The organism is Herbiconiux sp. 320_LB, assembly GCF_059691755.1.
On record NZ_JCAWAD010000002.1, the window covers coordinates 799,154 to 853,677 of the forward strand.

Below are 54,524 nucleotides of genomic sequence, written 5' to 3' on the forward strand. Positions count from 1 at the left end.
GGTGCGGGAGGACGTCGACGTGCTCGCCATGCAGGAGATCAAGTGCAAGGAGTCGCAGTTCCCGTTCGAGGCCTTCCACGAAGCCGGCTACGAGGTCGTGCTGCACGGGCTCAACCAATGGAACGGCGTCGCGTTCGCCAGCCGCCTGCCGATGCACGAGGTGACGAACACGTTCAGCGGGATGCCCGGGTTCGGCAAGGCACTGGAGGACGGCTCCCTGCCGCAGGAGGCCCGTGCGCTCGGGGTCACGGTCGACGGGGTGCGGCTCTGGAGCCTGTACGTGCCGAACGGCCGCGCGCTCGACGACCCGCACTACACCTACAAGCTCGCCTGGCTGCACGAGCTCGCGGAGCAGACCCGATCGTGGATCGCCGCCGACCCGTCGCAGCCGCTGGCGCTGATGGGCGATTGGAACATCGCCCCGCTCGACAGCGACGTCTGGGACATCAGGGTCTTCGACGGCTCCACGCACGTCTCGGCCCCCGAGCGCGCGGCCTTCGCCGAGTTCGAGGCCCTCGGCCTGACCGATGTCGTGCGGCCGCTCGTGCCCACCGGCTACACCTACTGGGACTACAAGCAGCTGCGCTTCCCGCGCAACGAGGGCATGCGAATCGACTTCGTCATGGGATCCCCCGCCTTCGCCGACCTCGTCTCCGCGGCGCGGATCGACCGCGACGAGCGCAAGGGCGACGCCCCCTCCGACCACGTGCCGGTGGTGGTCGACCTCGACCTCGACGCGGGCGACGACGACGACCGCCCCATGATCTTCGGCTGACCGCCCGCCCGCGGCGACCCTACCGCGCGAGATAGGCGTCGAGAGCGGCCACCACCCCGTCGGAGACGGTGTTCGGGCCCCCGAGCACCACGATGTGAGTCGGCTTCAGGCGGGTCAGCTCGGCCTGCACCTCGGCCGGGATACCCGTCGGCGTGACCAGCAGAACGGGTGCCCCGTTCGCGATCGCCGCCGCCGAGCCGGCCAGGGCATCGGGGAAGACGGCTCCGGATGCGACGTACACGGTCGCGCTCCCGGTCGGCCAGCCCGCGGCTGAGACCACCGCTGACCCGGCGTACCGGTCGGCACCGGCCAGCCGGCTCGTGTCCGTCGTGTACGACCCGAGCTGCGCGACTACGGCATCCGACACCGTGTTCACCCCGCCCAGCACCACGATCCGCCCGGGATGCAGCCGCGACAGCTCGGCCTTCACCGCATCCGAGATCCCGTCGCGGCTGACCAGCAGCACCGGTCCCTTCTCTTTGCCGGCCGCGGCCGACCCGGCCAGCGCATCCGGGAACACCGCGCCCGACGCCACGTAAGCCACCGGCAGACGCGACGGGAAGATCTGGCGGGAGACCTCCGCGGAGCCCTCGAACCTGTCCGCCCCGGCGTAACGCCAGACAGTCGGGCTGTAGGCCGCCAAGGCCGTCTCTGTCGAAGCACTGATCGTGTTCGGGCCCCCCAGGATGACGATCCGACCCGGCCGCAGCCTGCTCAGTTCCGCGCCCACCGAAGCCGGCACCGCATCCTTCGTCACCAGCAGCACCGGCGCACCCTGGAACCCGGCGGCCGCCGACCCGGACAGCGCGTCGGGGAAATCCGCACCCGAAGCGACGTACGCGATGGGCACACCCGGGTCGAAGGCACTCGCCGAGACCGCCGCCGAGCCGGCGTACCGGTCGACCCCGCTGACTCGCTCGACGCTCGGCGCGCGCACCGACCGCAGGTAGATCGAGCGGTTGCCGCCGGGGATGTCGGTCAGTTCCTGTGCCCCGGTGGAGAAGGCGACGGCAGACCCGTCAGCCGACATCGTCGGGTCGAAGGCGAAGAGCTCGCCACCCCGGGTGGCGTCGGCCCGGGTGACGCTGACCATCGAGGTCGTGCCGCGCACCCGGTCTCGATAGTAGATCTGCGCGAAACCGCGGGCGTCAGCGGTCGTGAGGTTCGTCGCCTCCGACACGAACGCGACCCGGAGCCCGTCGGTGGAGATCGACGCGCGGGACGACGCACGATCGCCCGGCGTCGCACCACCCGTTGCCGCACTCACGAGTTGCGACGACGAGACCGAGAGTTCTCGGGCGTAGACCTGCGTGCTGCCGGGAGGGATGGGCGCTCCGGACCCGAGGTTCTGGGCGTTGGACTGGTAGGCGATCACGCCGCCGTCTCCCGACACGCTCGGGAAGTACGACGAGTTTCCACCCCCGATCGGTGACCCTGCCGCCTGGCTGACGAGCAGGGTGCGCCCGTCGAGACGGTGGGCGAAGACCTGCGAGGTGCCCTCGGGGATCAGGTCGGCGCTGAGATTGGTCGCGAGGGTGTCGAACGCCACCGTGCGCCCGTCGGCCGAGATCGCCGGATGCTCGCTTCGATCGTTGCCGGCGAGGGGAACGGGGAAGACCGAGGCATCCTGCACGCTCGTCAGCGCGATCACCGGCACGCCGGCCGTGAGGTCGGCGACGTAGATCTGCATGAGCCCCGGAGTCACCCCCGGCACGAGGTCGTACGAGGTCGACTGGAACGCGACCATGGAGCCGTCGGCCGAGATGCTGGGGTTCAGCGAGTCGCCGGCACCGCCCGCCATGAAGGCCGGGTTGACGGTCGCCAACCGCGTGCCACCCCCGGGCGCCAGATCGCGGACGAAGATCTGCCGGGTCGTGCCGACGTAGATGTCCTCGAGGTTGTTCGACGAGGACGAGTAGGCCACGAACCGGCCGTCGGCCGAAATCGACGGGGTGAACGCCCCCGCATCGGCCGGCATGGCGCCGTCACGCGCCGCACTCACCAGACGGATCGTGCCCGCCTTCAGATCGCGCACGTAGATCTGCGAGATCTCGGAGACCCCACCACCGAGGTTGGTGGCGGTCGACTCGAACGCGACGTAGCGCCCGTCGGCGGACACCGCCGGCGCTCGCGACTCGCGATCCGCCACCTCCCCCGCGGCGTTCAGACTCACCCGCACGGTCGTGCCCGGCCCGGGCATCACGGCCGCGGCCGGGAGCGCCGCCAGCCCGAGACCTCCGACCGTGAGCGCGAGGACGACCCCGCCGATCATCGTCGATCGCATCCGTCGCTTCATGATACCCGCCCTTCATGATGATTCCTCTTCTTTCACTGACGATACCTCATAACACCGACACTGCGCGGGAAACCTTGACGTCGGCGGATGCGTGTATAGATGGAGCATGTCCTCTCCGACGGTCGGCGCCGGGTCGCCGCTGACGCCCGGCCAACCCTGGCCCGACGCACCCCCGAAGCGCTCGCGCCTGCGCACCTGGCTGACCGACGGGCTGACCGACAACAGCGGCCGGCATCCCGGCCCCGGCGCCGTGAAGCCCGAGAAGACGCACTCCTGGTGGCGCGTGATGTGCCTCACGGGTGTCGACTACTTCTCCACCCTCGGCTACCAGCCGGCCATCGCCGCCCTCGCAGCGGGCCTGATCTCGCCGTTCGCGACCATCGTGCTCGTGCTGCTGACCCTGCTCGGCGCCCTGCCGGTCTACCGCCGGGTGGCCCGCGAGAGCTACCGCGGCGAGGGTTCGATCGCCATGCTCGAGAAGCTGCTGCCCTGGTGGGGCGGCAAGCTCGTCGTGCTCGTGCTGCTCGGCTTCGCGGCCACCGACTTCATGATCACCATCACCCTCAGTGCGGCGGATGCGACGGCGCACGCCATCGAGAACCCCTTCGCCCCGAGCTGGTTCGAGGGCAACCAGGTGATCATCACGCTCGTGCTGATCGCCGCGCTCTCGGTCGTCTTCCTCCGGGGCTTCAAGGAGGCCATCAACATCGCGGTCGTTCTGGTCGCGGTGTTCCTGCTGCTGAACGCGATCGTCGTGGTCGTGAGCATCGCGCACGTCGCCGAGAACACCGTCGTGATCGATGACTGGTGGACGGCGTTGACCGCGATGCACGGCAATCCGCTCGTCGTCGTCGGCATCGCCCTGATCGCCTTCCCGAAGCTCGCGCTCGGCCTCTCCGGCTTCGAGACCGGGGTCGCGGTGATGCCGCAGATCACCTCCGATCCCGCGAAGAAAGGCCCCGCGAAGGGCGAGTCCGTCGACGGGAAGGGCGTCCCGGTCGGCCGCATCCGCGGGGCGAAGCGGCTGCTCACGACGGCCGCCGTCATCATGTCGGCGTTCCTGATCACCTCGAGCCTCGCGACCACGCTGCTGATCCCGCAGTCCGAGTTCCAGTCCGGCGGCCCCGCGAACGGCCGTGCCCTGGCCTATCTCGCGCACAAGTTCCTCGGGGACGGCTTCGGCACCGCGTACGACATCGCCACCATCGCGATCCTCTGGTTCGCCGGCGCCTCCGCCCTGGCCGGCCTGCTCAACCTGGTGCCCCGCTACCTGCCCCGGTACGGCATGGCTCCGCACTGGGCCGGCGCGGTCCGCCCGCTCGTGCTGGTGTTCACCGCGATCGCGGTCATCATCACCCTGGTCTTCCAGGCGAACGTGGATGCACAGGCCGGCGCCTACGCGACGGGCGTGCTGGTGCTCATCACCTCCGCATCCGTCGCGGTGACACTCTCGGCGGCGCGCAAGAAGCAGAAGGGTGCGACGATCGCCTTCGCCGTCGTCGCCGTGGTCTTCCTGTACACGACTGTGGCCAACGTGATCGAACGACCGGATGGTGTGCGCATCGCCGCCCTGTTCATCCTGGGCATCATCGTCGTCTCGATCGTCTCGCGCGTGAACCGCTCGTTCCAGCTGCGGGCCACCTCGGTGACGCTCGACGCGCAGGCCCTCGACTTCGTGCTGACGGATGCGGAGGAGTTCGACTCGGTGCGGATCATCGCGAACGAGGCCGACGACGGCTCAGCCGAGGAGTACCGGCAGAAGGTCGCCGAGGAGCGGCGCGACAGCGGGATCCCGCTCCGCACGCCGGTCATCTTCCTCGAGGTCTACCCCTCCGACTCGTCCGACTTCGAGGAGGACCTCGTCGTCGAGGGCGTGGCCGTGCACGGCTACCGGGTGCTCCGGGTGACCAGCGGCAACATCCCGAACACGATCGCGGCCGTGCTGCTGGAGATCCGTGACCTGACCGGGGTCGTGCCGGGCATCTACTTCGAGTGGACCGAGGGCAGCCCGATCTCGAACATGTTCAAGTTCCTGGTCACCGGGACGGGTGAGGTCGCACCCGTGACGCGCGAGGTGCTGCGGCGGGCGGAGAAGGATCGACGGCGCCGGCCGGACGTGCACGTCAGCTGAGGTGCCCGCCGCCTGAGGTGCCCGCCACCTGAGGCGTTCGCCACCTGAATGCGGGCTGAGGGTGGGAATCCTCGGGGCGCTGTGGCGTTAATGGAGGTATGTCCACGAAGACTCTCACCATTGACAACCACGACGAGACCGTCGCCGACGGCATCGTCCTGATCGACTTCTGGGCCGACTGGTGCGGCCCGTGCAAGCAGTTCGCCCCGGTGTTCGAGAAGGCCTCCGACGAGCACGGCGACATCACCTTCGCCAAGGTCGACACGGAGGACCAGCAGCAGTTGGCCGCGTCGTACGGCATCACCTCGATCCCGACCCTGGTCGGCTACCGCGACGGCATCCCGATCTTCGCCCAGCCCGGCGCCCTGCCCGGCCAGGTGCTGGAGGACGTGATCTCGCAGGTGCGCGCCCTCGACATGGAGGCCGTGAAGAAGGATTACGCGGAGGCCGTCGCCAAGCAGCAGGCCGTCGCCGAGCAGCAGCAGCCGTCTGACGAGGCTCAGGCTCAGGCCTAGTCCCGGCTCGGGCCTCGGCCGCGCTCAGGCGCATGCCTCACCCGGAGGTACAGAAAGGGCGCCCACTTCGGTGGGCGCCCTTTCTGCATGCGTGGGCCGGATCAGGCGGCCTGCTGCTCCGAGTCGAGGCGGTCGAGCGCCTCGGCGAACTCGGCGAGGAACGCGGTCAGCTGCTCGCGGATCTCGGCGTCCTCCTTGGGGTGCGTCTCCGCGAAGCGCACCATCGAGTTGGGCACCGCGACCGTGGTCGACTCGATCACGGTGGCGCCGGCGATGCCGTAGGCCTTGCGCGCCTCGTCCTGGGCCCAGATGCCGCCGAACTGGGCGAACGAGGTGCCGATGACGGCGACGGGCTTGGCCGAGATCGAGCTCGAGCCGAACGGGCGCGACGACCAGTCGATCGCGTTCTTGAGGTTCGCGGGCAGCGTGCCGTTGTGCTCGGGGGTGACGACCAGCACGGCGTCGGCGTCGGCGATCGCCTGACGGTAGGCGACGACCGACTCGGGCAGCGAGCCCTCGACGTCGACGTCCTCGTTGTAGAGCGGGAGCTCGGAGTGTCCGCCGTAGAGCGAGAGCGCGAGGCCCTCGGGGGCGAGTTCGGCAGCGGCCTCGGCGAGCTGGCGGTTGGTCGAGCCGGAGCGCAGGCTCCCGACGAGCACGAGCACGTTCTTCTCGGTCATGGTTCTCCTTCTGAGGATGAGGGTGCGGATGCGAGGATGGGCCTCGGTCACAACGGTTTAACCGGACTGTGGTCCGCTTATTCCCGATCGTGGTCGTGGATCTCGACTGCGCCGCCGGTGCGGCCCAGCCCTCTCGGCCTCGGCCGCTCGGGCCCGACCCCGCGTGGTACTGTCCGTGCATGGACCGGCCCGGCCTCAGCCCCCTCGTGCCGCTCCTCGGCCCGCCGCCCGAGGCGCTCACCCCCGAGCGGGCCGATGCCGCGCGCAACCGGGCCCGCATCCTCGACACGGCCCGCCGCATCCTCGACGAGCACGGCCCGGAAGCACTCACGATGGACCGCCTCGCGGCCGAGTGCGGCGTGGGCAAGGGCACGATCTTCCGGCGGTTCGGCTCGCGCGCTGGGTTGTTCGAGGCGCTGCTGGACGAGTCGGAGCGGGCGTTCCAGCTGCGATTCCTCAGCGGACCGCCGCCGCTCGGCCCCGGTGCGCCGCCCGTCGAGCGACTGGTCGCGTTCGGCCGGGAGCGCCTCGAGACCTACTCGATCGTGGCCGACGTGATGCGGGCCGCGGAACGCCCGGTCACCGAGCGGGCCGCCATCCCCGCCCGTCGGGTCGTCGAGGTGCACATCGCCCTGCTGGTGCGCGAGGCCGGGTACCCGGCCGACGTCCCGGTGCTCGCGTTCAACCTGATGGCCGTGCTGGATGCGATCGTACGGCTGCCGAGCGCCGAGATCGCTCGGATGCTGCCCCGACTCTCCGACGGCTGGGAGGAGCTGGTGCGCCGGGTGCTGTGACGGCGCGTCCGCCGCGCCGGCTGCGTGCGCGCGCCGCGTCGGTGCGTGCGAGGCGCCGGACGCGTGAGCCGCGCCGGATGCGTGCGCTGCGCCGGGTTCTGTGACCCGGGTGTGCCACGCCGGCGCACGGCCGCGTCGGATGCGGTGGCTCGCCGGGTCGGGCCGGTCGACGTACGCTCGGGCCATGAGCGGTTCCGCATCCCCGTCGTATCACCACGGAAACCTGCGCACGGCGCTGCTGGAGCGGGCCGGTGAGACCCTCGCCGCCGAGGGTGCGGATGCGCTGACGCTCCGCCGCCTCGCCCGCGAGCTCGGGGTGAGTCACGCGGCGCCGGGCCGGCACTTCCGCGACCGCCGCGCCCTGCTCGACGCGCTCGCCCTCGAGGGCTACTCGGCCCTCAACGCGCGCCTCGAGGCTGCAGTCGCGACCACGGGCGCGGACGCGCGTGCAGATGCGGATGCGGATGCGAGCGTTGCTGCGAATGCGGATGCGAGCGTTGCTGCGAATGCGGATGCGAGCGTGGCTGCGAATGCGAATGCGAGCGTCGCGGCGGATGCGAGCGGTGCTGCGGATGCGCGGTCGCGCTTCTCCGCACTGACCCGCGCCTACCTCGACTTCGCAAGCGAGAACCCCCAGCTGATCGATCTGATGAACCGGCCCGGCATTCATCCCGAGGGACCGGTGCCAGAAGCTCGGCGTCGGAACCGAGAGCACATCGCATCCTCCCTGCGGCAGCACGAACGCGGCGACACGCCATCGGACGACGGCGATCGGGGGGCCGAACTGATCGCGTTCGCGCTGGTCCGCGGGCTGGCGCAGCTCGCCGCCGAGGATCTGCTCGACGGTCAGTTGCTGGACGCCCTGATCGAGCGCGCGGTCGACACGATCTGGTCCGCCCGAACGGACACATCGGGTCGCCGCGGGGACGCCGCGTCCGGTGCGAGCCGGGACGCCGCATCCGGCGCCGGACGACAGAGAAGCGAGGTCGGGGCGTGAGCGGCGCGACCCGGGCGGTGTTCGTGTCGGGTGTGTCGGGGTCGGGGAAGTCGACGATCGGATCCTTGCTGGCGGCTCGGCTCGGCTGGTCGTTCGTCGATGCCGACGACCTGCATCCGGCGGCGAACGTGGCGAAGATGGCCGACGGCATCCCGCTGACCGACGACGACCGCTGGCCCTGGCTGCGCGCCGTCGGCGCCGAGGCCGAGCGGCTCTCCGCCGCCGGGGAGCAGACGCCGACCCCGAGCCCCACCTCTTCGGATGACCTCCATCCCGAGACCGCGGCAGAGGCCGGCGTCGTGGTGGCCTGCTCGGCGCTTCGGCGGGTGTACCGCGACCTCCTGCGCGAGGAGTGCCCGGGGGCGGTGTTCGCACAGCTCCTCGGCACGCCGGGGTTGATCGCCGCCCGCCTGTCGGCGCGGGTCGATCACTTCATGCCGCCGTCGCTCCTCGGCTCGCAGCTCGCCGCGCTCGAGCCGCTCGGCGCCGACGAGGCCGGAGTCGCGGTCACGGTCGGATCCACCCCCGCCGCCGTGGTCGACGCGATCGTCGACGCGCTCGCGCTCACCCCGCCCGCATCCTGACCGCCGCCGAGCAGCTCGACAGAGCGACCGGCAGCGATACAGCGAACCGCCGACTCAGCAGCTCAGAGCTCGACCAGGCGCAGGTCGCCGACGCCCCCGGCATCCACCGTCGCGGTCATGAAGGTGCGGTGCGGCTGGCGGCGGCGATCGGTGGGCGAGCCGGGGTTCAGCAGCAGCAGGCCGGCCGGCGAGGTCGTCTGCCACGGGATGTGGCTGTGCCCGAACACGAGCACGTCGGTGTCGGCGAAGAGCGCGTCCATCCGCCGCTCCCGCCCGGTCGACGCACCGGTCTCGTGGATCATCGCGAACCGCAGCCCCTCCACCTCCACCCGCGCCACCTCGGGCAGCCGCGCCCGGAGCCCCGGACCGTCGTTGTTGCCCCACACCCCCACCAGCCGCGCCGACCGCGCCTCCAGGGCGTCGAGCGTGGCCTCGTCGACCCAGTCGCCGGCGTGGAAGACGAGGTCGGCCGAATCCACCGCCCGCCAGAGCTCGTCGGGCAGCGCCTTGGCGCGGGTGGGCAGGTGGGTGTCGGCGATCAGCACGATCGAGGTGGCCATGCCCACATCGTGCCACCGCTCCGCGCGGCCCACGCCTAGGCTCGGAGCGGACGCCCAGTGCCGAGGCCGGAGTCGCGACCGCTCGGACAGACCAGACAAGACAAAGACAAGACCAGACCAGACCAGACCGAGGGCGAGGTGAACCGATGACCACCAAGAACACCACCGACACCGACAGCACCGACGCCGCCTTCCTCCCCATCGCGGTCGACCTCTACGGCTCGACCCCCTCCGACTTCATCGCCGCCCGCAACGCCCGCGCCGCCGAGGCGACCGCGGCCGGCGATCGCCCCCTGGCCGCTCGCATCCGCACGTTGATCAAGCCCACGGTGGCCGCCTGGGCGGTCGGTGCCCTCGTGCGGCACCGGGGCGACGACATCGGTGCCCTCCTCGCGCTGGGCGAGCGGATGCGCGGGGCCGCCGACCCCGCCGCCGGCCTCGACCGCGACGCACTCCGCGATCTCGGGCGCACGCGCCAACGGATGCTGGCGCACCTCGGCGACGAAGCCCGCGCCCTCGGCGACGAGCTCGGAGCGACCGTCTCGCCGACCGCGGCGGTCGACGTCGAGCAGACCCTGCAGGCCGCGCTGAGCGATCCACGCGCCGCCGCCGTGGTGCGGAGCGGCGCGCTCACCCGCGTCCTCGCACCCGCCGGCTTCGGCGAGGTCGACCTCGACGGCGCCCTGCCGGCCGGGCTCGAGCACCTCGTGCTCGACGGCCTGCCGTCGGCCACCCCGGCCCGCCCGCTCCGCGCCGTGCCGCCCACCTCCGATGGTCCGAGCGCCGAGGCGCCGACCGCCGCCTCCCCGACCCAGCCGGGAACCACCGGCGCCGGGTCGACGCCCGAAGGGACCGCAGGAGCAGGAGCAGGAGCAGGAGCAGAGCCGGCCGCCTCGAAGTCGACGGCAGCTCGCCAGGCCTCCGCCCGCGAACGCGCCCGCGCCGACGCGGCCCGCGAGGCCGAGGAGACCCGGCAGGATGCGGAGGACGCCGCCAACGAGGTCGCGACCCTCGACCTCAGGGCGGATGAGCTCCGCGACCGCCGGACGCGGCTCGACGACGAGCTGCGCGAGCTCAAGCACCGCATCGAGGAGCTCACCGACCAGCTCGGCGACACCACCTCGGAAGCCGCGTTCCTCCGCCGCACCCGCGCCGCCGCCCAGCGCACCGCCGACACCGCCCGTCGCGCAGCCGACCGTGCCCGCGCCCGCCTCGCGCGCTTCGACGACTGAGGCGCCCACCGCTGCCCGCGCCCGCGCCCGCAGGCGCCCGGCACCCCTACGCCAACAGCGCAGCGACCCCCACCAGCACCGGCACCGACCCCAGCGTCGTCAGCAGCACCGTGTCCCGCGCGAGCCGCACGCCGCGCTGGTACCGCGCCGCGAAGTTGTAGATGTTCTGAGCCGTCGGCAGCGCCGACAGCGTCACCACGGCGAACACCTGCTCCGCCGGCAGCCCGAACACGAAGCGGGCCGCGACGAACGCGATCAGCGGCATCACCACGAGCTTCAGTACGCTGGCGACCACGATCTCGGTGCGCCCCTTGCCGGGCTCCAGCGGCCGCTGCCCCACGAGCGACATCCCGAACGCGATCAGCACCAGCGGCACCGCCGCCCCGCCGATCAGGTCGAACGGCGCCATCACGGCGTCCGGCAGCACCACGCCGCAGAGCGCCAGCACCAGGCCCACGAGCGAGGCGATGATCATCGGGTTCCGCAGCGGCTGCGTCAGGATGCTGCCGACCGACACCCGCCCCCGCGTCGAGATGTCGAGCACGGTGAGCACGATCGGCGCCAGCACGATCAGCTGCAGCAACAGCACCGGCGCCACGAGTTGAGCGCTGCCCAGCACGTAGCTGGCCACCGGCAGACCGATGTTGTTGGCGTTGACGTAGGCCGATCCCGCCGCGCCGATCGTCGTCTCGGCCACCGGGCGCGGGAACCAGATCCGCGAGGCCACGACGAACATCGCCGCCGAGACGGCGACCGCGATCACCGAGGCCAGGAGCGAGGCCGAGAACACCGTTGCCGGATGCGAGCGCGCGAGCACCGAGAACAGCAGCGCCGGCGTCGCCACGAAGAAGGCGAAGCGGTTGAGCACGGTCTCCGAGCCCTGGGGCAGCACCCCGATCCGCTGCACGACGTAGCCGACCAGGATGACGAAGCCGATGATGCCGAAGCCGGTCAGCACCCCGAGCACGACGGACCTCCCCCGCTTCCGGCGGTCAGCGCGCGAGCGCCGACGCCATCGCCTTCTGCAGGAACGGCTCGAGCGTGAACGCGAAGGTGCGCGTCAGGTGGTCCGGATCGCGGTAGACGTTCGCTCCGCCGATCACGGCGGCGCACGACTCGGCCGTGCAGTAGGTGTCGCTGAAGTCGAGCAGCGTTACGTCGCGACCGTCGGCGACGGCGCCGCGCGCCGCGACCGCGATCGGGTCGAAGGCGGCGAGGCCGTCCTCCCGGGGCTCGGCGCAGTCGGCCGCGTCCTGCGTGCGGAGGCACTTGTTCGGGTCGTCCTCCCAGGCCGGGTTGTCGACCACGGTGACGATCGGCGTGCCCTGGTCGAGCACCTGCTGCCAGGCCTCGTCGTAGCCGGCCACGGCGGCCTGCCCCTGGGGCGAGGCCGGGGCGGCGCCCGCCGTGTCGATCAGCCCGGTCGTCGCCTCCTCGTCGGCCGAGAGCGCCCGATCGGTCAACGCCGCCGTGAACACCGCGTCGAACGGCGCGTGCGCGGCCAGCTGCGCGGTCAGCGCCCCCCGCCAGTCGTCGCACGAGCGCGCGAAGGCGTCGCTGCCGCCGATCGGGGTGGTCGACCACGGGCATCCGCCCTTGAGGTAGGTGGTGAGGTGCCAGCCGTTGCGCTCGGCCATCTGGATGAACGGATCCATCAGCGCGTACGCGTGGCTGTCCCCGATCAGCGCGATCTGGGGCGCATCCGCCGCGTCGGCGCCGAACTGGCAGTCGCGCACCGTCGCGTCGTTCAGGGTGCTGAGGCACTCGGGGTGCTCCGGCCGGTCGGCGTTGCCGAAGCCCGGGCTGGGGATGATCTGGTCGGCGAGCGCGGGGTTCTCACAGAGCGGGTCGAGGGGTGTGAGGCCGTCGGTCGGTCCGGATGCGGCGCCGAAGCAGGCGGGCGGGTTCGCGAGCGTGTCGGCGAGCTGGGTCGCCTCGGTGTCGTACTTGGGCTGCTGCACCGCCCAGGCGCTGCCGACGAACAGCGTCGAGACCGCCATCGCGGCGACCACGCCGATCATCGTGGCGCGCGGGCGGCGGGAGGCGAGGAACCGCCAGTTGCGGGCCGGGTCCTCGATGAACCGCTTGGTCAGCCAGGCGAGCACGAAGCAGAACAGGAACAGCGCGATCCGGTTGAGGGTGCTGAGCCCCCAGCCCGGGATGTACGGGGCGATCACGATCAGCGGCCAGTGCCAGAGGTACAGCGAGTACGAGATGTCGCCGATGAAGCTGACGGGGCGGAAGCTGAGCACCCGACCGGCGTCCCACGGCTTCTCGCGGTGGTGCGCCACGATGATGGCGGCCGTGCCGAGCACGGGGATCGCGGCCATGTATCCCGGGAACGGCGTCGAGGCCGTGAAGAAGTAGCCGCAGCCGAGCACCACGGCGATCCCGCCCCAGCCGAGGAGGTTCGACTGCCAGGCCTTCGTCGGCCGCAGCCGCGGGAGGAGTGCGAGGGCGCCGCCGACGGCGAACTCCCAGACCCGCGTGTAGGTCACGAAGTAGGCGGCGGCCGGGTCGGTCGCGGTGACGAAGATCGACAGGGCGAACGAGGCGACCCCGACGACGGCGAGCACGGCGATGAGGCCCACCCACTTGCGGCGGCCGAGCACCTTCACCGCGAAGACGGATGCACCGAGCAGCAGCACGGGCCAGAACAGGTAGAACTGCTCCTCCAACGACAGCGACCAGTAGTGCTGCACGAGGCTGGCCTCGTTGGCGGCGGCGAGGTAGTCGACCGAGTTGGCGGCGAGCACCCAGTTCTCGACGTAGAAGGTCGAGGCGAGGATCTCGCGGACGTTCTCGGTCAGGCTCGACAGCGGCATGACGAACAGCGTCGCCAAGCTCGCGAAGATCAGCACCGTGACGGCGGCCGGCAGGAGTCGGCGCGCCCGCTTGGCGTAGAAGCTCGGCAGGGCGATGCGGTCGGTGCGCTCGAGCTGCCGCGAGAGCTGCTGCGTGATGAGGAAGCCCGAGATCACGAAGAAGACGTCGACACCGATGTAGCCGCCGGTCAGGCGCCCGGGCCAGAAGTGGTAGACCACGACCAGCAGCACCGCGATCGCGCGCAGTCCCTGGATGTGCGGGAGGAAGTGCGCGGGGGTCGGCGCACCCGCCTTGCGGGCGGCGTCGCGCTGCTCTCTCGAGGACCGACGGCTGCTCGGGGCGGGGTTCGCCGCGGGCGCGGGCGTCTGGTTCTCCATCGCCTCTCATGGTACGCGAGGCCCGGCTGGGAGCCGGGAGCGACCCCGCGGCCACCGCAGCCGGCGGCGACAGGCCACCCGCCGGCCCCGGAGCCGGCTGCGGCCTCTCGGCCCTCAGGCCGCCGCGAGGAACCGATCGGCCGTGCGCAGCGCCATCGCCATGATCGTGATCGCCGGGTTCGCGATCAACGAGCTCGGGAACACCGAGTTGTCCGCGACGAAGAGGTTCGGCACCTCGTGCGAGCGGCCGTCGGGATCGACCACGGAGGTCGCCGGATCCGTCCCCATCCGGCAGGTGCCGACGGTGTGGGCGGTGCGGGCGAGCACCCGGGTCGAGCTGGCCCCGGCCGCCTCGACGATGGCGGTCATGGTGGCGATCGCGTGCTCGTCGATGGCCTTCTCGTTGGCGCCGGCCGAGTACGAGATGCGCGCCTTGGGCATGCCCCATTCGTCGAGCTCGTCCGAGAGCTCGAGCCGGTTGCCCTCGGCGGGCAGGCACTCGGCGTTGATGCCGACCCCCGCCATGAACGGGTAGTCCTCCACCGCCTCGACCAGGTCGCGGCCCCAGAGACCGGCGCCCCGCACGAGGGAGGTGGCGAAGGTCAGGGGCATCACGCCGAGGCTCTGCATCAGGTACCCGCCCGCGAAGTCGACCCCGGCCGGCCGCACCATGTCCTCGCTGATGATCGACGAGGGGTAGCCGCGATGGCTCCGCATCGCCGTATCGAAGCGACCCCAGACCTGGGTCGCGCCGTGCACCATGAAGTTGCGCCCGACCTGCCCGCTCCCGTTGCCGATCCCTGTGTGCAGCAACAAGCGGGCGCTCTCGACGCCGCCGGCGCAGAGGAAGACGTTCGCGCACCGCTGCCGGTGCTCCCGGCCGCCCTGCTGGTAGACGACCGCGGTGATCCGGCCTGCCGCATCCTGTTCGAAGCCGTGCACGACCGCCTCGGCCCGGATCTCGGCCCCCGACGCGACCGCGGCCGGGAGGTAGGTGGTGTCCATGCTCGCCTTGGAGGTCGTGCGGCAGCCCTGGTGGCAGGCGCCGCAGGAGATGCAGGCGCGGCGCAGGCCGTAGTGCTCCTGGTCGTGGTCGCGGGTGAGCACGGCGGCCGGCGCATCCGTCGCCCGGATACCGACCGCTTCGCAGCCGCGCAGCATCATGTCGGAGGAGGCGTTGCGCGCGGTGGGCGGGTACGCGTACCGGCGGGACGGGTCCCAGGGGTAGTCGGCCGGCCCCGAGACCCCGATGACCCGCTCGACCTTCTCGAGGTACGAGGTCAGCTCGTCGAAGTCGACCGGCCAGTCCTCCCCCACTCCGCAGTCGGACCGCAGGCGGATGTCGGTGCGGCTCGGTCGCGGGGCGAAGGCCCCCCAGTGCAGCGTCGAACCGCCGACACCGCGGCCGCTGTTGTTCTGGCCGAAGGCGGTCGGATCCTCGCCGCCGCTCAGCCGCTCGGACATCCAGTTGATCTCGACGGCCTCGGTCTCGTCGGTGGTGTAGCCGGAGGGCTCGAAGTTCGGGCCCGCTTCGAGGGCGACCACGCGGAGCCCCTTCGCCGCCAGGGCCGCGAGGATCGGGGCCCCGCCCGCGCCCGTGCCGATCACCACCGCGTCGACGATGGTCTCGGTGGAGTGCTGGTTCATGCCGAAGAGGTTCATGACGCCCTTTCCGGGGTCTGCAGGAGGTCGGAGCCGGGTTCCCAGCTCTCGCGGAGCCCGGCGCCCAGAACCCGGAAGCCGAGCGGGGTCACGTCGCCGCCGATCGCGAAGCCGTCGAAGTCGGCCCGGGCGAGAGTGGCCGGATGCGCGAGCCAGATCCGGGTGAGTGCGGCGCAGGCGTCTTCGAACCAGAGCGCGAGCTGCGACGGTGTCAGGCCGGCGGCGGGCTCGGTCTCGGTCTTAGCGGCGGCGGGCTCGGATGCGGCGGGCTCGGTTGCAGGCTCGGCTGCGGCGACCGCCGTGAGTCGTGCATCCTGGTCGGCCGGGTCGAGATCCTGGAAGCCCTGCAAGGTGGTGAGCGCGAGGGCGTACGACTCGGCGTCGGAGGGGAGCTCGGCGTTCCGCCAGCCGTCGCCCTCTCCTCGCGTCAGCTCGGCGTCCAGCCGCGCGGCGAGGTCGATCGTCGGACCGTCTTGCGGCACGACCCGGTCGGCGACGGCCCGGAGGGTCGTCAACTGCCCCGGGGTGAGGCAGGTCGGGCGGTAGTCGGGGTCGTCGGGGAGGGCCCGCCGGGCGAGGATGCCCCGGGTGCGCGAGCTGGTGCGCGACGAGGCGATCAGGCGCGCGGTCGAGGCCGGGACCGCGGGCCCGCCTGAGGCGACGCGCCCGACGAAGTCGGCGATCTCTGCATCGGCGTCTGAGTCCGGGCCGGCGTCTGCGCCGGTGAGGATCACACCGGCCAGCCCGAACACCGGAACGTTGCCGTCGAGCACCCGTTCGGCGACCTCGGCGGCCACCGCACCGAGCGACGCGTCAGCGGCGAGCACCCAGCGCGTGAGCCCCTTCTGGAAGACGGTCTCGACGTCCACGACGAGCGCCTCGATCGCGGCGTCGACGTCCGCGTGCTGCAGGAAGACGACCGCGGGTTCGGCGGCTGAGGGAAGGCGGTGGGCGCTCGTCACCTCAGGACGCGTCGAGGCTGTCGAGGATGAGGTCGTGCTCGGAGTAGCCGAAGCGCGACTTGACGTACTCGATCACGTCCGGGTGGACGAGGGTGGTGATGGTGGGGACGGCGTCGCTCATGATGATCTCCTCTTCGGGAACGGCATCTAACTAGACAAACTAAACATTAGTTCCGCTAGTAATCAAAACCTCGTAGTTACCCCGTTGACAGGAGCGGCCGACGACGTGTAGAGACGTCGAGCGCTCCTCGGAGCCCGTGCGATCGAGAGCCTCGCCACGCATGCGATGACGGATATCTGCGCCGAGACCACCTCCGCGCGCAGCATTCCCGCGGCGGGCTCAAAGAAGCCCGGATGCGTTGCGCCTAGGCTCGGGATGACGACCGAACGGAGGTTCCACCATGTCCGCACACCCCGCCGCTCCCGCTTCCGCATCAGCCGAGTCCATCATCGGAGAACCCGAGGTCGTCGAGGATGAGCTGAGCCGCGAGCGACTCGTCAGCTCCTCGCACTGGCTCGCGCTGAAGGAGGCCGTCGCCGCCCTGCAACCGCTGCAGGCGAAGGACGGCTCGGTGCCCGACCCGGTCGACCACGACGAGGCCGCCCGCCTGGTCGAAGGGATCGGCCACGGCATCGTCGGCCTCGCCCCGTTCTTCCCGCACGACGACGAGTACCTCCGGGCCGTGCGCGCCGACTTCGCCACCTGGGCCGCCGACGGCTTCGGTGTTCCCGACTTCCTCAGCTCGCTGGTCGCGTTCCGGCCCGAGCGCCACCGCCGGGACGGCGCGCGGCACCTGGTCGTGTTCCCGATGTACACCCAGAACGGCAGCACCGACCGGCACGTCGAGGCGGTGCTGGTCGAGGTGATCTGGCCCGAGTTCATCGCCGACCTCGAGGCCGGCGACTACTCGAACGCGCTGTTCGTACCGATCCGCTTCCTCGACTTCACCGCGGGCTACGACACGAACTCGGCCGTGCTCTTCCCCGAGTCGGTCGCGACCTCGAGCGTGCCCACCTACACCTGGGGCGCCATCTTCGCCGACCGCGAGGCCGCGCGGTTCCGTCGCGTGGTTCGGGAGGCCGCATCCGTCACCCGGCTCGAGCTGCCGGCCGACGCCCTGCGCCTCGTCGAGGACCAGCGCCTGGCCGAGCGCACCTTCGTGATGTGGGATCTGATCCACGACCGCACCCACATGCGTGGCGACCTGCCGTTCGACCCGTTCATGATCAAGCAGCGGATGCCGTACTTCCTGTATTCGCTCGAAGAGCTGCGGTGCGACCTCACGGCGTTCCGGGAGGCGGTGCGGATCGAGCGCCGGCTGAGCGGCGCCGCGGGGTCGGATGCGGGCTCGGGCTCGGGCGTCGCGCTCGACGAGGCGGAGGCCGAGCTGCTCGACCACGCGAAGCTCGTGCAGTACGCGGTGCTCTTCGACCGCATCTTCCGGTTCGCGATCACGGGGTCGCGCGTGCGCAACTACGACGGGCTCGGCGGCCAGCTGCTGTTCGCCTGGCTGCACCAGCGCGGCGTGCTGCACTGGACCGACACCCGCCTCACGATCGACTGGCCCGAGGTGGCCGACGCGGTGACGGCGCTCGGCGACGCGATCGACGAGCTCTACTGGCGCTCGATCGACCGGCCGAAGACCGCCCACTGGCTGGCCGCGTACGCACTGATCACCGAGACGCTGACCCCGAACCCCGCCTCGGTCTGGGCGCAGGGTCCGCAGGCGCTCCCGCTCGACGGGCCGCCGCGGGGGCTGACCGACGCGGTGCTCGACGACGAGTTCCCGCTCTCGATGTTCTACGAGGCGCTCGACAAGAAGATGCGCGCCACGATCGAGTCCACGGCCGGTCTCACGGGTCGCTCGTGAGCACGTCGCCCGTCGCCGGGAGGCGGATCGTGGTGGCCGGGGCGACGAGCGCCTCGGGCGCCGCGGTCAGCGCGGCGCTCCTCGCGGCGGGAGCCCAGGTGATCGCCGTGGGGAGCTCAGCCGACCGACTGGCCTCCCTGGCCGAGCGGGTCCCGGGCCTCCGCACCGAGGTATGCGACCTCTCGGACAGCGCCGCAGTCGACGCCCTCGCGGCCCGCCTCAGTGGCGGCGACAGCGGCAGCAACGGCGACAGCGACCACGGCGACAGCAGCGACCATGGCACCAGCGCCAGCACCGGCGTCGACGGCCTCATCCACCTCGTCGGCGGCTGGGTCGGCGGCTCCGGCGTGACCGGGCAGACCGACGACGCCTGGGCCGCCATGGAGCGCGGCTTCCGCACGCTGCGCAACACCACGCGGGCGTTCTACCCGGCGCTCGTCGCGTCCGGGGCGGGCCGCGTGGCGTTCGTCTCGTCGGCGTCGGTCGACGCCCCCACCGCATCCGGGGCCAGCTACACCGCCTCGAAGGCGGCGGCCGAGTCGTGGATGCGGTCGGTCGCCGACGGCTTCCGACGCGAGACCGCGCCCGGCGCACCGACGGCGGCCGCCACGGTCTTCGTCGTGGCGGCACTCGTCGACGACGGGATGCGGGCGGCCTCGCCGGAGAAGACCTACGCCGGCTTCACCGACGTCGCCACCCTGGCCGACGCGGTGACCGGGTTGTGGGGTGCGGACGCCGCCTCGCTGAACGGCGCCCGCATCCGGCTCTGATCGGCGAACCGGACGTCCGACCGAAAGGCCAACCGACCGACCGGCCACGCCGCCGGCCGCCCGGGGCCCTACTGCGCCGCGTACCCGCCGTCGACGAGGTGGTAGCTGCCGGTCACGAACGAGGCGGCATCGCTCGCGAGGAACGCGACGAGCCCCGCGACCTCCTCCGGCTGACCCAGCCGGCCAAGGGCGTGCTTGGCGGCGAGCGCCGCCTGCGCGTCGGCGGGGAGGTTCGCGTCGACCAGCGGGGTGTGGATGAAGCCGGGGCCGACCGCGTTGACGCGCACCTTCTGCGCACCGTACTCGAGCGCCCCGTTCTGGGTGAGCCCGATCAGGCCGTGCTTGGCCGTGACGTAGGCCGACGACATCGGGATGCCGACAGCGCCCAGCACCGAGGCCATGTTGACGATCGATCCGCCGCCGTTGGCCGCCATGGCCGGAAGCTGGGCCTGCATGCCGTAGAAGACGGCGTTGAGGTTGATCTCGATCACCTTGCGCCAGCTCTCCAGCGAGTAGTCGCCGATCAGGGCGGCCTCTCCGCCGATGCCGGCGTTGTTGACGGCGATGCCGAGCGGGGCGAGCTTCTCGGCGGCCTCGACGCTCTGCACCGCGAACGCGGGGTCGGAGACGTCGCCGACGAGCGACTCCGCCGTTCCGCCGGCCGCCCGGATCTCGGCCACGACCGCCTGGGCGGGCTCTTCGCGCACATCGCTGACCAGCACCGCGGCTCCGCTCTTGGCGAGTTCCAGGGCCACGGCGCGTCCGATGCCCGAGCCGCCTCCCGTCACGATCGCAGAGCGTCCGGCGACGTCGTACACAGCCATGGGAATCTTCTTTCTCTCGATATCCATTCAGATACAGCTATTAACCGCTCACGATCATCCGGCATTCCTCCGTCTGCAGGCGGATGCCGGCGAGGTCGGTGCTCGCTACCGTGGAGTCATGCCGCGCGACGCCCGATCCCGAGCCGCAGACTACCGGCGCGACGCACTGACCGCTACGGTGCTCGCGGTGGGCGCGTGGTTGAGTTCCCTGCTCTACCTCGGCGCCGTCGACCAGCCGCACGCCCCGCCGTGGGGCACCGCCATCTGGGCCGCCGTGATCGCGGGTTCGCTCGCCTTCCGCCGCCGCTTCCCCGAGCCGGTCGCCCTCGTCGTGGCCGCGACCTTCGTGATCGGGCAGTACTCCGGGGTCTACGAGCAGCTGTTCGCCAACATCTGCCTGTTCCTCGCGCTCTACTCGGTGGGTGCATGGGGTCGCAACCGGATGCTGGCGACGGCCGTGCGCATCCTGATCGCCGCGGGCATGGTGCTCTGGCTCGTCGGGGTGCTCGCGTTCCAGGCAATGAACCCCGGCTCGGGGCCCGACGTCTCGCGCGACGGCCTGTTCTCGCAGTTCACGGCCATCGGGCTCATCTCGCTCGTCACGAACCTGCTCTACTTCGGCGCCGCCTACGTCTTCGGCGACGCGGCCTACCGGGCCGCCCGCGAGCACGAGGCCCTCGTCGAACGCACCGTCGAGCTGGAGCGGGAGCGCGAGGTCAGCAGCCGCCAGGCCGTCGCGCTCGAGCGGGTGCGCATCGCCCAGGAGCTGCACGACGTCGTCGCGCACCACGTCTCGGTGATGGGGCTGCAGGCGGGCGCGGCCCGGCGCATCCTGAACCGGTCGACGGGTGCCGCGCCGGATCCCCGGGTCACCGAGGCGCTCGGGGTGATCGAGTCGAACGGGCGCGAGGCCGTCGACGAACTGCATCGGATGCTCGGGGCGCTCCGCCAGCCCGACGACGGCCCCGAGACGGCCGGCGACGGGCCCGCGAGCCGATCGACCTCGACCCGCAGCGTCGATCAGCTGCCCGAACTGGTCGAGGAGACCCGGGCCGGCGGCGTGCCGGTGGAGGTCTCGGTGGTCGGGTCGCCCCGGGCGCTGCCGCCCTCGATCGGGTTGGCGGTCTACCGGATCGCGCAGGAGTCGCTCACCAACGTGCGCAAGCACGCCGGGCCCCGGGCCACCGTCGACCTGCGGTTGCGGTACCTCGACGACGGGGTCGAGCTCGAGGTCAGCGACTCGGGGGTGGGCGCGGCGTCGGGCACGGGGGCGGCTTCGGGCGGGCTCTTCTCGTCGTCCGCGCCTCGACCCACGGCGTCCGGCGGGCTCGGCCTCATCGGGATGCGGGAGCGGGTCGCCGCGGTCGGCGGCGAGCTCGAGAACGGTCCGCGGTCGCGCGGCGGGTATCGGGTGCGCGCGTGGCTGCCGCTCGCGCCGCGGGACGCCTCGGGCGCGGCCGTGGACGGGGCCGGGTCGTGACCGCGCCGATCCGGGTCGTGCTGGCCGACGACCAGGACCTCGTGCGGGTGGGCCTCAGGATGATCCTCGAGTCCGAGGACGGCATCGTCGTGGTCGGTGAGGCGCGGACGGGCGCGGAGGCGATCGACCGGGTCACCGAGCTCGCGCCCGACGTGGTCTGCATGGACGTGCAGATGCCCGAGCTCGACGGGCTCGCCGCGACCCGCGCCCTGATCGCTGCGGGCTCGACCGCGGGCATCCTCGTGCTCACCACCTTCAACCGCGACGACTACCTCTTCGAGGCGCTGGAGGCCGGTGCGAGCGGGTTCGTGCTGAAGAACTCCTCGCCGGAGGACCTGGTCGCGGCCGTGCAGGTCGTGGCGCGCGGCGACGCCCTGCTGTCGCCCGACGTGACGCGGCGGGTGATCGAGAGCTTCGCGCGGAGGAAGCCGGCGGCATCGGCATCCGCATCCGCCCTGCCCTCGCCCGCGCCCGCCCCGGTACCGCCCTCACCCGCAGCGCCCTCACCCGCAGCGCCCGTGCCGCCCGCCGCGGCCGCCCCGGCCGCCCCCGGGCTCGACCGCCTGACCGACCGCGAACGCGAGGTGCTCGAGCTCGTCGCGGCCGGTCTCTCGAACGCCGAGATCGCCGGCCGCCTCTACCTCGGAGAGGCCACGGTCAAGACCCACGTCTCGAAGGTGCTGCAGAAGCTCGCCGTGCGCGACCGGATCCAGGCGGTCGTCTTCGCCTACGAGAACGGCGTCGCCGTGCCGGGGAGCGACCCCCGCGACTGATCGGCTCCCCCGCGCGGGGGAGCCCGGGAGCGGCCGACCATCCTCGGGACGGATGCCGCGGGCGGGCGCGCTCCCTAACGTGGATCGTGCACGACCACCACGGAAGGAACCCCATGCTCGAGATCGCAGAGGTGTCCCGCAGCTTCGGCACCCGAAGAGTGCTCGACTCGGTCAGCTTCACCGTCGGCGACGGCCGGATGACCGGCTTCGTCGGCGGCAACGGCGCCGGGAAGACCACGACCATGCGCATCATCCTGAATGTGCTCTCCAGCGACAGCGGCACCGTCTCGCTCGACGGTGTGCGCCTGACGCCGGCCGACCGCGCCCGCTTCGGCTACATGCCGGAGGAGCGCGGGCTGTACCCGAAGATGAAGATCGCCGAACAGATCGTCTACCTCGGCCGGCTGCACGGGATGAGCGAGAAGGCCGCGCAGGCCTCGACCGACGACCTGCTGGGCCGGCTCGGACTCGGCGAGCGCGCCGGGGAGACCGTCGAGAGCCTCTCGCTCGGCAACCAGCAGCGCGCCCAGATCGCCGCCGCCCTGGTGCACGACCCCGAGGTGCTGGTGCTCGACGAGCCCTTCTCGGGGCTCGACCCGATCGCGGTCGAGACCGTGCAGGGCGTGCTCGCCGAGCGGGCCGCGGCCGGTGTGCCCGTGCTGTTCTCCTCGCACCAGCTCGACATCGTCGAGCGGCTCTGCGACGACCTCGTCGTGATCGCGGGCGGAACCATCCGCGCCCGCGGGTCGCGCGAGCAGCTGCGCGACGAGCACTCCGAGCCCCGGTTCGAGATCGAACTGGCCGGCGATGCGGGCTGGATCCGCGAGGTGCCCGGGGTGCGGGTGACCGAGCTCGACGGCTCCTACGCCCAATTCGAGGTCGAGCGGGGCGACGCCGGTCGTGCCGCCGCGCAGGCCGTGCTCAACCAGGCCGTCCTCGAACGCGCCGCCACCGCCGGGCCGGTGGCCCGTTTCGGCCCAATCCGCCCCACTCTCGCGCAGATCTTCAAGGAGGTCGTGAAATGAGCACGATCAACGCCCCCGCCGCCACCTGGCTCGTCGCCCGCCGTGAGATCACGATGCGGTTGCGCAGCAAGTCGTTCCTCATCTCCACCGGCATCCTGCTGCTGGCGATCCTCGCGTCGATCGTGGTCGGCGGCATCCTGAGCGCGCAGGCGGCGACCTCGGCGACCAAGGTCGCGACCGTCACCGAGACCGCGGACGTGGTCGAGGGGCTCCCGGGCCTCGAGGTCACCCAGGCCCAGTCGGTGGCCGACGCCGAGCAGCTGGTGCGCGACGGGTCGGTGGATGCGGCGATCGTGCCCGCCGGCGCGGCGACGTCGGCCGAGGCCGGTTCCGAGGCGGGTTCAGGGACCGGTTCCGGGGCGGGCTCCGGCGTCCCCGCGCTCCCCTACGAGGTGATCGCGCTCGACGAGACGCCCACCGGAGTCGTCTCGCAGCTGAGCGCCACGCCCACCGTGCAGCTGCTCGAACCCGGCGACTCGGGCGACGGGTTCCTGTCGTACATCATCGGGATCGCCTTCGGCGTGGTCTTCTTCATGTCGGCGGTGACCTTCGGCTCGACGATCGCGCAGAGCGTGGTCGAGGAGAAGCAGACGCGCGTGGTCGAGATCCTGCTGTCGACCATCTCGGCCCGGGCGCTGATGGCTGGGAAGGTGGTCGGCAACAGCATCCTGGCCTTCGGGCAGATCGCGCTGATCGCGGTGATGGCCGCGCTGGGGCTCACGATCACCGGCCAGTCGGCGCTGCTGGGCCTCCTCGGGCCCGCGATCGCCTGGTTCGTGGTGTTCTTCGTGTTCGGCTTCGTGCTGATCGCGGCGCTCTACGCGGCGACGGCCGCCCTGGTCTCGCGTCAGGAGGAGGTCGCCTCGGTCACCTCCCCGGTCACGACGCTGGTGATGATCCCGTACTTCCTGGTCATCTTCTTCAACTCGAACCAGACCGTGACGGCGATCATGTCGTACGTGCCCTTTTCGGCGCCGATCGGGATGCCGCTGCGACTGTTCCTCGGCCACGCCGAGTGGTGGGAGCCGCTGGTCTCGCTCGGCATCCTGGTCGCGACGACGGCGGTGGTGATCGCGATCGGGTCGCGGATCTACTCGAACTCGCTGCTCCGAACCGGCGCGCGGGTTCGGCTGAAGGATGCGCTGCGCGGCTGACGGCTGCCGGCTGACGGATCGCGGCTGCACGGCTGACGGATCGCGGCTGCACGGCTGACGGCTGGGCTGCGACCCGCGGAGCGCGGTGTCGGCGGGGTTTGAGACACTGGAGGGGTGACCGACTTCTCCACTCAGCCCCTGCACGACACCGGCTACCGCGGGTTCGCCTCCGACAACTACGCCGGGGCGCACCCCGAGATCCTCGACGCGATCGCCCGGGCCAACGGCGGCCACCAGATCGCCTACGGCGAAGACGTCTACACGGCCGAGCTGCAGAAGGTGATCCGGCAGCAGTTCGGCGGCGAGGCCGAGGCCTTCCCGGTATTCAACGGCACCGGGGCCAACGTCGTGGGCCTGCAGTCGATGCTGCCGCGCTGGGGCGCCGTCGTCTGCTCGACGACCGCCCACATCCACACCGACGAGAACGCCGCGCCCGAGCGGGTCGCCGGCCTGAAGCTGCTCACCGTGCCGACGCCCGACGGCAAGCTCACCCCCGAGCTCATCGACGTCGAGGCCTGGGGCTGGGGCGACGAGCACCGGGCGCAGCCGCTCACGGTGTCGATCACGCAGACCACCGAGCTCGGCACCGCCTACTCGGTCGACGAGGTGGCAGCGATCGCCGAGCACGTGCACGCCCGCGGGATGACGCTGCACCTCGACGGGTCGCGCATCTCGAACGCGGCGGCCTCGCTCGGCGTGCCGCTGCGCGCCTTCACGACGGATGCAGGGGTCGACGTCCTCTCCCTCGGCGGCACCAAGAACGGCATGCTCTACGGCGAGGCCGTCGTGGTGCTGAACCCGGCGGCGGTCGACGGCATCCCGTTCCTGCGCAAGCTCGACATGCAGCTGGCGTCGAAGATGCGCTTCGTGTCGGCGCAGCTGATCGAGCTCTACGGCACCGACCTGTGGCTGCGCTCGGCCTCGCACGCGAACGCCATGGCGGCTCGGCTGCGCGAGGCCGTCGAGGGGCTGCCCGGCGTCACCCTGACGCAGCAGACGCAGTCGAACGCGGTCTTCGCGATTGTGCCGCCGGGGGTGGCCGACCGGCTGCGCGAGTCGTTCCGGTTCTACGACTGGAACCCGGCGACCGGCGAGGTGCGTTGGATGTGCGCCTTCGACACCACCCCCGATGACATCGACGCCTTCGCGGCGGCCCTGGCCCGGGAGCTCCCCGCGTCCTGACCCCGCCCGACTCCCCTCGGGCCCGTCCGAATCCCCTCGGGCCCGTCCAACTGTCCTCGGGCCCGTCCGAATGTCCTCGGGCCCGTCCGAATGTCCTCGACCCGTCACCTGTTGTCGCCATCCGGCCTCGGAGGCGACAACGACTGACGGGTCGAGGGCAGCCGGCGGATGCTCGGGTCAGGTCAGGTCAGGTCGGGTCAGGCCTGGCTGATGCGGAGCATGTTGCCGGCCGGGTCGCGGAAGGCCGCATCCCGCACGCCCCAGAACTGGTCGGCGGGCTCCTGGATGATCTCGGCGGTACCGGCCGCACGCACCTGCTCGAACGTCGCATCCAGATCATCGGTGCGGAACAGGATGCCCGGCAGCTCGCCCTTCGCGAGCATCGCCGCGATGGCGTCGCCGTCCTCCTTCGAGCGCCCGGCGTGCGGCTGCGAGAGCACGATCTCGATCTCGGGCTGGGATGCGGTGGTCAGGGTGATCCAGCGGAAGCCGTCGTTGGCGACCTCGTTGCGCACCTCGAGTCCGAGGGCGTCACGGTAGAAGGCGAGGGCTTCGTCGGGGTCGTCGACGAAGACGTGGACGTGGCTGAGTGAAACGGTCATGCGCCCGACGTTAGCGGGCGACGACCGCGGGGGCTTCTCCGATCCTGCTCGATCCGAGGGCGGGGGAGCCGGGGTCGCGGCGGGGGCGGCCGAGCGTCATCGCCGAGCAGAGCGGCACCACCTCGCTCGCCGCGTGCTCCCGGGCCCGGTAGGCGCTCGGGGTCTCGCCGACGAGCTCGGTGAACCGTGAGCTGAACGAGCCGAGGCTGGTGCAGCCCACCGCGAAGCAGGCGTCGCTGACGCTCACGTCGCCGCGGCGGAGCAGTGCCATGGCGCGCTCGATCCGCCGGGTCATCAGGTGGGCGTAGGGGGTCTCGCCGTAGACCTCGCGGAACCGGCGGCTGAAGTGCGCGGTGGACATCAGCGCGGTGCGCGCCAGGTCGGGCACGTCGAGCGGTTCGGCGAACTCGCGGTCCATCCGGTCGCGGGACCGGCGCAGCCGTCTCAGCTCGTCGAGGTCGGGCGTGCCGGCGGTCATGCCCCCATTATGCGCCGCCCGGGCGAGCGGGGGCCGGTCAGCCGGCGGGCGGGCACCGATCGGGTGGCGGCGTACCGGTCGGGCGGGCGGGCGCCGGTCAGCCGGCGGGGTCGACGGGGGTGGGGGTGCAGCCGGGCGGCTCCGAGTTGCCGCTGACGGTGAAGTCGTCGCAGGTGAGGAAGCGCGACTGGTTGAGGCCGAGCACGAACGAGGCCGCGGCGATTACCGCGACCGCGCCGATCACGATCGACCGCTGACGCCAGGTGACCTCGTCGGCGAACTCGGGCCAGATGATCCGCGCGAGCACCCAGATCGTCGTCGGGATCGCCAGGAGGCCGACCAGCAGGGCCAGCAGGGTCACCACGAGCGATCCGATGTCGCTGTCGTCGGGATCGAACACGAACGAGAGCACGAGCCAGAGACTCGGTACGGCGAGCGCCAGGGCGCGCACCACGCGGGCGCGGCCGCGAAGCTGCAGCAGCACCACGATGAGGGCGCCGGTCGACGCCGCCCAGATGGTGAGCAGCTGGTCGAAGAAGAAGTCGCCCCAGGCGCCGAGCGTGAAGGCGGGCCACCAGACGGCCACGCTCATGCCGACCACCACCACGCCGGTGACCCGCGCGGCAGACCGGGATCCGGCGCGGGCACCGGGCGCCGCGTGGGGCGTCGTGCTCGGCGTGTCGGGCTGTGACATGCGGTCACGGTAGCAGTCCGGGTACCCCAGGGGGGTATAGTCTCTGGCATGAGTCACGAGTCGAACCGCCTCACCCCGGACGCCGCCGAGCACGACCTGCCCGCGCCGGACCACTCGGCGCACGCTGGCGACGGCGACGGCGACGGCAACGCGGCGCAAGATCACGACGCCCACGACGACTCGACGCACGGCGCGCCCGGCAACGACGCCCACGCCGAGCACGCCGGTCACGACCACTCCGCGCACGCCGACCTCGACCACTCCGAGCACGCCGTCCACGACCACGGCGGCCACGACCACTCGACCCACGCCGGCCACGACCACTCCGCGCACGCCGGTCACGACCACTCCGCGAACGCCCACCACGACCACTCCGCCCACGACCATTCGGCGCACGATCACGGCGGCCACGACCACTCGGGCCACTCCGCCCACGACCATTCCGGCCACGACCACTCCGGCCACGGCGGGCACGCCGGCCACGTCGCCATGTTCCGCCGCCTGTTCTGGGTGATGCTCGTCGTCGCGGTGCCCGTGGTGGCCCTCAGCCCGATGTTCGCGATGATCCTCGGCTACCCGCTGCCCACCGACGGCCCGATCACCTGGGTCTCCCCTGTGCTCGGCACCGTCATGTTCGTGCTCGGCGGCCGACCCTTCCTCACCGGCGGTGTCGACGAGCTCCGCGCGAAGCGGCCCGGCATGATGCTCCTGATCGCCCTCGCGATCACGGTCGCGTTCGTCGCCTCCTGGGGCGCGACCCTCGGCATCCTCGACCACGAGCTCGACTTCTGGTGGGAGCTCGCCCTGCTGATCGTGATCATGCTGCTCGGCCACTGGATCGAGATGCGATCGCTGGCGCAGACCACCTCGGCGCTCGACTCGCTCGCCGCCCTGCTGCCCGACGAGGCCGAGCGGATCGCCGCCGACGGCACCACCGCATCCGTCGCCCCCGCCGATCTCGTGCTCGGCGACCTGGTTATCGTGCGCCCCGGCGGCCGGGTGCCCGCCGACGGCGAGGTCACCGAGGGCTCGGCCGACGTCGACGAGTCGATGATCACGGGCGAATCCGAGCCCGTGCGGCGCGGCCCGGGCGACCACGTCGTCGCCGGCACCGTGGCCACCGACTCGGCCCTCCGCATCCGAATCACCGCGGTCGGCGACGACACGGCCCTCGCCGGCATCCAGCGGCTCGTGACCGAGGCGCAGAACTCCAGCTCGCGGGCCCAGCGGATCGCCGACCGCGCGGCGGGCTGGCTGTTCTGGTTCGCGCTCGGCTCGGCCGTGATCACCGCGGTGGTCTGGACTCTGGTCGGCAGCCCCGACGACGCCGTGGTGCGCACCATCACGGTGCTCGTGATCGCGTGCCCGCACGCGCTCGGCCTCGCCATCCCGCTCGTCGTGTCGATCGCGACCGAGCGGGCGGCGAAGGCGGGCATCCTGGTCAAGGACAGGCTCGCCCTCGAGACCATGCGCACCGTCGACACGGTGCTGTTCGACAAGACGGGCACCCTGACCAAGGGGGCTCCCGTGGTCACCGCGGTCGTTCCGCTCGCCACCGCCGTGCATCCCGTCGACGAGGACCAGCTGCTCGCCCTCGCTGCGTCGGCGGAGTCGGACAGCGAGCATCCGCTGGCCCGGGCCATCGTCGCCGAGGCCCGCCGAAGGGGCCTCGCCGTGCCGGCGGCCTCGGACTTCGCGGCCACCCCGGCGCTCGGCGTCTCGGCGACCGTCGACGGCGCCGCGGTGCGCATCGGCGGGCCGCGGTTGCTCGAGCAGGTCACCGCCTCGGCGAGCGCGGTAGACGACGCTTCAGGTGCGCGTGCGGATGCGGCGGCGGGCGCGGATGCGGGTGCTGGCGCAGGCGCGGGCACCGACGCTGCAGCGGATGCGCACGCCGGCCAGACGGTGCTGCACGTGGTGCGCGACGGCGAGGTGCTGGGGCGGATCGCCCTGGCCGACGAGATCCGCCCCGAGTCGCGCGAGGCGGTCGCCGAGCTGCGCCGCCGCGGGGTCGAGGTCGTCATGATCACCGGAGACGCCCCCTCCGTCGCCCACGCGGTCGCCGCCGAGCTCGGCATCCAGCGCGTCTTCGCCGGAGTGCGGCCCGAGGACAAGTCGGCCAAGGTCGCCGAGCTGCAGGCCGAGGGCCGGAAGGTCGCGATGGTGGGCGACGGGGTGAACGACGCTCCCGCGCTGGCCCGGGCCGACGTAGGCATCGCGATCGGCGCCGGGACGGACGTGGCCATCGCCTCGGCCGGCGTCATCCTCGCCAGCGACGACCCCCGCTCGGTCGTCTCGGTGATCGCGCTCTCGAAGGCGGGCTACCGCAAGATGACGCAGAACCTCTGGTGGGCCGCGGGCTACAACCTGCTGTCGGTTCCGCTGGCCGCCGGCGTGCTGGCGCCGATCGGGTTCGTGCTGCCGATGTCGGTGGGCGCGATCCTGATGTCGCTGTCGACGATCATCGTCGCCCTGAACGCCCAGCTCCTGCGCCGCATCGACCTGCGACCGGATGCGCGCGACGACTCCCGCACGACCACGAACGGACGTTGACATGACCGACCACGAACACCACAGCCCCTCAGCCTCGGCCGCCGCCGACGCCACCGCCATCGACGCCACCACCCCCATCGCCGCCAGCGACGCCACCGCCGCCCCCATCGCCGACGCCACCGACACCACCGCCGAGGCCCATCACCACGGCTACATCGGCAACAAGGACGCCTACCTCAAGCGGCTGCGCCGCATCGAGGGCCAGGCGCGGGGCCTGCAGAACATGGTCGAGGAGGAGAAGTACTGCATCGACATCCTCACCCAGATCTCGGCGATGACCAGCGCGCTCGAGTCGGTGGCGCTGGGGCTGCTCGACGAGCACCTGAACCACTGCGTCGTCGAGGCCGTGGCCGAGGGCGGCCCGGTCGCCGAGGAGAAGCTGCGCGAGGCCTCGGCCGCGATCGCGCGCCTCGTGAGGTCGTAGCCGGCGGGATCCATGGGGCGTCTGCGGAGGAATGATGCCTAGGCTTGCCGCATGAGCCTGGCCTTCGCCGACCCGTACCCGCTGACCGCCGCGCCCGGAGTTGCCGTGCCCGTTGCCGCCGCGCAGGAGCCCGTCGCGACCGGATCGACGCCCGGGGAGGGCGACTCCAGCCTCGGCCTCGTCGGCGACTGGGTCGTCGGCCTGATGGAGACGCTCGGTGCGCCCGGCGCCGGCCTCGCCGTGGCGATCGAGAACCTCTTCCCGCCCATCCCGAGCGAGGTCATCCTGCCGCTCGCCGGCTTCGCCGCCAGCCAGGGCAGCCTGCACCTCGGCGCCGCCATCGTGTTCACGACCCTCGGGTCGCTGCTCGGAGCGCTCGCGCTCTACGGCATCGGCGCCTGGTTGGGGCGTGACCGGATGCGCGCCATCGCCCGTCGGCTTCCGCTCGTCGACGTGCACGACGTCGATCGCACCGAGGAGTGGTTCCGGCGGCACGGGTCGAAGGCGGTGTTCTTCGGGCGGATGATCCCGATCTTCCGGAGCCTGATCTCCATCCCAGCCGGCATCGAACGGATGCCGCTGTGGAAGTTCGCTCTGCTGACGACCTCGGGCAGCCTGCTCTGGAACAGCGCGTTCATCCTCGCCGGGTTCTGGCTCGGCGAGCAGTGGCACGTGGTCGAGCAGTACGCCGACATCCTGCAGTACGTCGTGATCGCGGGGGTCGTGGGGGCGATCGTGTGGTTCGTGGTCGGCCGGCTGCGCAAGCACCGTCGTGGCCACACGGATGCGGCCGCCGACCGCGCCGCAGGTGCCGAGCGCGCCGCAGGTGCCGGCGACGCCGCAGGTGCGACCTCCCGTGCCGACCGCGCCACCCCTCGGGCCGAATCGCAGGGGGAATGACCACCGGCCCGGCGGCTCCGCCCACGAATCCGCTCCTGACGGACGGCGTCGGCCCGAGCGGCGGCACCCGTCCGAACCGCATCATCGGGCTCGACCTGGCGCGCTTCGTCGCCCTGGCCGGGATGATCGCCACCCACGTCTGGCTCTCCGCCCGCCTCGGCACCGACGAGCTGATCTGGGGTTCGAGCCTGTTCGAGGGCCGTGCATCCGCTCTGTTCGCGGTGCTGGCGGGTGTCGGCACGGTGCTCGCCACGCGGGGCCCGCTGCGGGAGGGCCGGCGGGCCGCCGCCCGGCTCATGCTCCTCGGTCGCGGCGCCGTGATCATCGCGATCGGGCTCACCCTGACCTCGCTGGTCGACCCGCCCATCCTCGTGATCCTGGTCTACTACGGCGTGATGTTCTGGCTGCTCGCGCTCGTGATCACCTGGCCGCGCTGGGCGCTCGTCGTCTCCGTGATCGTCGTGGCCGTCGGAGCCCCGTTCGTCGCGACGACCGTCGCCGGGGCGTTCGGCATCGAGGACCGCGAGGCCGCCAATCCCAACTGGACCGCGTTCGCCGACCCGCTCGAGCTCGTGCGCGGAATCCTCTTCACCGGCTCCTACCCCAGCCTCATCTGGTTCGCGTACGGCATCGCGGGGGTGCTGGTCGGCCGGGCCCTGCTCGGGGCGCGCACGACGGCGGCGCTCCGGATGCTCGCCCTGCGGCTCGTCGCGATCGGCGTCGCCGTGTGGCTGGCCGGGGTCGCGGTGGCGGGGCTGGTGCAGGGGCCGCTGGGCGGAGTCGCGGGGCTCGCGCAGGATCTCGGCATCACCGACGCCGAGGCACTCCAGATCCTCCAGGTCAACGGCGGCAGCCGCCCGGGTTCGGGGAGTCCCTGGCTGTTCTTCGCCATCGGCCCCCACAGCGGCACCACGCTCGACCTCGCCGTGACCGGCGGTTTCGCGGTGACGGCGATCGGCGCGTTCGTGCTGCTCGGAACGGTGCTCGGGCCGCTCGCCCGCCGCATCCTGTCACCGATCACCGGGGCGGGTGCCGCGCCGCTGACGGTCTACACGGCGCACGTGCTGCTCGTGGGGATCGTGGTCGAGGCCGCGCTCGGCAAGCCGTACGACTCGCTGACCTACGAGGAGTACATCGCCCTCGACACGCCCTGGTACCTGTCGAGCGCGGCGTTCTACCTGGTGAACCTCGCGCTGGCGCTCGCGATCGGGGTCGTGCTCACGCTCCTCGGGCGGAGGGGCCCGCTCGAGACGCTCGTGACCTGGGTAGGCCGTCGCGCGGCCGCACTCGGGCGCCGCCCCGGCCCCCCGCCCGCTCCCCCTGCTCCTGGCGCATCGCTCGAGCCGACCGAGCCGAACGCCCGGGAATAGTCCTCGGCGGCGTATCGTTGTGACGGATGCGGACCACAGTCCGTTTGGCTGCCCGATGGTGTGCAGACCGGCCGTTCCCACCAGCTGCAGAGGACTCACCATCATGACCATCGCCACCGACACCCCCGCCTCCGATCTCGCCCCGATCCCCGCGAAGACCGCGGAGACGAGCGCCCCGATCCACCCCACCCTCGCCGAGCGCTGGAGCCCCCGCTCGTTCGAGGCCGCGCAGCCGATCGACGAGTCGAAGCTCACCGCCGCCCTCGAAGCAGCGCGCTGGGCGCCCTCGGCCGCGAACTCGCAGCCGGCCCGCTTCATCGTCGCCCGCCGCGGTTCGACGTCGTTCGCCGCCGTCGCCGATGCCCTGATGGGCTTCAACTCGGTCTGGGCCGGCTCGGCCTCGGCCTTCGTCGTCGGCGTCGCCGAGGTCGCGGATGCCGACGGCAAGCCCCGCCGCTGGGCCGAGTACGACCTCGGCCAGGCGATCGCTCACCTCTCGGTGCAGGCGCACCACGACGGACTGCACGTGCACCAGATGGGCGGCTTCGACGTCGACGCGATCCGCGCCGCGTTCTCGCTGCCGGAGAGCCTCGTCCCGGTGACGATCACGGCCCTCGGCACCGCGGCCTCGCCCGACGCTCTCCCCGACGACACCCTCCGCACCCGCGAGCTCGCCCCCCGCACCCGCCTCCCCCTCGCCGACCTCCTCCTCGCGAACGACTGACCCGCGCTCCTAGGGGTTATTCCCCCGGCGGACGTTGCGCCCCGTCTCCCCCGAGCCGCGCGACGTCCGCCCTCCGCTCCACCTCTCGCTGACATGATCACGGCGGCCCTGGATTGGCACGCGGACGGCGTCAGGCGCAGGGCTTCAGGGCCTCGACGTCCGCGGTCAGCGTCGCGGGGCCACCCAGGAGCACGACCGTGCCCACGCCGGCGGCCGCCAACCGGCCGAGCACCTCGTCGGGCACGCAGTCGGGGTGCACGAGGTAGAGCGGCCGATCACCCGAACGGCCGGCCCGCGCGCCACCAGTAAGGGCATCGGGGTAGGACGACCCGCTCGCCAGGTACGCGACGGAGAAACCGCTCGCGAAGGCGTCGTCGTTCACCGCGATCGACCCCTGATACCGATCTGCGCCGCTGATCCGCTTCACGTTCGCGACGGCGGCGATCTGCGCCTCGATGGCGGGACCGACGGAATTCGGCCCCCCGAGGATCCTCACCATGCGCCCTGAACCCGCGTATCGCGACACCACCGCCAGCTGCTCGGCACTGAGCATCCCGCCACCGTCCACGAGCAGTACACCCGCGCCGCGCCGCGCGGCCGCCGGCGTGCCCGAAAGAGCATCCGGAAAGTTGCGGCCGTCGGCCACGGAGAGCTGATCGGGCGAGACGGAGAAGCGTCCGTCGAGCAGGGCCCGGGACACCGCGTAACGATCCACCCCGCTGACCCGCGTCACGGCTGACCCGGGCGTCACGGCGGCGACCTCGGCCGCGACGGCGGACGAGACGGACGCCTCCCCGCCGACGATCACCACCTGCGGGGGATGCCACTTCATGAGCCAGTCCTTCGTCGCCGGCGGCAGAGCATCCCTGGTCGTGAGCAGCATGGAGGCGCCGAGACCCGCGGCGATCGGTCCCACGCTCAGGGCGTCGGCGAACTTCTCGCCGCTGACGAGGAAGGCGACTCCGCGCTCGTCGTCACCCGCGACCTCCGTGGCCGTCGCGTAGCGGTCCGCACCGGCGCGCCGCTCCACCCGGATCGTCACGACGGAGTCCAACCGCACGACCTTCCCGGCCGACCGCTCGAGGGTCCAGAGGTACCGCCCCTCCGTCTGCGCCAGCCCGACCGCATCCTTCCGCGCCGACGGCAGGAGGTACCGGAGCGTCTGCCCCGATGGATCACGCAGACCGATCGAGTCCCTGTCGGCATCGACGAACCAGGTTCGCTCCCGCAGGCCGAGGAAGCCGTTCACCCGGCCGACATCCCCGACGACGCGCCCACCGCCGACCCATCCCGTGTCCAGATCGCAGTCGATTCGATCGACCTGCCCGTCCACCGCCGCCGTGACCGTGACGCGCCGATCGAGGACATCCCCGATCTCCAGCTCTCCGACACCAGGGCTGTCGCAGCGATGTTCCGGATGGCCGTCCCGATCGAAGAACCACACCCCGACCGCGCCGTCGGACACGGCGATGGTGGTCTCGCCGCCGTCGATGGATCCCACAGACGCCCCAGCGGGCATCGCCCACTCATCGATGCCCCCCATCGACTCGGTCAACCGCCCGAGCTTCCCGGAGCCCGATTCGGTGAAATAGACCTGATCGCCCCCGTCCCAGATATCAGCGGGGAAGCTGTTCGAGGTGGGGATGCGGCTCTCGAGCGCACGATGGTCGGCAGTCAGATGCACGACGTAGTTCGCGGTGACCTCAACACCCCAGACGCCCCCGGCATTGTCCGTAGTCATCTTGCTGACCGACCCCGAGACCGGGATGCTCGCGAGAACGGCTCCGTCTCGATCGAGATGCAGAACGTTCCGCTCGCCGAAGAGCGATACCCACACGCTGCCGTCGGCGCCCGCCACGATGTCGGTGGGCAGACTGGCCGTGTTCGGCAGATCGAACTCCACCAGCCGCGACCCGGCGTCGATGGGCGGAGGCACGAGCTCCTCTGCCCGTGCCGCGGGCTGAGCCGTGGCTTGCAGACCCGAGACCATCAGTGCAAGAGCAACCGCAGAAGCGACGAGTGGCGCCCGAGATGCACGGAGCACACTGGACGAGAAGAGCGGGATCCGAAGCGTCATCCCCTCAGGATGCGCTCAGACCCCGCCCTGGCGAGATGAGTACTTGCTACTCAGCAGAGGCAGCCGCAGCAGCCACCACCGTCAGCCCGCCCCCGTCCTCAGCCACGTCCACCAGCACCGTGTCCCCGTCCCGAACCGCCCCCGACAGCAACGACGTCGCGAGCCGGTCGTCGATCTCGTGCTGCATCAGCCGCCGCAGCGGCCGCGCACCGTAGATCGGGTCGTAACCGCGCTCGGCGAGCCACGCGCGCGCCGACGGCGTGACCGCCAGCGACAGCCGCCGCGACGCCAGCCGCCGGTCGAGTCGGTCGACGTAGAGCGAGACGATCTGGGCCAGATCGTCGGCTGAGAGAGCCGAGAACACCACGATGTCGTCGAGCCGGTTCACGAACTCGGGCTTGAACGCCTTGCGCACGGCGTCCTCCACCAGGGCCACGGCCGCCGAGTGCGACAGCGCCGGGTCGACCAGGTACTGCGACCCGAGGTTCGAGGTGAGGATGAGGATCGTGTTGCGGAAGTCGACCGTGCGCCCCTGACCATCCGTCAGCCGCCCGTCGTCGAGCACCTGCAGCAGCACGTCGAAGACCTCCGGATGCGCCTTCTCGACCTCGTCGAGCAGCACGACCGAGTAGGGCCGACGGCGCACCGCCTCGGTCAGCTGGCCGCCCTGCTCGTAGCCGATGTACCCGGGAGGGGCCCCGAGCAGTCGCGCCACGGAGTGCTTCTCGCCGTACTCCGACATGTCGATGCGCACGAGCGCCTTCTCGTCGTCGAACAGGAACTCGGCGAGCGCCTTGGCCAGCTCGGTCTTGCCCACGCCCGTCGGCCCGAGGAACAGGAACGACCCCGTGGGCCGGTTCTCGTCGGCGATGCCGGCCCGCGACCGGCGCACCGCGTCGGCGACCGAGCGCACCGCATCCTTCTGCCCGATCAGCCGTCGGCCGAGCTCGGCCTCGAGGTTGAGCAGCTTCTCGGTCTCGCCCTGGGTGAGACGGTCGACCGGGATGCCCGTCCAGGCCGCAATCACGGACGCGATGTCGTCGCTGGTGACCCGGTCGTTCACCATCCGCTCGATGACCTCGCCGGATTCGGTGTCGGCCGTCTCCGCGGCCTCCGCGGCCGAGAGCGAGCGCTCCAGCACCGGGATCTCGCCGTACAGCAGTCGAGAGGCCAGCTCGAGGTCGCCCTCGCGCTGCGCCCGCTCGGCACGCATGCGCGCCTTGTCGAGCTTCTCCTTCAGCTCACCGACGGCGTTCAGGGCCGCGCGCTCGCGATCCCAGCGCGCCTGCAGGTCGGCGAGGGTGGCCGTGCGCTGGGCGAGCGTCTCGCGCAGGGCGGCGAGCCGCTCGCGCGACGCCTCGTCCTTCTCCTTCTTCAGCGCCAGTTCCTCCAGCCGCAGCCGGTCGACGCTGCGGCGCAGCTCGTCGATCTCGACCGGGGCCGAGTCGATCTCCATGCGCAGCCGCGAGGCGGCCTCGTCGATCAGGTCGATCGCCTTGTCCGGCAGCTGGCGACCCGGGATGTAGCGGCTCGACAGCGCAGCGGCGGCCACGAGGGCCGAGTCGGCGATGGCGACCTTGTGGTGCGCCTCGTAGCGCTCCTTGAGCCCGCGGAGGATGGCCACCGTGTCTTCGACGGACGGCTCGCCCACGAACACCTGCTGGAAGCGCCGCTCCATCGCCGCATCCCGCTCGATGTACTCGCGGTACTCGTCGAGCGTGGTGGCCCCGATCAGCCGTAGCTCACCGCGCGCGAGCATCGGCTTCAGCATGTTGGACGCGGCGACGGAACCCTCTCCGCCGCCCGCCCCCATCAGCGTGTGCAGCTCGTCGATGAAGGTGATGATCTGTCCGTCGGCCTCGTTGATCTCTGCGAGCACCGCCTTGAGGCGCTCCTCGAACTCGCCGCGGTACTTCGCCCCGGCGACGAGGGCCGCCAGGTCGAGCGAGACGAGCTGCTTGCCCTTCAGCGAATCGGCCACGTCGCCGGCGACGATGCGCTGGGCGAGACCCTCGACGACGGCGGTCTTCCCGACGCCGGGCTCGCCGATCAGCACGGGGTTGTTCTTGGTGCGGCGCGTGAGCACCTGGCTGACGCGCCTGATCTCGGCGTCACGGCCGATGACCGGGTCGAGCTTGCCGCTCGCCGCGATCTCGGTCAGGTTGACGCCGTACTGCTCGAGCGCGCTCTTCTGCTCGTCGCCGCTCGGGTTTCCCTGGTTGGTTGGCATGGGTGGCTTCGTACCCTTCGTGAAAACAATTTGTGAGAAAGCGTGAAATTCGCGGTCCGCCGCATCGGCCCCTCGAGGGGTCCGATGACAAACTTGAGTTGACCTGACTCAAGTTTACCAGAGGTGACGATTTGGTACCACTGGCAACCTATCCAGGCCGATGCCCAACTGATCATGGTAAGAGTGGGGTGTGCCTGTCTTTCCTCCGCGCATCCGTTTGCTGCTCGGGATCGCCGGCTCCCTCCTCATCGTCGTGGGCTCCCTCGGCGTCGGCTGGCTGGGCCCGGGCTCGATCCTGAGGGACTGGCTGTTCTTCTCGCTGCTCCGGAACTCCCGCTTCGCCGCCTCCGTGTGCGCGATCCTCGTCGTCGTCGGCGCCCTGTTGCTCCTGCTCGCGTGGATCTCGCTCGGCCTCTCGATCCTCGCCACCGCGCGCTCCGCCCGTCGTGATCCGGATGCTGCGGCCCGCCGGTCGAGCACCCTGCTCTCGCAGGTGGTCACCTCCGCACTGGCCTGGGGCCTCCCCCTCATCCTGACCCTCCCGATGTTCAGCCGCGACATGTTCGCCTACGTCGGCCAGGGCCGCCTGATGGTCGCCGGTCTCAACCCGTACTCGACCGGAATGGCCGACATCCCCGGCTGGTACGAGATCGGCGTCGACCCGACCTGGGCCGACTCGCAGACCCCCTACGGCCCCGTCTTCGTCTGGCTCGAGAAGGTCGCCATGATGGCGACGCACGCGATGCCCACCGAGGTCACCATCTTCCTGTTCCGCCTGCTGGCGGTCGCCGGGCTTGCGATGCTCGCCTACTACGCCTGGCGGATCGCCAAGCACCGCGGCCTGAACGAGGCCGGTGTGCTCTGGATCGTCGCGGCCAGCCCCCTCGTGCTGATGAACTTCGTGATCGCCGGTCACAACGACTCGCTGATGCTCGGCTTCATCGTCGGCGGCGTCTACTACGCCCTGAAGGATCGCCCGATCCTCGGCACCCTCTTCGTCACCATCGCGATCGGCGTGAAGCCCATCGCCCTGGTCGCCCTGCCGATCATCGGTCTGATCTGGGCCGGCCAGGCCGCGGGCTGGGGTGCGGTCATCCGCCGCTGGCTCGCCGTCACCGGCATCTCGGTCGGCACACTGGCCCTGATGGGCTGGGGCATCGGCGTCGGCTTCGGCTGGATCGGCGCGCTCTCGACGCCGACCGCCATCTCGTCCTGGTACGCCCCCGCGAACATCCTCGGCATCAGCATCGGCGGGTTGTTCAACCTCGTGGGCCTGGACGGCGGTCTCACGCAGACCGTGGTGAAGCTCGCGCTGCTCGGTGTGGGCGCCACCTTCACGACCTACCTGATGATCAAGCGCCGTCAGGCCGATCCGCTGTGGCTCCTGGTCGGGGCCTTCGCGGGCATCGTGCTGCTCTCGCCGGTCATCCACCCCTGGTACGGGCTGTGGATGATCACCTTCATCGCGATCGCGGGCGTGAAGCGCCGCTGGCAGATCCGCACGGTCGTCTACGCCACCGTGTTCTTCATGCTGATCGGGCTGGCCGAGCCGCTCGACCTCATCCCGCGCATCCAGATCGACACCATGATCCCGGTCAGCGTGATCGGTCTCGCGATCATCGGGGCGACCTCGATCCTGATCGCCGCCGAGTACGCCTCGCGTCGCCGCTTCACGGCCAGCGGCCTGGTGCTCGCCGCGCCGCTCAGCCGCGTCGAGCCCTCCTGACCCGAGCCCTCGGCCACAGGCCGACGACAGACCCGAGGCCTCGGCGCGGGCCGACGCCTGACTCGAGCCCTCAGCGCTTCGTCGACACCATCACGGTGAACTTGGCGTTGCGATCGACCTGACGCGTCGGCCCCACGGCCCGCTGCAGCGCGGCCCGGTACGACAGGTGCGAGTTGAACACCGTCCAGAGCTCGCCCCCCGGCGCGAGCACCCGGCCGGCCGCCTCGAAGAGCTTGAGGGCGATCCCTGCGTGCATCGTCGACCCCATGTGGAACGGCGGGTTGAGCACGATCAGGTCGGCGGAGTCGTCGTCGAACCCGGAGAGCGCGTCGTCGCGGACGACCTCGACCCCCGTGATGCCGTTGGCCGCGAGCGTCTCGCGGGTCGACGCCACGGCGGCTGCGGACTGATCGGTCGCGACCACTCGCAGCTCGGGACGCGAGCGGGCGAGCGCCGCCGCGAGCACACCCGTGCCGCTGCCGAGGTCGATCGCGAGATCGGACCCGCCCCGTGCATCCGGCTTCATCGCGTCGAGGTGGGGCAGCAGGAATCGGGTGCCGATGTCGATCTTGGTGCCTGCGAAGGCGCCGCCCGTCGCCGTGACCCACAGGTCGAGGTCGTCGTGGAACTCGCGGTGGTGGAGCGCCTCGCCCACCCCCTCGCGTCGCTCGCGCGCGATCAGCACCCGTGACTTCTGCCGGGCCAGGGTCGCCGTGACGCTGCCGAAGGCGCTCTCGAGCACCTCGTTCATCGCGGTCGACATGTGCTTGATCCGCCCGCCGGCGTAGACCTCGACGGCGGGGTCGGCCCAGGCCGCGATCGCCCGGGCGATGTCGTCGAGCTCGCCGAGACCGCGCGGCAGGCGCAGCAGCACCACGGTCGCGCCCTCGAGCAGCTCGCGGCCGAGCGGCAGGGAGCGGAAGCGGTGGCTGAGGTCGAGCTCCGAGACACGGCGCGCGTTCTGCGCCAGCGCGAGCTCCCCCGAGAGCGAGTCCTGATGCACCCGGATGCCCTCGAGCCCGAGCACCCCGGCGGCTCCGAGGGTCAACGCCCCATAGGCATCGCCGATCACGACGACCGTGCCGGGCCGATCGACGGTGGCCTCGAGGGCCGCGGACGCCTCGTCGAGCAGCAGGCGGTCGGCGGCGTCGACGGCGAAGAGGTTCTCGGCCTCGACGTCGGGGTGACGCCGGAGGGCGTCGAAGGAGAACTCGGTCACCCCTCAACCGTACGCGCTCGGCTAGACGCGGATCTCCGGGGCCGTCGGTGCGGTGGGCGATGAGCGCCGGGGCCGATCCGCGAAGGCCGCGGTGAAGATGATCCCCGAGGAGATCGCCACGGGCAGCGTCAGCACCGCCACGGCGATCGCCGAGATCGTGGCCAGTGGCCCGACGTAGTCGCCCGTCCAGAGGAAGGCGACCGTCAGCACCCCGATCACGCCGGCCACGACGCCGATGACGAGCGAGGAGACCGCGGAGACCAGCACGGTCGCCGCGAGGCAGAGCCACGCCACGAGCTGCGGCCGTGGTGCACCCCGACGGCGCAGCACGGCGAACGCCCCCGCCCAGCCGGCCGCCAGCAGCAGGGCGCCGACCACGGCGACCATCATCACGCCCAGGTCGCCCCAGGTGTAGCCGAGCACGACGTACCACCCGAGCAGCGGAGCGCCGAGCACGACGGCTGCACCGACGCAGAGGCCGGCGAGAGCGCCGCCGCCGCCCGGTTTCTGAGAATTCGTCACCGCCCCAGGATCGCCCCCGGTGCGGATGGTGTCAAGAACGACGGATCGGCGGCCTCAGTCGTCGCGCCGCGGCTGCCAGATCACGAGCTCGGTGCGCCTTTGGGTGCGTGTGCCGTGCTTGAGCGAGATGACCTCACCCTCGACCCCGGCCGCGAAGACCCGGCGGCCCGGCCGGTTCAGCACCTCTTCGGCGAGCGCCGTCTCGAGCTCGCGCACGCGGGCCGAGAGTTCGGAGACCTGATCCTCCAGCTGCAGGATGCGCGCGATGCCCTCGAGGGAGACCCCCTCGGACGACAGCCGCGAGATCTCGCGCAGCTGCACGACGTCGCGCATCGAGTAGCGGCGCGACTTGCCCGCCGTGCGGGTCGGGCTCACCAGCCCCAGCCGGTCGTACTGCCGCAGGGTCTGAGGATGCATGCCGGCCAGCTCGGCGGCGACGGCGATCGCGAACAACGGAGACCGTTCATCCAGCTCGGCCATCGTCATCCTCTCCTTCGGCGTGTCAGGTCGTTCGACGGGAACGACGGAACCCCCGCCCGGTGGGGGCGGGGGGATCCGTCACTCGCGCGCCTTGGCGAGCAGTTCTGCCCGGGGGTTGTCGCCGGGCTCGACGGAGTGGAACGCCTCGAGGGCCTCGCGCTGCTCGGCGGTCAGGTGCGAGGGCACCGCCACCTGTACGACGGCGAGCAGGTCGCCCTTGCCCTTGGAGGACTCGACACCCCGGCCCTTGACCCGCAGCACGCGCCCCGAGGGGGTGCCTGCCGCGACCTTGAGCTTCACCGGGGAGCCGCCCAGGGTGGGCACCTCGATGGTGGCACCCAGGGTGGCCTCGACGAAGGTGACCGGCACGTTCACGCGGAGGTTGAGCCCGTCGCGCTCGAAGACCGGATGCTTGCGCACCGAGACGGTGAGCACGATGTCGCCCGCCTCGCCGCCGTCGGGCGAGGGCTCGCCCTTGCCGCGCAGCTTGATCTTCTGCTGGTCGGCCACACCGGCCGGGATCTTCACCGTGATCGGCTTGCCGTCGGCCGTCTGCAGCTTGATGGTGTCGCCCTTGACCGCGGTGATGAAGTCGATCGTGGTGCGCGCCGTGACGTCGCGGCCCCGGGTCGGCCCGTAGGCCCCGCCGAAGCCCGCGCGCCCGCCGCCTCGACCGAACATCCCGCCGAGGATGTCGTCGAAGCCGCCGGGCGCCTGCTGGTAGCTGTAGCTCTGCCCGCGGGCACCGCCGCCGCCCCCGCCGAACATGCCGCCGAAGACGTCTTCGAAGCCGCCGCCCTGGCCGCCGCCGCCCGCCGTGAAGCGGGCGCCGGAGCCCATGGCGCGGATCTGGTCGTACTCCTTGCGCTGCTCCGGGTCGGAGAGCACCGAGTAGGCCTCGCTGATCTCCTTGAACCGGGCCTCCGCTTTCGCGTCGCCCTGGTTCGAATCCGGGTGGTACTGCCGCGCCAGTTTGCGATAGGCCTTCTTGAGGTCGGCCTCCGAGATGTCCTTCGACACCCCGAGCACCTTGTAGAAGTCTTTGTCGAACCAGTCCTGGCTAGCCATTGGGCACCGCCACTACGACCTTGGCGGCGCGTAGCAGCGTTGAACCCAGGTGGTACCCGGATTCGACGACGTCGGCGATCGTCGGCGTGGTCACCTCGTCGCTGGGCTGCTGGAAGATCGCCTCATGGATCTGAGGGTCGAACTCCTCGCCGGCCGCGCCGAAGGGCTTGAGGCCCACCCGCTCCACGCCCGAACGCAGCTTCGCCGCGATCGCGGTGAACGGGCCGCCCTCGGCGAGGTCGCCGTGCTTGGCGGCACGGTCGAGGTCGTCGAGAACGGGCAGCAGCACCTTCACGACGTCGCCGACCGCGCGGTCGCGCTCGATCTCGCGGTTCGCCTCGGTGCGCTTGCGGTAGTTGGCGTACTCCGCCGTCACCCGCTGCAGGTCGGCGAGCCGCTCGGCGGCGAGCTCGTCGGCCGAGGTCTGGCCCGAGAGGAACGAGAGGTCGGCGTCGCTCAGCGAGGTCTCGACATCTGGTCCTTCAGCCTGAATGAACTGCGAGTCGGAGGTCTCCTCGGAGGCCCCCGACTCGTCAGCAGGCTGACGACCGTCGATGTTGTCGTCAGTCATGGATTACTTGTCCTTCGGCTCGTCTTCGTCTTCGACGACCTCGGCGTCCACCACGTCGTCCTCGGGGTTGGAGGTCGACTCGGTGGGCTCGCCCTGGTCGCCGGCGGGAGCCGAGGCATCGGCCTGGGCAGAAGCATAGATGGCCTGCCCCAGCTTCTGCTGGCTCTCGTTCAGCTTGTCGAACGCGGTCTTCACCGCCGCGTCGTCCTCACCCGCGAGGGCGGACTTCAGCGCGTCGACATCCGCCTGCACGTCGGTCTTGACGTCGTCCGGCAGCTTGTCGCTGTTCTCCTTGATGAGCTTGTCGGTCGAGTACGCGAGCGTCTCGGCCTGGTTGCGCACCTCGGCGGCCTCGCGGCGCGCCTTGTCCTCTGCGGCGTGCTCCTCGGCCTCGCGCACCATGCGCTCGATGTCCTCCTTGGGCAGCGACGAGCCGCCGGTGATGGTCATCGACTGCTCCTTGCCGGTTCCCTTGTCTTTCGCCGACACGTGCACGATGCCGTTGGCGTCGATGTCGAAGGTGACCTCGACCTGCGGGATGCCGCGGGGCGCCGGCGCGATGCCGGTGAGCTCGAAGGTGCCCAGGTTCTTGTTGTCGCGGGTGAACTCGCGCTCGCCCTGGAACACCTGGATCGCCACGGAGGGCTGGTTGTCGTCGGCCGTGGTGAAGGTCTCCGAACGCTTGGTCGGGATGGCCGTGTTGCGCTCGATCAGCTTGGTCATGATGCCGCCCTTGGTCTCGATACCGAGAGACAGCGGGGTGACGTCGATGAGCAGCACGTCCTTGCGCTCGCCGCGCAGCACACCGGCCTGCAGGGCGGCGCCGACGGCGACGACCTCGTCCGGGTTCACGCCCTTGTTGGGCTCCTTGCCGCCGGTGAGCTTCTTGACGAGCTCGACCACGGCGGGCATACGCGTCGATCCACCGACGAGGACCACGTGGGCGATGTCGTTGACCGAGACGCCGGCCTCGGCGATGACGTCCTTGAAGGGCTTCTCGGTGCGGGCCAGCAGGTCGCTGGTCAGCTCCTCGAACTTGGCGCGGGTCAGCGTCACGTCGAGGTTCGCGGGGCCGTTCTCGGTCAGCGAGAGGTAGGGCAGCGTGATGCTGGCCGACATGCCGGAGGAGAGCTCCTTCTTGGCCTGCTCGGCGGCCTCCTTGAGGCGCTGGAGGGCGATCTTGTCCTTCGAGACGTCGACGCCGGTCGTGTCCTTGAAGTTCTTGATCAGGTAGTCGACGACCCGCTGGTCCCAGTCGTCTCCACCGAGGCGGTTGTCACCGGAGGTCGAGCGCACCTGGATGGTGCTGAAGTCGTCGTCCTTGCCCACCTCGAGCAGGGAGACGTCGAAGGTACCGCCACCGAGGTCGAAGACGAGGATGAGCTCGTCCTCCTTGCCCTTGTCGAGGCCGTAGGCCAGAGCGGCCGCGGTGGGCTCGTTGATGATGCGGAGCACGTTGAGGCCCGCGATCTCACCGGCCTCCTTGGTGGCCTGGCGCTCGGAGTCGTTGAAGTAGGCCGGCACGGTGATGACGGCGTCGGTGACCGTGTCGCCGAGGTAGCTCTCCGCGTCGCGCTTCAGCTTCGCGAGGATGCGCGCCGAGATCTCCTGAGGGGTGTACTTCTTGCCGTCGATGTCGGCGGTCCAGTTCGTGCCGATGTGGCGCTTGACGCTGGAGATGGTGCGGTCGACGTTGGTGACGGCCTGACGCTTGGCGGTCTCTCCGACGAGGACCTCCCCGTCCTTCGTGAATGCGACCACGGACGGTGTGGTGCGGAATCCCTCCGCGTTCGCGATGACGGTGGGTTCTCCACCTTCGAGCACGGCGACCACCGAGTTGGTGGTTCCGAGGTCGATACCTACTGCACGAGCCATAGTGGCTGGTCTCCTTCTGTTGTCCTGCCGAGTACGGTGAAAGTCTTCCAAGACTTGAGCCTTGTGAGATCAAGTTTTCCATGCCGCCCCCGGGGCGTCAAGTTCGAGTCGCAAAACTTGAGTCTGTATGGCTCAACTCTCAGGAAGCGTTCATTATTCCTCGCAGCCGGTCAGGCGGCGGTCCGGGCAGCCGGTCAGGCGGCCGGGCCGGCCATCAGCACCACGGTGGCCGAGGCGGAGGATCCCGCCGCGGTCGTCCAGGTCAGCGCCACCTGCTCGCCCGGCTCCCTGTCGGCCAGCAGGCTCGAGAGCGTGCTGCCGGAGGAGACGGCCGTGCCGTTCACGCTGGTGACCGTGTCGCCGGCCGCGAGTCCCGCATCCGCCGCCGGGGTCTTCTGGATCACACCGGCGATCAGGGCCCCTGAGCCCTGGGCGCCCTGCGCGACCTCGACGCCGAGGAAGCCGGGGTAGCCGATCTCGATGTCGGCGGTGTCGACACCCTTATCGATCTGCGTGACGATGCCGAGCGCATCCGTGATCGGGATGGCGAAGCCCGTCACCGTGGCGCTGCCCGACGAGGCCGCGGTGTCGATGCCGACGACCCGGCCGGCGGAGTCGAGCAGCGGGCCGCCCGAGTCGCCGGAGACGATCTGGGCGTCGACCTGGATCAGCCCGTTCAGGGTCTCCCCGGCCGCCCCGGTCTCGCTCTGGGTGGTGATGGTCTGCTCGAGGGCGGTGACGGTTCCGGATGCGGCGACCAGGTTCCCGGTGCCCTCCGCGTTGCCGACGGCCGTGACGGCGTCGCCGACCGCGGTGGCGTCGCTCGTCGCGAGCGAGGCGGTGGTGAGGTCGGAGGCGCCGGAGAGCTTCAGCACGGCGACGTCGTGCGTGGCGTCGGTGCCGACGACGGTGGCGTCGTAGGCGCGGCCGGTGAGCTCGTCGGTGACGCTGATGCTGGTCGAGCCCTCCACGACGTGGTTGTTGGTGAGGATGAGACCGTCAGCGGTGAGGACGATGCCGGTCCCGGCCGACTCGGCGCCCTGGTAGGTGAGCTCGGAGACGATGGTCACGACGCCGGCGGTCTGCGCCTGGGTGGCGGCGACGGCGGGGCTGGTCGACCCCGAGGTGCCCGAGCCGCCGGAGCCGGAGCTCCCGGTGCCGGATCCCGGGTAGCGGTAGCCGTACCCGTAACCCGACGAGCCCGAGCCGGTCGAGCCCGAGCCCGACGCGCCCGAGCCAGAACCGTAGGGCAGCGTGCCGGTGGAGCCCAGGGCGGGCTCCGCGATCGCGCTGGTTCCGGATGCGGTGGGCTGCGTCATCGACTGACCGAGCGCGAACGCGCCGCCGCCGACCCCGGCCAGGGCGAACAGCCCGGCGGCGGCGACGCCGGCGATCAGCGCGACCCGCGCTCGGCGGCGGCGGGGCGGGGCCGTGGTGATGAGCCAGGGCTGCTGGTGGGGCGCGGCCCACTGCTGCGTTTCGGGGGCGAGCGCCCACGGCGGCGCCGGAGTCGGGGCCTGCGGCGCCGGAGTCGGGGCCTGCGGCTGGGAAGTCGGGGACTGCGGCTGGGTGTTCTGTTCGTCGGTCATGCGGGATCCTCTGTACGGGGCCGTCCGGAGACGGGGAGCTCTGGGGTGATGTCTCCATCTCAGCCGCCCCGGTCAAGGGCGCGCTGGGCGCGGACTATGGGTTTCCTATGACGCCTTCACCGGCATCCGCACCCGGGCCCCGTGGCGCACCCCGTTGTTCACCGCCTGCGGTTACTGTGACTGCATGACCGACGGCACCTCGCCCCGCGACCCCTCCGCGGCACCCCCCTCCGCCGCACCCGCCTCCGCCGGCCTCCCCGCGCCGGCCTTCGCGACGACCGGCGCCCTGGCCGCCGTCGACGAGCGCTCGGGCGCGGTCGACCCGAGACGTCGACACGTGGTCGCCTGGGGTCTGTGGGACTGGGGCTCGGCATCCTTCAACGCCGTCATCACCACCTTCGTCTTCACGGTCTACCTCACGAGCGACTCGTTCGGCGACGAGACGGCCGTGTCGGCCCAGCTCGGCATCGCCATGACGATCGCGGGCATCCTGGTCGCCCTGCTCGCCCCCGTCACCGGCCAGCGCTCCGACCGGGGCGGTCGCCGCAAGTTCTGGCTCGCCGTGAACACCTACATCGTGGTGCTGCTCTCGGCGGCGATGTTCTTCGTCGCCCCCGACCCCGGGTACCTCTGGCTCGGCCTCTTCCTGCTGGCCGCCGGCACGATCTTCTTCGAGTTCGCCAGCGTCAACTACAACGCCATGATCTGGCAGGTCTCGACGCCGAAGACGATCGGCAAGGTCTCCGGCTTCGGCTGGGGCATGGGCTACGTCGGCGGCATCGTGCTGCTGCTCATCGTCTACTTCGGGTTCATCGAGCCGATCGGCGGCACCGCGCTGTTCGGGGTGCCGGCGACCGACGGTCTCCCGATCCGGGTCACGGTGCTGGTCTCGGCGATCTGGTTCGGGTTGTTCGCCCTGCCGGTGCTGCTCTCGGTGCCCGAGTACCGATCATCCAAGGCGGCCGGGTCGCTCGCCGAGCAGGAGGGCCGGGGTGCGGCCGGGGTCGTGCCGGCCAAGCGGATCGGGTTCTTCGCCTCGTATGGCGTGCTCCTCCGCGACATCCGCACCCTGTTCCGCGAGAGCCGGCAGACCGTCTACTTCCTGATCGCCAGCGCCGTCTTCCGCGACGGCCTGACCGGCGTCTTCACCTTCGGCGGCGTGCTCGCGGCCGGGTCGTTCGGGTTCACCTCGGGCCAGGTCATCATCTTCGCGATCGCGGCGAACATCGTCGCGGGCGCCTCGACCATCCTGGTGGGCCTGCTCGACGACCGGTTCGGCGCGAAGCCGGTGATCATCGTCTCGCTGGTCGGGCTGCTGGTCTGCGCGGCGTTCGTCTTCGTACTGCACGACGGCGGCCAGACTGTCTTCTGGACCTTCGGGCTCGCGCTCTGCGCCTTCGTCGGCCCGGCGCAGTCGGCGAGCCGCTCGTTCCTGGCCCGGCGCATCCCCGAGGGCCGCGACGGCGAGATCTTCGGGCTCTACGCCACGACCGGCAAGGCGGCGACCTTCCTGTCGCCCCTGATGTTCACGCTGTTCATCGGCGTCGGCGCGGCCATCGCCGGGCCGGACGCGAACGTGCAGTACTGGGGCATCCTGGGCATCGCGCTCGTGCTGCTGGCGGGGCTGCTGCTGATGATCCCCGTGCGGAGCGCCCGGCGCTAAGCCGGGCGGCTGATCCGGTCGCGTGAACGGCGCAGCGCGGGCGGTGTGCCCGGCGCTTAGCCGATGACGCTGAGCCGATCACGCTGTGCCGATCAGGCCAGCGACCCCAGCCACAGACCCAGGCCGGCGACCGCGACGCTCGCCACGAGCATCCCGAGGCCGTTGGCCAGGCCCGCGCCGATCCGCCCGGTCTGCAGCAGCCTGACGGTCTCGAAGCTGGCCGTGCTGAAGGTCGTGTAGCCGCCGAGGAAGCCGGTGCCCAGCACGAGCAGCCACTCGTGCGAGACGACCTGGGCGAGCGCGAGGCCGGTCAGCAGCCCGAGCAGGAACGACCCGGTGACGTTGATCACCGTGACCCCGATCGGGTAGGTCGAGCGGATGCGCGCCTTGACCACGCCGTCGATCAAAAAGCGGGTCGCGGCCCCGAGACCCCCAGCCAGCGACAGGGCGACGAACAGCAGCGGGGTCATCGGCCGGCCTCCGGGCGACCGAAGCGGGTGCCCAGCGCGATGCCGAGCCAGCTGGCGAGCCCGCCGACCACCACGGTCGCGGCGCCGTAGAGAAGGGCGACCCCGATGCCGGCGCCGCCGTCGCTGAGCAGTGTCGCGCTGTCGGCCGAGAGCGCGCTGTAGGTGGTGAAGCCGCCGAGCACGCCCGTGCCGACGAGCAGGCGCACGGTGCGTCGTGCCCCGACGTCGGGCCCGCGGAGCGCGAGCAGCTGAAGCAGCAGCCCGAGCACGAAGGCGCCGACCACGTTGATGCCGAAGGTCGCCGCCGGGAACTGCCCCACCGGAGCGACGAGCAGGGTGGTCGCCGCCCGGAGGGCCGTGCCGACGACGCCTCCCCCCGCCACCAGCGCCAGGTAGCGCAGGCGCAGGTGCGGGGGGAGGTCGCTCTCGACCGAGTCGGAGTCGAGCGGCAGCCGATCGGGGTCGGCTGCGCGGTCGGCTGCGGGGTCGGCTGCGGGGTCGCTGCCGCTGCGGCGACCGCCGCCGAGGTCGCTCCCGCCGTCACCGGATGCACGGCCGTCGTCGCCACCGGAGGCGTGGTCATCCACGGGGTCGCCCTCGGTCATCCCACTCCTCCGGTCACGGTCGATCGATCCTGTTCGGAGACTACCTCGCGCGCCGGCGCAGCCCGACGACGAGCACGATCGCCACGATGACGATCACCCCGCCGGCGGCCCCGAGGCCGATGAGGAGGTAGGGCACCTGCACGCCGCCCGAACCGGAGGCGTCCTCCGCGGAGCCGGAGCCGTCGGCCTGGCCGGCGCCGGGGGTCGCGGTGGGCGACCCGGTCGACTGACCCGAACCCGCCGCGGCGCCCGCATCCTGACCAGGCGACGATGCTGGCGACGACGAGCCCGTCCCGGCGCCCGCACCGCCCGCGCCCACGGCGTCCCCACCGGCCGCGGGGCCGGCGTAGGAGAACCCGAACTGGCCCGAGACGGGGTGCCCGTCGGCCGACACCGTCTGCCAGAGCACCGTGTAGTCGCCCTGGGCATCGGGCGCGACCGCGACGCTCAGCGTGCTGTTGACGATCGAGACCGGCCCGCTGGCGACGTTGTCGCCGCTCGGGTCGTGCACCTCGATCGCGATGGCGGTGCCGGACTGCGTCAGCGGCGGCTCGTTGAAGGTCAGCGAGACCGTCGTGAGCGCCTCCGACACGGTGGCGCCGTCGGTGGGGTTCGTCGACACGAGGAAGTCGTGCGCGGTGGCGGAACCCGCGGTGCCGAGCAGAACAGCCGCCCCGGCGACCACGGCGACGACCGCGCCGGCGAGGCCACGGGCGAGCCCCCGGCCGGTCGCGCCGCTCGGCGTGCGACCGATGGCGTGGTGCGCGCTGGTCCTCGGGTCGCGGACGATCCGGGCCGCCCTCATCGGCCGGCCTCGCGCGACGCCGGCCGACGCAGCAGCGCCACGGCGGCGACGACCAGCGCGATCGCCCCGAGGGCGAACCCGCCGATGCCGAGCCCGACCGCGAGCGACGCGGAGGTCGACGCGTCGGCCGCGGTGGTCGCGGCGTCGGCCGAGTTGCCGGAGCCGCCGGAGCCGTCCGAGGCCCCCGACGCCGAGCTCACGGTCGCGCCCGTGCTCGAGCCGGCCGGCTCGTCGTCCGAGGCGGGCGGAGCATCCTCGATGTAGAGGGTCGGCGCCGGGTGCTCCGGCTCCTCCCCCGACGCCGGGGTGGCATCGGCCCAGTCGACGACCGTGCCGTCCGAGTAGGTCTGGTGCGCCGGCAGCTCGACGCTGCCGGTCGCGGGAACCGGGCCGGCCGAGATCGGGAACTCCTGGAACTGCCCCGCCGAGATGCCGACCCCGTCGACGGCCGTCCAGGTCACCGAGACCGGGGCCTCGGTGATCATGGCGTCGCCGACGGTGACCGGGCTGGGCAGGGTGCCCGTCGTGACCGTGGTGGTCCAGCCGGGCACCGGGAGGTAGCTGACGCTGGTGAACGGCGTGCCGGTCGGCAGGTCGACGGTCACCGAGGTGGTGCTCGCCGTCGCCGACTCGTTGGGCACCTTGAAGGTGAGGGTGGTGTAGCTGCCGGCCGCGGCCTGCCCGGGCTCGACGTGCACGTGGGCGCTGGCGGCCAAAGGTGCGACGAGAGTGAGGGCCGCCGTCGCGAGGAGGGCGCCGGAGACGGCGGTGGCCCGCTGGGTGAGAGAGGTGGACATGGTGAAGCCTTCCGTGGTGGATCGCGGCAGGACGCCGTCGATCGATCGCCCGGGGTCGACCCGGGCGCCATCCGCCCACGCACGAACGCCTGACCGGCGTACGACCGATCAGACCGGGAGGTGCGTGAGCCCGCCGAGCGGCGGCCCGCGGTGCCGGAGGGCTCCGAGCACGACGCCGAGGTCGCGGAGCCGATTGGGCACGGGGAGCCCCGTTGCCCGGTCGAGGATGCGCGGCGCGACCGGGCGGAGCGCCCCCGCACCCGAGACCGCCCGCACCAGGGCGCGCACCGCCGACCCCAGGAGGTCGTGCCGTGCGGCCGCCGAGCGGCCGAGCGCGAGCAGACGCCGGAGCACGAGCTCGCCGTTCCGCAGCACCAGCACGGTGACGACCGCGGCCAGCACGTGGGCCAGCCACATCGACGAGGGATCGTGCGTGTGCGGGGCGGCCACCGCATCCAGGGCCTGCTGCGGGTCGGGCACGAGGGTCGAGACGGCGACGCCGTGGTGCTGGTGCCTCGCGATCATGAGCCCCGAGCCGTCACCCGCCCCCACCGAGAACAGCAGGTGGAAGACCACCTGGCTGAGCCCGACCGAGAGCACGAGCAACGGGAGCGAGAGGGCGCGTCGGGTGAGCACCACGCAGACGATCGCCGAGAACGCGAGCGAGATCGCGAGGCCCGCTCCCCCGGGGGCTGCTCCCCCGCCGGCGGCGACGTGCGAGAAGGCGGCGAGGAAGGTCGCGAGAGCCGCTGCGATCAGGCCACGGGCCACGCGCGTGCTGCGCTCGCCCGCCGACTGGTTCTGCTCCACCCCTCGATTCTAGGTGGCGAAAATCGATGCACTAGGTGAACAAGTTGTTAGATAATCTAGCCATTAGCCCCCTGAACGGCTGCTTGTCAACCCCCCTCTTCCCCATTTCGGGGGACAGGGTGTACGGGGCTAACCTGCCGATACGACCGGGACAGCGGAGAAGCACGAGCCGAAGAAGGAATGGAGATGCAGATGTCGCGCACACCAGTCACCACAGCATCAACCCGCACGATCAGCGTCACGGCCACCACCGAGATGGACGACGCAGAGCCCCAGGCGCGGCTCGGAGACATCCGTGGGGCGTCGGAGGATCCGGTGAAGGACTACCTCCGCCAGATCGGCCGCACCGCCCTCCTCACCGCCGAGGACGAGGTCGACCTCGGCCGCCGCATCGAGGTCGGCGTGCTCGCCGACGAGAAGCTGTCCGAGGAGCCGGGCCTCGAGCCCTCCCTCCGTCGCGAGCTGGAGTGGCTCGCCCGCGACGGCAAGGCGGCGAAGCGCCAGCTCATCCAGGCGAACCTCCGCCTCGTCGTCTCGATCGCCAAGCGCTACCTCGAGCGAGGCCTCCCCTTCCTCGACCTGATCCAGGAGGGCAACATCGGGCTCGTCCGCGCGGTCGAGAAGTTCGACTACCAGGCCGGCTTCAAGTTCTCGACCTACGGCTCGTGGTGGATCAAGCAGTCCATCAACCGCGCCCTCGCCGACAGCGGCCGGATCATCCGCATCCCGGTGCACACCTCGGAGAAGATCTCCTCCATCACGCGGATGCAGCGCCGCCTGATGATCGAGCTCGGTCGCGAGGCCACGATCGACGAGGTCGCCGCCGCCGTCGACCTGCCGCCGCAGAAGGTGCAGGAGCTCATCCGCCACGGTCGCGACACCGTCTCCATCCACACCCCCGTCGGCGACGACGACGCCGAGCTCGGCGACCTGATCGAGGACACCACGCAGGCGCAGCCCTTCGATGCGGCCGCGGCCTCCCTCCAGCACCACGACCTCGCGGTCGCGCTGGCGACGCTGCCGCCTCGCGAGGCGCACGTCGTGAGCATGCGGTTCGGGCTCGACGGCGAAGACCCGATGTCGTTCGACCAGATCGGCGAGGTGCTCGGGGTCTCCCGTGAGCGTGCCCGTCAGATCCAGCGCCGGGCGCTCGGGATGCTGCGCGACGAGGCCCTGCACGACTACCTGATCGCGTAACAGCCGCTCTGCTCGAGAAGTGCCCGCCCTGGTGGCGGGCACTTTTTCGTGCCCGGGGCGCGGGGCTTCAGGTGGGTGACTAGGTAGTCGTCTAGGTAGTTGCCTAGGTAGTCACTACCGATCTTGCGCCGGATGATCTCCAGGCTCATTGACGTGACAGCTGTCGAGGAGTGGGGTTGAGGCTATCTATCTGCTGCGATTCGTGTCCGGGAGGTGATTCATCGTGGAGAAGACGGCTTCGGCGCCGGCGGGCCGCCTGTCGGGCGCCTCGGGCGCCTCGGGTGCGGGCTCGGCCCCGCGATGGATCGAGCGCCGCTGGGCCCGGATCGGGCTGGGTGCCGCGGGAGTCGCTGCGGGGTTCGTCGTGGCGGGTGCGCTGATGGGGGCGTCCTCGGCATCGGCGGACGAGGTCCCGTCATCCGGGCCCGTCGCCGGTCTCCTCGGGTCGGTCGGTTCGGCCGTCGGGGGGCTTGGCGATGCGGTCGCGCCGGTCACGGGTGCGGTCGGCGACGTGGTGTCCGGGGTGTCGGACCAGGTCGTCACGCCGGTCGTGACGGAGGTCGTGACCCCCGTCGTGGAGGTTCTTCCCGCGCCGGTGTCCGAGCCGGTCGCGGATGTCGTCGCGGTCGTCCCTGAGTTGACCGATGCGGTCGCCGATGTGGTGGGTGCGGGCCCGGTTTCGGGCGTCGTCGACCCGGTGGTCGGGGCTGTGGACGGTGTCGTCGCGCAGGTGCCAGTGGTGTCGGATGTGCTGGGCTCGGCTCCGGTCGGGTCGGTCACGGTGCCGGTGACGGGTGCGGTCGACGGGGTGCTCTCCGATGTCGTGTCCGGCACCGTCGCACCCGTCGTGCACGAGGTCGCCGACCCGATCGTCGAGGCGGGCGGTGGCACCTCGGTGCTGCCCGGGCTTCCTGGACTTCCCGGCGTTCCCAGTGTTCCCGGGCTTCCCGGAGTGCTGGACCCGGGTGCGGAGTCGTCGACTCTGCCGATTCTCGGCCCGGTCGCGACCGTTCCCGGCGCTCTGGTCGCCGGGCCTTCTGGCTTTGGACTTCCCGCCGGTGGCGGCGGGCTCGCGGGTGCGGGCGGCGGGTCTGCCGCATCCGCTCTGGGCGCTTCTCCTTCTGCGTCTTCCGCTTCTGCTTCCGCTGAGGCGTCTGCCGGCGCGCTGGCTGCGGCTCTTCCGGGTTCGGGTTCTCCCGCGGCCCCGGTGACGCCGGCTCTCCCCAGCGGTCCCGCCGCGCCGTCCGGCCCGACGTCGGGTGCTGCGGGTGGTTCGTCCGGCCCTGGTGGGGCTGGTGCGGGCTTCGGAGCTGATGTGGTGGGTGCGGGTGTGTTCCCGGCTCTCTTCGGTGCTCTGACGGGCACCGCGGTCGATGAGGATGTTTACTCGTCGCCGGTGCACGAGACCGACACTTCTCCTGACTGACCGAACCCTCGCCCCGTGGATGCTCCGGGGCTGATGGGTTCTGGCGTGGTTCGTCCGCGTCGTGTTCGGTCAATCAAATTTTGGAGAAGTGCTCTCATGAATAAGTTCGTCTCGCGGGGACTGTGGACAGTCCTCATCACCGGTGGGCTCTGCGCCCTCGGTGCGGGAGTCGCGAACGC

The 54,524-nt window shown here is 71.4% G+C and carries 48 protein-coding genes (1 of these 48 cut by a window edge); 23 read left to right on the plus strand and 25 right to left on the minus strand.

All coding sequences use genetic code 11. The features are described from left to right. Positions 1-775, plus strand: partial view of an exodeoxyribonuclease III gene (locus AC59HU_RS07735; RefSeq protein WP_497222802.1) — the 3' portion only. The gene continues 65 nt to the left of window position 1, outside the view; the window shows 775 of its 840 coding nt (coding positions 66-840); the start codon falls outside the window, past its left edge; it ends in the stop codon at positions 773-775. Between the two features lie 19 nt (positions 776-794). Here the strand turns inward: AC59HU_RS07735 and AC59HU_RS07740 are convergent, their stop codons facing one another. After that, positions 795-3,059 (minus strand): cell wall-binding repeat-containing protein, encoded by a 2,265-nt coding sequence (locus tag AC59HU_RS07740; protein ID WP_497222803.1) that lies wholly within the window; start codon positions 3,057-3,059, stop codon positions 795-797. A 118-nt stretch (positions 3,060-3,177) separates the two neighbouring features. Between AC59HU_RS07740 and AC59HU_RS07745 the strand changes: the two genes are divergently transcribed. After that, entirely contained in the window at positions 3,178-5,202 is a 2,025-nt protein-coding gene (locus AC59HU_RS07745; protein WP_497222804.1) for an APC family permease, read from the plus strand. Between the two features lie 98 nt (positions 5,203-5,300). Then, positions 5,301-5,717: a thioredoxin gene (gene trxA, locus AC59HU_RS07750; protein ID WP_497222805.1), complete on the plus strand. Its 417-nt coding sequence runs from the start codon at positions 5,301-5,303 to the stop codon at positions 5,715-5,717. Positions 5,718-5,818: 101 nt separating this feature from the next. On the opposite strand, the gene AC59HU_RS07755 is transcribed toward trxA, so the two are convergent. Beyond that, positions 5,819-6,397 carry an NAD(P)H-dependent oxidoreductase gene (locus AC59HU_RS07755; protein WP_497222806.1) on the minus strand — a complete coding sequence of 193 codons (579 nt, stop codon included), beginning with the start codon at positions 6,395-6,397 and terminating at the stop codon, positions 5,819-5,821. Positions 6,398-6,576: 179 nt separating this feature from the next. On the opposite strand from AC59HU_RS07755, the gene AC59HU_RS07760 reads away from it, so the two are divergent. From AC59HU_RS07760 to AC59HU_RS07770, 3 genes are all read left to right on the plus strand, one after another. Further along, positions 6,577-7,191: a TetR/AcrR family transcriptional regulator gene (locus AC59HU_RS07760; protein ID WP_497222807.1), complete on the plus strand. Its 615-nt coding sequence runs from the start codon at positions 6,577-6,579 to the stop codon at positions 7,189-7,191. Between the two features lie 184 nt (positions 7,192-7,375). Further along, the gene (locus tag AC59HU_RS07765; RefSeq protein ID WP_497222808.1) at positions 7,376-8,188 is read left to right on the plus strand and encodes a TetR/AcrR family transcriptional regulator; all 813 of its coding nucleotides are present in this window, start codon (positions 7,376-7,378) and stop codon (positions 8,186-8,188) included. Further along, positions 8,185-8,772, plus strand: coding sequence for a gluconokinase (locus AC59HU_RS07770; RefSeq protein WP_497222809.1), 588 nt, complete (start codon positions 8,185-8,187; stop codon positions 8,770-8,772). Before AC59HU_RS07765 ends, AC59HU_RS07770 begins: the two co-directional genes overlap by 4 nt. Positions 8,773-8,834: 62 nt before the next feature. On the opposite strand, the gene AC59HU_RS07775 is transcribed toward AC59HU_RS07770, so the two are convergent. After that, positions 8,835-9,332, minus strand: coding sequence for a metallophosphoesterase family protein (locus AC59HU_RS07775; protein WP_497222810.1), 498 nt, complete (start codon positions 9,330-9,332; stop codon positions 8,835-8,837). Positions 9,333-9,478: 146 nt separating this feature from the next. On the opposite strand from AC59HU_RS07775, the gene AC59HU_RS07780 reads away from it, so the two are divergent. Next, entirely contained in the window at positions 9,479-10,564 is a 1,086-nt protein-coding gene (locus tag AC59HU_RS07780; RefSeq protein WP_497222811.1) for a hypothetical protein, read from the plus strand. A gap of 46 nt (positions 10,565-10,610) precedes the next feature. Here the strand turns inward: AC59HU_RS07780 and AC59HU_RS07785 are convergent, their stop codons facing one another. The 4 genes from AC59HU_RS07785 to AC59HU_RS07800 form a co-directional block, all read right to left on the minus strand. After that, positions 10,611-11,531, minus strand: coding sequence for an AEC family transporter (locus AC59HU_RS07785; protein WP_497222812.1), 921 nt, complete (start codon positions 11,529-11,531; stop codon positions 10,611-10,613). Positions 11,532-11,556: 25 nt separating this feature from the next. Next, positions 11,557-13,767 carry an acyltransferase family protein gene (locus AC59HU_RS07790; RefSeq protein ID WP_497222813.1) on the minus strand — a complete coding sequence of 737 codons (2,211 nt, stop codon included), beginning with the start codon at positions 13,765-13,767 and terminating at the stop codon, positions 11,557-11,559. Positions 13,768-13,881: 114 nt separating this feature from the next. Beyond that, positions 13,882-15,414, minus strand: a complete 1,533-nt coding sequence (locus tag AC59HU_RS07795) for a GMC family oxidoreductase (RefSeq protein WP_497222814.1) — start codon at positions 15,412-15,414, stop codon at positions 13,882-13,884. 11 nt (positions 15,415-15,425) lie between these two features. Continuing rightward, the gene (locus tag AC59HU_RS07800) at positions 15,426-16,391 is read right to left on the minus strand and encodes a hypothetical protein (protein ID WP_497222815.1); all 966 of its coding nucleotides are present in this window, start codon (positions 16,389-16,391) and stop codon (positions 15,426-15,428) included. A 401-nt stretch (positions 16,392-16,792) separates the two neighbouring features. On the opposite strand from AC59HU_RS07800, the gene AC59HU_RS07805 reads away from it, so the two are divergent. Next, complete coding sequence (locus AC59HU_RS07805; RefSeq protein WP_497222816.1) at positions 16,793-18,262, plus strand: DUF6421 family protein; 1,470 nt, start codon at positions 16,793-16,795, stop codon at positions 18,260-18,262. Beyond that, on the plus strand, positions 18,259-19,032 hold the full coding sequence (locus AC59HU_RS07810; protein WP_497222817.1) for an SDR family NAD(P)-dependent oxidoreductase: 774 nt from the start codon (positions 18,259-18,261) through the stop codon (positions 19,030-19,032). Before AC59HU_RS07805 ends, AC59HU_RS07810 begins: the two co-directional genes overlap by 4 nt. 68 nt (positions 19,033-19,100) lie before the next feature. On the opposite strand, the gene AC59HU_RS07815 is transcribed toward AC59HU_RS07810, so the two are convergent. Beyond that, a complete protein-coding gene (locus AC59HU_RS07815) occupies positions 19,101-19,856 on the minus strand; it encodes an SDR family NAD(P)-dependent oxidoreductase (protein ID WP_497222818.1) in 756 nt (251 codons plus the stop codon). 118 nt (positions 19,857-19,974) lie between these two features. On the opposite strand from AC59HU_RS07815, the gene AC59HU_RS07820 reads away from it, so the two are divergent. The 5 genes from AC59HU_RS07820 (at position 19,975) to AC59HU_RS07840 (ending at position 25,470) form a co-directional block, all read left to right on the plus strand. Continuing rightward, positions 19,975-21,336 (plus strand): sensor histidine kinase, encoded by a 1,362-nt coding sequence (locus tag AC59HU_RS07820; RefSeq protein WP_497222819.1) that lies wholly within the window; start codon positions 19,975-19,977, stop codon positions 21,334-21,336. After that, positions 21,333-22,109, plus strand: a complete 777-nt coding sequence (locus AC59HU_RS07825; protein WP_497222820.1) for a response regulator — start codon at positions 21,333-21,335, stop codon at positions 22,107-22,109. Before AC59HU_RS07820 ends, AC59HU_RS07825 begins: the two co-directional genes overlap by 4 nt. A 113-nt stretch (positions 22,110-22,222) precedes the next feature. After that, a complete protein-coding gene (locus tag AC59HU_RS07830; protein ID WP_497222821.1) occupies positions 22,223-23,134 on the plus strand; it encodes an ABC transporter ATP-binding protein in 912 nt (303 codons plus the stop codon). Continuing rightward, positions 23,131-24,288, plus strand: coding sequence for an ABC transporter permease (locus AC59HU_RS07835; RefSeq protein ID WP_497222822.1), 1,158 nt, complete (start codon positions 23,131-23,133; stop codon positions 24,286-24,288). Before AC59HU_RS07830 ends, AC59HU_RS07835 begins: the two co-directional genes overlap by 4 nt. A gap of 114 nt (positions 24,289-24,402) precedes the next feature. Further along, a complete protein-coding gene (locus AC59HU_RS07840; RefSeq protein WP_497222823.1) occupies positions 24,403-25,470 on the plus strand; it encodes a threonine aldolase family protein in 1,068 nt (355 codons plus the stop codon). A gap of 197 nt (positions 25,471-25,667) precedes the next feature. On the opposite strand, the gene AC59HU_RS07845 is transcribed toward AC59HU_RS07840, so the two are convergent. The 3 genes from AC59HU_RS07845 to AC59HU_RS07855 form a co-directional block, all read right to left on the minus strand. After that, positions 25,668-26,072 (minus strand): VOC family protein, encoded by a 405-nt coding sequence (locus AC59HU_RS07845; protein ID WP_497222824.1) that lies wholly within the window; start codon positions 26,070-26,072, stop codon positions 25,668-25,670. A gap of 10 nt (positions 26,073-26,082) precedes the next feature. Next, the gene (locus AC59HU_RS07850) at positions 26,083-26,550 is read right to left on the minus strand and encodes a helix-turn-helix transcriptional regulator (protein ID WP_497222825.1); all 468 of its coding nucleotides are present in this window, start codon (positions 26,548-26,550) and stop codon (positions 26,083-26,085) included. A gap of 97 nt (positions 26,551-26,647) precedes the next feature. Further along, positions 26,648-27,244 carry a hypothetical protein gene (locus tag AC59HU_RS07855; RefSeq protein ID WP_497222826.1) on the minus strand — a complete coding sequence of 199 codons (597 nt, stop codon included), beginning with the start codon at positions 27,242-27,244 and terminating at the stop codon, positions 26,648-26,650. 48 nt (positions 27,245-27,292) lie between these two features. Here AC59HU_RS07855 and AC59HU_RS07860 point away from each other — a divergent pair, with 48 nt between their 5' ends. From AC59HU_RS07860 to AC59HU_RS07880, 5 genes are all read left to right on the plus strand, one after another. Further along, positions 27,293-29,797, plus strand: a complete 2,505-nt coding sequence (locus AC59HU_RS07860; RefSeq protein WP_497222827.1) for a heavy metal translocating P-type ATPase — start codon at positions 27,293-27,295, stop codon at positions 29,795-29,797. 106 nt (positions 29,798-29,903) lie between these two features. After that, the gene (locus AC59HU_RS07865) at positions 29,904-30,221 is read left to right on the plus strand and encodes a metal-sensitive transcriptional regulator (protein WP_497222858.1); all 318 of its coding nucleotides are present in this window, start codon (positions 29,904-29,906) and stop codon (positions 30,219-30,221) included. Positions 30,222-30,272: 51 nt separating this feature from the next. Further along, positions 30,273-31,121 (plus strand): DedA family protein, encoded by an 849-nt coding sequence (locus AC59HU_RS07870; protein ID WP_497222828.1) that lies wholly within the window; start codon positions 30,273-30,275, stop codon positions 31,119-31,121. Next, the gene (locus AC59HU_RS07875) at positions 31,118-32,491 is read left to right on the plus strand and encodes a heparan-alpha-glucosaminide N-acetyltransferase domain-containing protein (protein WP_497222829.1); all 1,374 of its coding nucleotides are present in this window, start codon (positions 31,118-31,120) and stop codon (positions 32,489-32,491) included. The genes AC59HU_RS07870 and AC59HU_RS07875 overlap by 4 nt, the downstream gene beginning before the upstream one ends. Before the next feature lie 103 nt (positions 32,492-32,594). Beyond that, complete coding sequence (locus AC59HU_RS07880) at positions 32,595-33,215, plus strand: nitroreductase family protein (protein WP_497222830.1); 621 nt, start codon at positions 32,595-32,597, stop codon at positions 33,213-33,215. Between the two features lie 130 nt (positions 33,216-33,345). Here the strand turns inward: AC59HU_RS07880 and AC59HU_RS07885 are convergent, their stop codons facing one another. After that, positions 33,346-35,151 carry a cell wall-binding repeat-containing protein gene (locus AC59HU_RS07885; protein ID WP_497222831.1) on the minus strand — a complete coding sequence of 602 codons (1,806 nt, stop codon included), beginning with the start codon at positions 35,149-35,151 and terminating at the stop codon, positions 33,346-33,348. Between the two features lie 187 nt (positions 35,152-35,338). Further along, positions 35,339-37,522, minus strand: a complete 2,184-nt coding sequence (locus AC59HU_RS07890) for an ATP-dependent Clp protease ATP-binding subunit (RefSeq protein WP_497222832.1) — start codon at positions 37,520-37,522, stop codon at positions 35,339-35,341. 190 nt (positions 37,523-37,712) lie between these two features. Here AC59HU_RS07890 and mptB point away from each other — a divergent pair, with 190 nt between their 5' ends. Continuing rightward, a complete protein-coding gene (gene mptB, locus AC59HU_RS07895; protein ID WP_497222833.1) occupies positions 37,713-39,248 on the plus strand; it encodes a polyprenol phosphomannose-dependent alpha 1,6 mannosyltransferase MptB in 1,536 nt (511 codons plus the stop codon). 70 nt (positions 39,249-39,318) lie between these two features. On the opposite strand, the gene AC59HU_RS07900 is transcribed toward mptB, so the two are convergent. From AC59HU_RS07900 to AC59HU_RS07930, 7 genes are all read right to left on the minus strand, one after another. Next, positions 39,319-40,467, minus strand: coding sequence for a class I SAM-dependent methyltransferase (locus AC59HU_RS07900; protein WP_497222834.1), 1,149 nt, complete (start codon positions 40,465-40,467; stop codon positions 39,319-39,321). A gap of 21 nt (positions 40,468-40,488) precedes the next feature. Beyond that, complete coding sequence (locus tag AC59HU_RS07905; protein ID WP_497222835.1) at positions 40,489-40,989, minus strand: hypothetical protein; 501 nt, start codon at positions 40,987-40,989, stop codon at positions 40,489-40,491. Positions 40,990-41,043: 54 nt separating this feature from the next. Then, positions 41,044-41,475, minus strand: coding sequence for a heat shock protein transcriptional repressor HspR (locus AC59HU_RS07910; RefSeq protein WP_497222836.1), 432 nt, complete (start codon positions 41,473-41,475; stop codon positions 41,044-41,046). 72 nt (positions 41,476-41,547) lie between these two features. After that, the gene (locus AC59HU_RS07915; RefSeq protein WP_497222837.1) at positions 41,548-42,537 is read right to left on the minus strand and encodes a DnaJ C-terminal domain-containing protein; all 990 of its coding nucleotides are present in this window, start codon (positions 42,535-42,537) and stop codon (positions 41,548-41,550) included. Next, positions 42,530-43,108, minus strand: coding sequence for a nucleotide exchange factor GrpE (locus AC59HU_RS07920; protein WP_497222838.1), 579 nt, complete (start codon positions 43,106-43,108; stop codon positions 42,530-42,532). Before AC59HU_RS07920 ends, AC59HU_RS07915 begins: the two co-directional genes overlap by 8 nt. A gap of 3 nt (positions 43,109-43,111) precedes the next feature. After that, entirely contained in the window at positions 43,112-44,983 is a 1,872-nt protein-coding gene (gene dnaK, locus AC59HU_RS07925; protein WP_497222839.1) for a molecular chaperone DnaK, read from the minus strand. 194 nt (positions 44,984-45,177) lie between these two features. Beyond that, positions 45,178-46,572: a S1C family serine protease gene (locus AC59HU_RS07930; RefSeq protein ID WP_497222840.1), complete on the minus strand. Its 1,395-nt coding sequence runs from the start codon at positions 46,570-46,572 to the stop codon at positions 45,178-45,180. A gap of 184 nt (positions 46,573-46,756) precedes the next feature. On the opposite strand from AC59HU_RS07930, the gene AC59HU_RS07935 reads away from it, so the two are divergent. Then, positions 46,757-48,235 carry an MFS transporter gene (locus AC59HU_RS07935; protein WP_497222841.1) on the plus strand — a complete coding sequence of 493 codons (1,479 nt, stop codon included), beginning with the start codon at positions 46,757-46,759 and terminating at the stop codon, positions 48,233-48,235. Between the two features lie 92 nt (positions 48,236-48,327). Here AC59HU_RS07935 and crcB read toward each other — a convergent pair whose 3' ends face one another. From crcB to AC59HU_RS07960, 5 genes are all read right to left on the minus strand, one after another. Next, positions 48,328-48,705 carry a fluoride efflux transporter CrcB gene (crcB, locus tag AC59HU_RS07940; RefSeq protein WP_497222842.1) on the minus strand — a complete coding sequence of 126 codons (378 nt, stop codon included), beginning with the start codon at positions 48,703-48,705 and terminating at the stop codon, positions 48,328-48,330. Continuing rightward, the gene (locus tag AC59HU_RS07945; RefSeq protein WP_497222843.1) at positions 48,702-49,310 is read right to left on the minus strand and encodes a fluoride efflux transporter FluC; all 609 of its coding nucleotides are present in this window, start codon (positions 49,308-49,310) and stop codon (positions 48,702-48,704) included. The genes crcB and AC59HU_RS07945 overlap by 4 nt, the downstream gene beginning before the upstream one ends. A gap of 40 nt (positions 49,311-49,350) precedes the next feature. Beyond that, positions 49,351-50,115, minus strand: a complete 765-nt coding sequence (locus AC59HU_RS07950; protein ID WP_497222844.1) for a copper resistance CopC family protein — start codon at positions 50,113-50,115, stop codon at positions 49,351-49,353. Continuing rightward, a complete protein-coding gene (locus AC59HU_RS07955; protein ID WP_497222845.1) occupies positions 50,112-50,912 on the minus strand; it encodes a YcnI family copper-binding membrane protein in 801 nt (266 codons plus the stop codon). The genes AC59HU_RS07950 and AC59HU_RS07955 overlap by 4 nt, the downstream gene beginning before the upstream one ends. Positions 50,913-51,020: 108 nt before the next feature. Next, positions 51,021-51,722, minus strand: coding sequence for a hypothetical protein (locus tag AC59HU_RS07960; RefSeq protein WP_497222846.1), 702 nt, complete (start codon positions 51,720-51,722; stop codon positions 51,021-51,023). A gap of 192 nt (positions 51,723-51,914) precedes the next feature. Between AC59HU_RS07960 and AC59HU_RS07965 the strand changes: the two genes are divergently transcribed. Both AC59HU_RS07965 and AC59HU_RS07970 read left to right on the plus strand, forming a co-directional pair. Continuing rightward, positions 51,915-52,919, plus strand: a complete 1,005-nt coding sequence (locus AC59HU_RS07965; RefSeq protein WP_497222847.1) for a sigma-70 family RNA polymerase sigma factor — start codon at positions 51,915-51,917, stop codon at positions 52,917-52,919. 223 nt (positions 52,920-53,142) lie between these two features. After that, the gene (locus AC59HU_RS07970) at positions 53,143-54,345 is read left to right on the plus strand and encodes a hypothetical protein (protein ID WP_497222848.1); all 1,203 of its coding nucleotides are present in this window, start codon (positions 53,143-53,145) and stop codon (positions 54,343-54,345) included. Positions 54,346-54,524 lie beyond the last annotated feature (179 nt).

Coding starts and splice junctions, on each gene's coding strand:
- AC59HU_RS07740 (WP_497222803.1), bottom strand. CDS start 3,059: ATGCGATCGACGATGATCGGCGGGGTCGTCCTCGCGCTCACGGTCGGA.
- AC59HU_RS07760 (WP_497222807.1), top strand. CDS start 6,577: ATGGACCGGCCCGGCCTCAGCCCCCTCGTGCCGCTCCTCGGCCCGCCG.
- AC59HU_RS07955 (WP_497222845.1), bottom strand. CDS start 50,912: ATGTCCACCTCTCTCACCCAGCGGGCCACCGCCGTCTCCGGCGCCCTC.
- AC59HU_RS07745 (WP_497222804.1), top strand. CDS start 3,178: ATGTCCTCTCCGACGGTCGGCGCCGGGTCGCCGCTGACGCCCGGCCAA.
- AC59HU_RS07850 (WP_497222825.1), bottom strand. CDS start 26,550: ATGACCGCCGGCACGCCCGACCTCGACGAGCTGAGACGGCTGCGCCGG.
- AC59HU_RS07935 (WP_497222841.1), top strand. CDS start 46,757: ATGACCGACGGCACCTCGCCCCGCGACCCCTCCGCGGCACCCCCCTCC.
- AC59HU_RS07860 (WP_497222827.1), top strand. CDS start 27,293: ATGAGTCACGAGTCGAACCGCCTCACCCCGGACGCCGCCGAGCACGAC.
- AC59HU_RS07820 (WP_497222819.1), top strand. CDS start 19,975: ATGCCGCGCGACGCCCGATCCCGAGCCGCAGACTACCGGCGCGACGCA.
- AC59HU_RS07815 (WP_497222818.1), bottom strand. CDS start 19,856: ATGGCTGTGTACGACGTCGCCGGACGCTCTGCGATCGTGACGGGAGGC.
- AC59HU_RS07765 (WP_497222808.1), top strand. CDS start 7,376: ATGAGCGGTTCCGCATCCCCGTCGTATCACCACGGAAACCTGCGCACG.
- AC59HU_RS07890 (WP_497222832.1), bottom strand. CDS start 37,522: ATGCCAACCAACCAGGGAAACCCGAGCGGCGACGAGCAGAAGAGCGCG.
- AC59HU_RS07920 (WP_497222838.1), bottom strand. CDS start 43,108: ATGACTGACGACAACATCGACGGTCGTCAGCCTGCTGACGAGTCGGGG.
- AC59HU_RS07945 (WP_497222843.1), bottom strand. CDS start 49,310: ATGACCGAGGGCGACCCCGTGGATGACCACGCCTCCGGTGGCGACGAC.
- AC59HU_RS07845 (WP_497222824.1), bottom strand. CDS start 26,072: ATGACCGTTTCACTCAGCCACGTCCACGTCTTCGTCGACGACCCCGAC.
- AC59HU_RS07950 (WP_497222844.1), bottom strand. CDS start 50,115: ATGAGGGCGGCCCGGATCGTCCGCGACCCGAGGACCAGCGCGCACCAC.
- AC59HU_RS07795 (WP_497222814.1), bottom strand. CDS start 15,414: ATGAACCAGCACTCCACCGAGACCATCGTCGACGCGGTGGTGATCGGC.
- AC59HU_RS07835 (WP_497222822.1), top strand. CDS start 23,131: ATGAGCACGATCAACGCCCCCGCCGCCACCTGGCTCGTCGCCCGCCGT.
- AC59HU_RS07830 (WP_497222821.1), top strand. CDS start 22,223: ATGCTCGAGATCGCAGAGGTGTCCCGCAGCTTCGGCACCCGAAGAGTG.
- AC59HU_RS07965 (WP_497222847.1), top strand. CDS start 51,915: ATGTCGCGCACACCAGTCACCACAGCATCAACCCGCACGATCAGCGTC.
- AC59HU_RS07910 (WP_497222836.1), bottom strand. CDS start 41,475: ATGACGATGGCCGAGCTGGATGAACGGTCTCCGTTGTTCGCGATCGCC.
- AC59HU_RS07915 (WP_497222837.1), bottom strand. CDS start 42,537: ATGGCTAGCCAGGACTGGTTCGACAAAGACTTCTACAAGGTGCTCGGG.
- AC59HU_RS07805 (WP_497222816.1), top strand. CDS start 16,793: ATGTCCGCACACCCCGCCGCTCCCGCTTCCGCATCAGCCGAGTCCATC.
- trxA (WP_497222805.1), top strand. CDS start 5,301: ATGTCCACGAAGACTCTCACCATTGACAACCACGACGAGACCGTCGCC.
- AC59HU_RS07755 (WP_497222806.1), bottom strand. CDS start 6,397: ATGACCGAGAAGAACGTGCTCGTGCTCGTCGGGAGCCTGCGCTCCGGC.
- AC59HU_RS07870 (WP_497222828.1), top strand. CDS start 30,273: ATGAGCCTGGCCTTCGCCGACCCGTACCCGCTGACCGCCGCGCCCGGA.
- dnaK (WP_497222839.1), bottom strand. CDS start 44,983: ATGGCTCGTGCAGTAGGTATCGACCTCGGAACCACCAACTCGGTGGTC.
- crcB (WP_497222842.1), bottom strand. CDS start 48,705: ATGACCCCGCTGCTGTTCGTCGCCCTGTCGCTGGCTGGGGGTCTCGGG.
- AC59HU_RS07855 (WP_497222826.1), bottom strand. CDS start 27,244: ATGTCACAGCCCGACACGCCGAGCACGACGCCCCACGCGGCGCCCGGT.
- AC59HU_RS07875 (WP_497222829.1), top strand. CDS start 31,118: ATGACCACCGGCCCGGCGGCTCCGCCCACGAATCCGCTCCTGACGGAC.
- AC59HU_RS07930 (WP_497222840.1), bottom strand. CDS start 46,572: ATGACCGACGAACAGAACACCCAGCCGCAGTCCCCGACTTCCCAGCCG.
- AC59HU_RS07790 (WP_497222813.1), bottom strand. CDS start 13,767: ATGGAGAACCAGACGCCCGCGCCCGCGGCGAACCCCGCCCCGAGCAGC.
- AC59HU_RS07880 (WP_497222830.1), top strand. CDS start 32,595: ATGACCATCGCCACCGACACCCCCGCCTCCGATCTCGCCCCGATCCCC.
- AC59HU_RS07780 (WP_497222811.1), top strand. CDS start 9,479: ATGACCACCAAGAACACCACCGACACCGACAGCACCGACGCCGCCTTC.
- AC59HU_RS07775 (WP_497222810.1), bottom strand. CDS start 9,332: ATGGCCACCTCGATCGTGCTGATCGCCGACACCCACCTGCCCACCCGC.